Below are 57,671 nucleotides of genomic sequence, written 5' to 3' on the forward strand. Positions count from 1 at the left end.
GTGCAAATCGTAGGCCTGATAAGCGCAGCGCATCAGGCTTTGTGATTGCGGTTATTGTGTAAAACCGTTCTGCAGACAAATCTGCGCGCTGGTTCTCAGCGTAAAGGCGACTTTGTCTGGGTACTGGCTGTAATAGTTATGCTCTTCTTCCAGCCCTTTTGCCTGCGCCAGACGTACCGTTTCCAGCGAGCAGGTACGGTAGATCAGGTCTTTATTCATATTGGTCTGCTTCTCGCGCTGTTTATCTGCGGACAGCGCCAGCCAGCTTTCGGATAGTGAGTAATCGTAGACCACCCGATTTCCTTTCGCCTGCACGTTCTCAATGGTAATGAATTCGTCGATTTTCAGTCTTGGCTGCCCACGCATTTTTTTCTTATCTTCTGCGGCGGCATATTGGGCCAGCGCATGAATATCCATACTGGCTATTTTCTGTTTATAAGCATCTACATAAGCGGTAGGTTGCTGATAATGCTGAGCGTAAGCGTTTCTTAATTCCCCGTCATTCATCGTACAACCTGCCAGAAACAGAGGTAATAGCAGTGCCAGTTTTATTTTAGTCATGATGTTATCCCGTTCATTATTTTGATCCCAGTCGCCCATAACAAAATAGAAAAATTATTACAGATGATATTTAAGGTTGTATAAACGAGAGCGCGATGGCACAAGTTCAATTGTCTTAAAATGGCAGGACAGGCGGGAAACCCTGCCAGAATTGGCAGGGTTTTGAACATACTGATAAAAAAATTAATGGCCGATCATCTTTGCCTTCGGGATCAGCTGGAAATACATATGATCAGGCACTGGTGTATCCCAGACATTGGCATAAACGGCATAACCAATGGTGGCAAACAGAATGCCAAGCACCAGTAGCGTCATGGCAACACCTGATAGCGTCTTCTGTCGCCATAACGGTTTACCGTTGTCTTGCGCCCCCGGCGGTGTTTGCAGTGAGAAACTCAGCGTTGAGGCCACCGGGCAGGATTCAACGCAGGTCATGCAGCCAGTGCATTCCACGGTACGCACCTGAATCAGTTTGTCGACCGGGATATTCGACGGGCAGTTTTTCGCGCATTTTCCGCAGTCGATGCAGCTGTCTGCGTTACGGCGGATTTTAAACGGCGAGAGCAGCGAGAACAGACCGAGCAGCGCACCATAAGGGCACAGATAGCGGCACCAGGCATTGCGAATAAACAGGCTCAGGACACTGATAACGACAACAAAGATGAGCGTAGCGGAGCCAATATGGCGAAAGAAATCGAGCATCTTCACGTCGATAATCATGCCATAGGCCGACATTAGAAAATACTGAATCCCCTGTGCAGGCATCGACAGGGCGATATACAAAAAGAAACTCAGCAGCAAATACTTCAGACTGAGCAGCGGGATATCCAGCCAGCGCGGCAGCGTGAAGTTGCGACCAAATACTTTTTTCCCCAGATTGCCGAGCAGTTCGGACAGCGTGCCCACCGGGCATAACCACGAACAGAAGGCTTTTTTTAACAACAGACTAATCAGGATAAACGCAACTAACAGCAGCATGGAGGCGGCATGGATAGGCGGAAGAAAACCAGTCTCCAGCGTATAGCGGATATTCATCAAACCCGCGATTGGTAGCCATCCCTCAATACCACCTGGCCTTGGAATATAGACGCTGGTGCCGGCGGTTTCGAAATAGCGGACCCAGTAATAGAACGTTACGCCAATATAAATATTAATAGCCAGCAGGAGAAACTGGGTGGCTTTTCGCCAGCTGCTGGCGTTGCGCCAGTCATTCCACGGCAGTTTGCCTCCGATCGTGCCTGGACGGCGCTGCCAGCGCGTTCTTTTCTTCCCGTTCATGGTTTTATACTATCCCTCATATTTCCCCTTCTGCATTCAGAAGGCGTCATCACCGGGATATGCTAGCGCTATTCAGATTTGGTGTATTTGATTTACATCTTATTACGTGGCTGTTATTTTCATCACGCAAATAGGCCTGAATAAAAATAACAGCTCGGTATTTATCGCCGATCAGATAAATACCCTGAACGGGGTATTTATTTCTCTGTGGCGGAGAAGGTTATTCCTGATAAACCTCAACGCGGTCGCGACCATTACTTTTTGCCTGATAAAGCGCGCGATCGGCTTTATCAACCAGCTGTTTGTAGTCGGGATGATAATCATATTCGGCAATACCGATACTGACGGTAATAGAAAACGTTTCTGTCGCAGAGGCTGCCATGCGCATCCCGGCAATTTTCATACGCAGCGTTTCCAGAATAATACTGGCCTGCGATTCATCTGACTCGACGAGCAGGATCATAAATTCTTCACCACCGTAGCGGAACACGTAATCGCTGCTACGGATATGATCATAAATGACCGCTGCGACATTTTTGAGCGTCAGATCGCCGGTATTATGCCCGAAGTTATCGTTAATTTGCTTGAAGTAGTCGATATCCAGCATCGCCAGGCTAAAAGGCTTACGCGCATGTAACGCTAACGAAATCTCACGCCGCATGATGGTCGGAATAAAGCGGCGATTAAGCAACTGGGTCAGCGAATCTTTACCATTTTCCTGCTTAACCAGCGCCTCAAACATTGAAGCGAGCAGGAAATGGATTTTTGCCGACAGCTGGCGAACATCCTGTAATAAGCTCATTCGCTCGGGTTCTGTCGGCTGATGCTGAGGTGACAGGGTGGTCGTCAGACGGGTGTCGATCTCTGCTATCAGCGACTCCATTTCTTTCAACAGATTGCTATTGCCAAGAATATGTTTTCCCTTATGTGAGAACCACATACCAAAATCAGAGTTCGCCAGAAACACCATTTCACCGAAAGGCATTCCGGTGGCAATGTTATAGATAAACTGGTTTTCCCAGTCGGTAAATGAGCGAATTTGCCGTTCGCGCTCGACGTTAACGTCATCGTAAATGGTCTGCAGGCGATACTGCTCCTGCGTATGCAGAGAGTTTTGGTGGCTTGGGGAATAGGAGACGGTCATGGCCTCCAGCGCAGTATCCATTGCCAGGCTGCTGAAACAGATAGCATTGCTCAACAGGGAAGACGAGTCGTCAGCTTTGGTTTTCAATACCCGATACAGCTCATCCTTGAGCTTACGCGCGCCGCGGTTTACCAGATCGATGGGCAGGCCGATACGGGCATGCACCACGCCAATTTCTCGCTGTTTGGCCAGCAACTGCGGTAGATCTTCGTGCGCGCTGCCAAGCACGCTGCGTAACCAGTCAAACATACTGCCGCTGAGGCGGGTACTGACCTGTTCTGTATTGAGGAATAATGCGCTCTGGGCATGGGAGAGCATATAGTCATAAAAAACGGTCACTAAATGGCGGATCTCTTCATCGCTTAACGATGTGAGGAGCGTGTGAACGTCAGGCGATGTTTGTCGTATCAGCGCCTGCCATTCTGTAAGGAGTAATGTGTCGTTTACCGGTTCAACCTGTTCCATCTCACTGCCACTCAACCTGCGATTAAAAATTCAGGCGGTATTACGGACAATTACCTCACAATGGTCAAGTTAAACTCTCTTATCGATGGCTAATACCTTCATAAATAAGTCTTAGCGCGAAAACACCTATTATTGCGCCAATCACCCGGCTGGCAACCCGCTGGATTCGGCCATAAGCACGGCGCACGGCGGGCAATGAAAACGCCTGACTGAGAAAAATACGCCAGATAACGGAAGACAATATTATGCCTGCCCAGGCCATCAACCTGGCCCACGTTGGTGTGTCAGCGCTTAAGGTGACCGAGAAGATACTAATAAAAAACAGCACGGTTTGCGGATTTGATAAATCCGTTAGTAATCCACGGCGGAAAAACACATACCAGGGAGCGGAAAGCGGTTGCTGTAGAGTGGGCATTTGCGGCGTGGCCTGATGGCGGATGCTGTTCCAGGCAAACCACAGCAGATAGGCGCCGCCGACAATCTTAATCAATGAAAATATCTCTTCACACTGGGTGATTAGCGTTGCCATACCAAAAAGCCCAAGGCCGGAGTAAAACGCATCACCCAAGGCAACACCCAGACCGGTCATCACACCTGCGCGTCGTCCGGATGCCAGGCTAGTTTGTACTACCACAAACAGGTTTGCGCCGGGGTTAAAAAAGGTTAAAACAAAGAGGCTGATGGTAAGAACGACGGCGTGCAGAGGTTCCATAGACAACATTTCCATTAGTAAGCGCTTAAGTGACAGCTAACACTATAATTTTAGTGTGTTCATCATTCTGCGTATTCACTCACACTGCGCAGTGAAACGCGCTGAGATTTGCAAATGACTTCATAGACTATTTTGTGCAAACCTGGCGCGTCAGATAACGCGACGGCACAGGTTTTCTGTTATCAACGATTCGCAAAATCTCTTTATATTTCCGCCTGCTCTGGATCTTTTTGCCAGGCTGAACTACTTATTAATCATCCTTGACTCGCGTGTCGAATGTTCAGGGGGCGATGATGGCATATATAACAAAATCTGGAGCTTTTATATGAAAACTGGAATTAAAGTACTTATTGGTGCGTTAGCTTTTGTTGTGACCAACGCGTACGCCGCGGAATTTATGACGAAGGTTGAGTTTGAAAAGGTTGAGTCTCAGTATACAAAAATCGGTGATATTTCAACGAGTAATGAAGTCTCTACTTCGGATGCTAAAGAAGACCTTCTGAAGAAAGCTGAAGAGAAAGGCGCTGACGTGGTGGTATTAACCTCCGGCCAAACGGATAACAAAATCCATGGCACAGCGAATATTTACAAGAAAAAATAACGTGCAGCTGTAAAAAATACGACACCCGTCGGTCATTGTACCGGCGGGTTTTCTTTTAATCTGCGCCAGAACGTGGTTCTGCTAATTCCGAGATAGCGTGCAGCCGCGGTTTTATCACCATTGAATTGTGCCAACACCTGTTGTGGCGTCAGCAATGACGATGCTTGCGGTGAGTCTGCAACAATGGCCAGTTCCGGTAACAGCTGTTGTAAAAAATCCACATTCAGCTCTGGCTGCGGCTCGACGCTTAAAAACAGTGCCAGACGTTCCATCATATTACGCAGTTCGCGGATATTCCCCGGCCAGCCATAATTCAGCAGCGTCGGCTGACTTAATCCCAGCCCCTTGCGCACTGGCTCAGAAAAAGGCACGTCCAGTTCCGCCAGCGACTGTTTTAAAAAGCCCTCTGCCAGTGGCAGAATATCGGGCAACCGCTCGCGCAGCGGCGGCAGCTTGAGGCGTAAAATGCTCAGGCGATAAAACAGATCGGTACGAAATTCCCCCTGTTTCATCTCCTGCTCCAGATTACAGTGTGTGGCGCTAATCACCCGGACATCGACCGGAATCGGCTGATGTCCACCGACCCGGGTAACCTCTTTTTCTTCCAGCACACGCAGCAGTCGGGTTTGTAACGGCAGCGGCATCTCGCCTATCTCGTCAAGAAACAGGGTTCCGCCGTGAGCGATTTCAAACAGGCCCGCGCGTCCCCCTCGGCGAGAGCCGGTAAAGGCGCCATCCTCATAGCCGAACAGCTCCGCTTCCAGCAATGACTCGGTGATTGCCCCGCAGTTGACGGCAACAAACGGCGGTGAGGGTTTACCGCGCCGATTCTCCTGACGAGTGAAAAACTCACGGTGAATGGCCTGTGCGGCCAGCTCTTTACCCGTTCCTGTTTCGCCCTGAATGAGGACCGGCGCACGCGAACGGGCGTACAGCATAATGGTGTGCCGTACCTGTTCCATCTGCGCAGAGTGACCGCGCATATCTCCGAGCGCGTAGCGAGTGCGCAACGTATCGCCAGAGACGTACTGACCGTTTCTGCGTAATGTCAGGCGGGTCATATCCAACGCATCGACAAAGGCCTGGCGCACGGTGGCCGCCGAATAGATAAAGATGCCGGTTATACCTGCTTCTTCTGCCAGATCGGTAATCAACCCCGCACCAACTACCGCTTGTGTACCGCCGGCCTTCAGCTCGTTGATTTGCCCACGAGCATCTTCCTCGGTGATATAGCTACGCTGTTCAAGCTGCAAATTGAAAGTTTTTTGAAACGCGAGAAGCGCCGGGAGGGGTTCCTGATAGGTAATGATGCCAATTGACGAGGTGAGTTTTCCCGCTTTTGCCAGTGCCTGTAGCACGTCGAATCCGCTGGGTTTAATCAGGATCACCGGAATAGACAAACGGCTTTTCAGATATGCGCCGTTGGAGCCTGCCGCAATGATGGCATCGCAACGCTCGGTGGCCAGCTTCTTACGGATATAGGCCACCGCTTTTTCGAAACCAAGCTGAATGGGGGTGATGGTCGCCAGATGGTCGAACTCCAGACTGATGTCGCGAAACAGTTCAAACAGGCGGGTGACCGAGACTGTCCAGATAACCGGTTTATCGTCGTTCACTCGCGGCGGTAGATGCGTATCTGCCATAACTAACCCCAAAAATTAAGGAACCGAGTAGTAGGGTTTAGTTGTGTTTCATAAATGTTGCAATGAAACGTGAAGGAACGTTTCATGAAACGATAGCTGACACGCTTTTGTGCAACAAAAATAGAAACATTGGATTTAATCTGTTGTTTTAAAAGATAAAAAATTAAATAGAAGAGAAAATAAGCTCCCTGGCATACCCCTTGCTTTAGAAATATCAACGAACGATAACAAGTTGATAACAAGAGGACGGGATATGTCTCTACACTCCCCAGGGCTGGCGTTTCGCGCTGCGCTCACTAAAGAAAACCCATTACAAATCGTTGGCACCATCAACGCCAACCACGCTCTGCTGGCTCAACGTGCCGGGTATCAAGCGATTTATCTCTCCGGCGGCGGTGTCGCTGCGGGGTCGCTGGGGCTGCCGGATCTCGGCATTTCTACCCTTGATGATGTGCTGACTGATATTCGTCGCATTACGGATGTTTGCCCGCTGCCATTGCTGGTGGATGCGGATATCGGTTTTGGATCGTCTGCATTCAACGTGGCGCGTACCGTCAAGTCGATTTCCAAAGCGGGTGCTGCTGCGCTGCATATTGAAGATCAGATCGGCGCCAAGCGCTGCGGTCATCGCCCGAACAAGGCGATCGTCTCGAAAGAAGAGATGGTCGACAGGATCCGCGCAGCCGTTGATGCGCGCACCGATCCCAACTTTGTGATTATGGCGCGGACCGATGCGCTGGCGGTGGAAGGGCTAGAGGCTGCCATCGATCGTGCCCAGGCGTATGTCGAAGCGGGCGCTGACATGCTGTTCCCGGAAGCCATTACCGAACTTGCGATGTACCGCCAGTTTGCCGATGCGGTACAGGTACCAATTCTCGCCAACATTACTGAATTTGGCGCCACACCGCTGTTTACCACCGATGAACTGCGCAGCGCGAACGTTGCGATGGCGCTATACCCGCTGTCAGCTTTCCGCGCCATGAACCGCGCGGCGGAGAAGGTTTACAACGTGCTGCGTCAGGAAGGTACGCAAAAGAACGTTATCGACATTATGCAGACGCGCAACGAGCTGTATGAAAGCATCAATTACTACCAGTTTGAAGAGAAACTCGACGCGTTGTACACAAAAAAGTAACCGTCGTAGGCCGGATAAGGCGTAGCCGCCATCCGGCAATAAATTAGTACCCTACATATTACAATAATGACGAGGACAACATGAGCGACACAACGATCCTGCAAAATAGTACCCATGTCATTAAACCCAAAAAATCGGTTGCGCTGTCAGGCGTCGCTGCCGGAAATACTGCCTTATGTACCGTGGGTAAAAGCGGTAACGATCTGCACTATCGTGGCTACGATATTCTTGACCTGGCGCAACAGTGTGAATTTGAAGAAGTTGCGCATCTGCTGATTCACGGGAAATTACCCACCCGCGATGAGCTCACCGCCTATAAAAGCAAACTGAAAGCGCTGCGCGGATTGCCCGCTAACGTGCGTACCGTACTGGAAGCGCTGCCTGCCGCCTCGCATCCGATGGACGTGATGCGCACTGGTGTTTCCGCGCTGGGTTGTACGCTGCCGGAAAAAGAAGGACATACCGTCTCCGGCGCACGCGATATTGCCGACAAACTGCTGGCTTCGCTCAGTTCTATCCTCCTGTACTGGTATCACTACAGCCATAACGGCGAGCGCATTCAGCCGGAGACCGACGATGATTCTATTGGCGGTCACTTCCTGCATTTGCTGCATGGTGAAAAGCCATCACAAAGCTGGGAAAAGGCGATGCACATTTCGCTGGTGCTGTACGCCGAGCACGAGTTTAACGCTTCTACCTTCACGGGGCGTGTGATTGCGGGAACTGGCTCTGATATGTACTCCGCGATTATCGGTGCGATTGGCGCACTGCGTGGGCCGAAACACGGAGGAGCGAATGAAGTATCGCTGGAGATCCAGCAACGCTATGAAACGCCGGATGAAGCCGAAGCAGATATCCGTAAACGCGTTGAAAATAAAGAAGTGGTGATTGGCTTTGGTCACCCGGTTTACACCATCGCCGACCCGCGCCACCAGGTGATCAAGAGCGTGGCGAAACAGCTTTCTCAGGAAGGCGGTTCGCTGAAAATGTACAACATCGCCGACCGTCTGGAAGAGGTGATGTGGGAAACGAAAAAGATGTTCCCCAACCTCGACTGGTTCTCGGCAGTCTCTTACAACATGATGGGCGTCCCCACTGAAATGTTCACACCACTGTTCGTTATCGCCCGCGTCACTGGCTGGGCGGCGCACATCATCGAACAGCGTCAGGACAACAAAATTATCCGTCCTTCCGCCAACTATACCGGCCCGGAAGATCGCGTATTTGTCTCGATTGAAAAACGTTGCTAATGCAAAACCTCTAAAGATAAAAAAACAGGAAATGTACCCTATGTCTGCACATATTTCGAACGTCCGCCCTGAATTTGACCGTGAAATCGTTGATATCGTTGATTATGTCATGAACTACGAGATCACCTCGAAGGTGGCGTATGACACCGCGCATTATTGCCTGCTTGATACCCTTGGCTGTGGCCTGGAAGCGCTGGAATATCCGGCCTGTAAAAAACTGCTGGGGCCGGTTGTACCGGGTACCGTCGTCCCGAACGGTGTGCGCGTACCTGGTACCCAGTTCCAGCTCGATCCGGTGCAGGCGGCGTTTAACATCGGTGCGATGATCCGCTGGCTGGACTTTAACGACACGTGGCTGGCCGCAGAATGGGGTCATCCTTCCGATAACCTCGGCGGTATTCTGGCGACGGCTGACTGGCTGTCGCGCAATGCGGTGGCGGTGGGTAAAGCGCCGTTAACCATGAAAAAAGTGTTAACCGGAATGATTAAAGCCCATGAAATTCAGGGCTGTATCGCGCTGGAAAACTCCTTCAACCGCGTCGGTCTGGATCACGTCCTGCTGGTAAAAGTCGCTTCCACGGCGGTGGTTGCCGAGATGCTCGGCCTTAACCGGGATGAAATTCTCAACGCCGTCTCGCTGGCGTGGGTCGACGGTCAGTCGCTGCGTACCTATCGTCATGCGCCGAATACCGGCACGCGTAAATCCTGGGCGGCTGGCGATGCCACCTCACGTGCTGTGCGTCTGGCGCTGATGGCGAAAACCGGTGAAATGGGATATCCATCTGCACTGACGGCGAAAACCTGGGGCTTCTATGATGTCTCTTTCAAAGGCGAATCTTTCCGCTTCCAGCGACCGTACGGTTCGTACGTGATGGAAAACGTGTTGTTTAAAATTTCCTTCCCGGCAGAGTTCCACTCGCAGACCGCGGTAGAAGCGGCGATGACGCTGTACGAGCAGTTACAGGCCGCAGGTAAGACCGCTGCCGATATCGAAAAAGTGACCATTCGTACGCATGAAGCCTGTATCCGCATCATCGATAAAAAAGGCCCGTTGAATAACCCGGCGGATCGTGACCACTGCATCCAGTACATGGTGGCTATCCCGCTACTGTTCGGACGCTTAACGGCGGCAGATTACGAAGACGGCGTGGCGCAGGACAAACGCATTGATGCACTGCGTGAAAAGATTAACTGCTTCGAAGATCCGACCTTCACTGCGGATTACCACGACCCTGAAAAACGCGCCATCGCGAATGCCATCACGCTTGAATTCACCGACGGCTCACGCTTTGAAGAAGTGGTAGTGGAATACCCAATCGGCCACGCGCGCCGTCGTAACGACGGTATGCCGAAGCTGGTCGAGAAGTTCAAAATTAACCTGGCGCGTCAGTTCCCGACCCGTCAGCAGCAGCGCATCCTGGATGTCTCCCTGGACAGAACTCGCCTGGAGCAGATGCCGGTCAATGAGTATATGGACCTTTATGTAATCTAAACCTGCGTGCGGCAAGGCGTAAGTTCAACAGGAGAGCATTATGTCTTATAGCGAGTTTTATCAACGTTCTATTACGCAGCCGGAGTCGTTTTGGGCCGAACAGGCCCAGCGTATTGACTGGCAGCAGCCGTATACGCAGGTGCTGGATCACAGCAACCCGCCGTTTGCCCGCTGGTTTTGCGGCGGCAAGACCAATTTGTGTCATAACGCCATCGACCGCTGGGTGGAGAAACAGCCTGACGCGCTGGCGCTGATTGCCGTTTCTTCAGAAACTGAAGAAGAACGCACGTTTACCTTTCGTCAGCTGTATGACGAAGTGAACGTCGCGGCGGCGATGTTGTTGTCGCTGGGCGTACAGCGTGGCGATCGGGTACTGGTTTATATGCCGATGATCGCCGAGGCGCACATTACGCTGCTGGCCTGCGCACGTATAGGGGCGATCCATTCGGTGGTGTTCGGTGGTTTCGCCTCGCACAGCGTAGCGGCGCGTATCGACGACGCCCGACCGGTGGTTATCGTGTCGGCGGATGCCGGGGCGCGCGGCGGTAAAGTCCTGCCGTATAAAAAGCTGCTCGATGATGCGATCGATCAGGCGCAGCATCAGCCGCGTCATGTGGTATTAGTCGATCGCGGTCTGGCGAAAATGGCGCGGGTAGAGGGGCGAGACCTCGACTTTGCCACGCTGCGCCAGCAGCATCTCGGCGCGCGGGTGCCGGTGACGTGGCTGGAATCGAATGAAACCTCCTGCATTCTCTATACCTCCGGGACAACCGGTAAACCGAAGGGCGTCCAGCGTGACGTTGGCGGCTACGCGGTCGCGCTGGCGACCTCGATGGACACCATTTTCGGCGGTAAAGCGGGCGGTGTGTTCTTCTGCGCGTCGGACATCGGCTGGGTGGTTGGGCATTCGTATATCGTGTATGCCCCACTGCTGGTGGGGATGGCGACGGTGGTGTACGAAGGGCTGCCAACGTATCCAGACTGTGGCGTATGGTGGAAAATTGTTGAGAAGTATCAGGTCAGCCGGATGTTCTCCGCCCCAACCGCCATCCGCGTGCTGAAGAAATTCCCGACCGCGCAAATCCGCAATCACGATCTCTCCTCGCTGGAGGTGCTGTATCTGGCGGGTGAGCCGCTTGATGAACCGACCGCCAGTTGGGTAACGGAAACGTTGGGCGTCCCGGTTATCGACAACTACTGGCAGACTGAATCCGGTTGGCCGATTATGGCGATCGCTCGCGGGCTGGACGACCGCCCGTCGCGGCTGGGCAGCCCAGGCGTGCCGATGTACGGATATAACGTGCAGTTGCTCAATGAGGTGACCGGTGAGCCCTGCGAAGCGAATGAAAAGGGCATGCTGGTGATTGAAGGGCCGCTGCCGCCGGGCTGTATCCAGACTATCTGGGGTGATGACGCGCGGTTTGTGAATACCTACTGGTCGCTGTTTTCTCGTCAGGTGTACGCCACCTTTGACTGGGGGATTCGCGATGCGGACGGCTATTACTTCATCCTTGGCCGTACGGATGATGTCATCAACGTGGCCGGGCATCGGTTGGGGACGCGTGAGATAGAGGAGAGTATTTCCAGCTATCCGAACGTTGCCGAAGTGGCTGTGGTCGGCGTGAAGGACGCGCTAAAGGGGCAGGTCGCGGTCGCGTTTGTCATTCCTAAACAGAGCGACAGCCTTGAAGATCGCGACATCGCACATTCGGAAGAGAAGGCGATTATGGCGCTGGTGGACAGTCAGATTGGTAATTTTGGCCGCCCGGCGCACGTCTGGTTTGTGTCGCAGTTGCCGAAAACGCGCTCCGGTAAAATGCTGCGTCGCACAATTCAGGCGATCTGTGAAGGTCGCGATCCCGGCGATCTGACGACCATTGACGATCCGGCGTCGCTGCAGCAAATCCGTCAGGCGATCGAAGAGTAACATCGTGTGATGCCCGGTGGCGCAATGCTTACCGGGCCTTTTAGTATCGTAGGCCGGATTAACCACGTGAGTGGTGCATCCGGCAAAGAGGCTTTTACTGCGCGACGCTTTCGCGACGACGCCGCAGGGAAAACGGTCCCGGACCGCTAAGGGTAAATACGGAAATCAGCGTGAAGCTCAGCGCAATAATCCCCAGCACCAGATAAGCTCCCTGGAAACCAATACTCTCATACATTTTCCCGGCCAGAACTGACATGAAAATCATGGCTAACTGTTTGAAGAAACAGAAACACACCAGATAAATCGTGGCCGAGAAACGTACTTCGAACTGGCTGGTGATGTACTTGAAGCAGCCGACGATCAGGAACGGTATCTCAAACATATGCAGCGTTTTGAGAATAACGACCTCCAGTGCAGTGGTGGCGAATGACGAGCCAATAATCCTTACCGACATAATCGTGCCGGCCAGCAGCAGGGCGTTCTTTCCGCCAATTCGGTTCACTATCAGCGGTGCAAAGAACATGATCGAGGCGTTGAGTAATTCTCCCATCGTCGTGACGTAGCCAAACACGCGGGTACCCTGTTCACCGGTGGCAAAGAATGAGGTAAAGAAGTTGGCGAACTGCTGGTCAAACACATCGTAAGTACAGGAAACGCCGACCACATACAGGGAGAGGAACCAAAGTTTCGGCTGTTTAAATAACTCCAGCGCCAGCTTCAGGCTGAATGCCGAGTTATTGGCGCCTACCGCATCCGCGACTTTTGCAGAAGAGGGGGCATCTGTTTTTGAAAATAATAGCAGCAATGCCAGAATGACCGCACAGCCAGAACCTAACCAGAAGACGAATTGGTTATTGATGGTGAACATAATTCCGGCAATCGAGGCGCACAGCGCCCAGCCCACGCAGCCAAACATGCGCGCGCGACCAAATTCAAAGTTGCTTCTGCGGCTGGCTTTTTCAATATAGGCTTCAATCGCTGGGGCACCGGCATTGTAAATAAAGCCAAGGTAAATCCCGCCGACAATTGAACCCAGTAAAATATTAACCTGCAATAATGGGCCAAATACGTAAATAAAGAACGGGGCAAACATTACCAGCATGCCGGTAATTACCCACAGCAGATGTTTACGCAGGCCAAGCTTATCGGACAGTAGCCCGAAAATTGGCTGGAATAACAAAGAAAACAGTGAGATACAGGCGAAGATGATGCCGGTATCGCCTTTGCTGATATGGTTTACATCGTGTAACCAGATAGGGAAGAAGGGGAAATACGCACCCATAATAAAAAAGTAAAAGAAGAAGAAAAAGCCGAACATCCAAAAGTTAGTGTTTTTTAAATAATACATAACAGACTTCCTATAAATGCGGGCAGGTATCAACCTGCCCTGCTTATATTATTATTTTTGGCCCCAGACGAACTGGAAGTGGTAGTGTCCGGCGCTCAGCTGGAATTCCGGCGACACGGAAGGACTCCACGAATCATCGCCGCCGACGCCCATATGGAAGCCATCAATATTGAGCCAGGTGCCCGCCTCAGGTTGCAGCAGATGGCGGTGGCTGGTTTCCATCAGTTGCTGCTGGCTAAAGCGGCTGATGTTGAACAGGAAGTCTCCGCGCCACTGGTGCGCACCGTAGTACAGTTCGCGCGTACCGCAGCGCAGACCGTTTTCGCTCGGGAAAACATACGGGGTGTACATCTCATCAAGCGACAGATCCCAGCGATCGAAACAGGCGGCACCCAGACGGTCCGGGTAGTTCTCATGCGGGCCGAGACCTAACCAGTTCACTCGCTCCGCAACCTGCGCCAGCTGGCATCTCAGGCCGATGCGGGCCGGATGTGGCGTACTGCTGGCAACGTCGACATCCACCGTTACCTGCATTTCACCATTGCCGTCAATACGGTAGCTTTTTCGGCTGACGAACAGCGTTTCGCCCTGATACTGCCACGCATGTTCGGTGGTGATCAGTACCGCATTGCTCAGCGTATCGGCAGCACAGTGCAGTAACGTTGCTTCAGCCTGATAGTGACCGGCGGCCTTCCAGCGTTCAACCCAGGCGTTAGGGTCGATGCGGGTTGACTCGCTCACGCCGATGTCGTTGTCCAGCGGCGCGCGGGTGAACTGGTCAATAAGCGGGCTTACCAACTGGGCTTCATCGCTAATCGAGTATTGTGTTAGCAGGCCGGACTGACGATCGAATTGCCAGCGTGTGTTGTTGGCCAGCACGGTAAAATTGCTCTCACTAACATCCAGCTGTGGTGCGCTGCTGGCGTGTGATGGACGTACCAGGCTGAGCTTCTCTTCCAGCTTCCACTGTTGCCAGGCGCTGATATGCCCGGCTTCTGACCATGCGGTTGCCTGAGGCTGCTCTACGCGCACCGTCAACCACAGTTCGCCTGCGGTGTCCGGCATCGGAACGTTCGGCAGGGTAATCACCTGGCGACCCTGTGGGGCGATATCCAGAATGATTTCTCCGGCGGCCAGCGGGTTGCCGTCAAGGGCAATCGACCAGTGCAGAACTTCGTTATCGCTGCGGCGGAACAGATATTCGCTGGTCACTTCAATCTGGCGTTCAGCGCCCGGCAGTAACGTGAACTGGAAAAACTGCTGTTCATGTTTGGCCTCATATAACGCCGGATGCGGAGTGCGATCGGCGAACACCAGCCCGTTCATGCAAAACTGACGATCGTTAGGCGTGTCGCCAAAATCGCCACCGTAGGCTGACCATGCTTTGCCGTTCTCATCATATTTGGTCAGCGACTGATCCACCCAGTCCCAGACAAATCCGCCCTGCAGGCGCGGATACTGACGGAACGCTTGCCAGTATTTGGCGAAGCCGCCAAAGCTGTTGCCCATAGCGTGGGCGTATTCACAAAGGATCAGCGGACGCTGTTCGCCGGGCATCGACAGCCACTTTTTAATCGACCATTTGGGTACTGCGGGGAAGGGCTGATCCTGATCGACGCGGGCGTACATCGGGCAAATAATGTCGGTGGCGGCAGTATCAGCTCCACCGCCCTCGTACTGCACCGGACGTGACGGGTCTTCTGATTTTATCCAGCGGTAGAGCGCGTCGTGATTGACGCCATGGCCGGATTCATTGCCCAGTGACCAGATAATAATGCTCGGGTGGTTGCGATCGCGCTGCACCATGCGTGTGACGCGCTGGCTCATGGCAGGCAACCATGCGGGATCGTCGGTGAGGCGATTCATCGGCACCATGCCGTGGGTTTCAATGTTGGCTTCGTCGACCACATACAGGCCGTAACGATCGCACAGGGTGTACCACAACGGATGGTTCGGGTAATGGGAACAGCGCACGGCGTTGAAGTTATTCTGCTTCATCAGGATGATGTCCTGCACCATCGTCGCCTCATCCATCACCTGGCCGTTGACCGGATGGTGCTCATGGCGGTTGGTACCGCGAATCAACAGCGGCTTGCCGTTTAACAGCAACAGGCCGTTTTCGATACAAACCTGACGAAAACCAACGTCACAGGCTTCCGCTTCAATCAGTACTCCGCCTGCGGTATGTAACTGCACAACGGCGCGGTACAGATTGGGCGTTTCGGCACTCCACAGCGCCGGTTTTTCGACGTTCAGACGCAGAGTCACCCGGTCATGATAAGCGCCGCGTTCATCAATGATCTCGCTGCCGAGCGGTGAGGTCGTTTCGTGGGTGAGCGTTTCACTTTCCCACAATTGCAGGGTGACGCGTAAATCTTCGCTCTCGTTGCCACCCACTCTGACTTCCGCTTCCAGCGTGGCGCGGCTGAAGTCGTCATTAAAACGGGTATTAATGCGCAGGTCGCGGATTTGCGTAGTGGGCTTATGCAGCAGGGAGACATCGCGAAAAATACCGCTCATGCGCCACATGTCCTGGTCTTCCAGATAGCTGCCGTCGCTCCAGCGCAGCACCATCACAGCCAGACGGTTTTCGCCGCGCAGCAGATAATCGCTAAGATCAAACTCAGACGGCAGACGGCTATCCTGACCGTAGCCGACCCAGCGACCGTTGCACCACAGATGAAACGCGGAGTTCACGCCGTCAAAAATAATGCGCGTCTGGCCTTCCTCTAACCACGCGTCTTCAATATTAAATGTGAGCGAGTAACATCCTGTCGGGTTCTGTGCCGGAACGTACGGGGGATTCACCGGGATTGGGTAGGTGACGTTGGTATAAATTGGCGCATCATAACCGGCCATCTGCCAGTTAGAGGGGACGTTGATGATGTCTGCCTGTGGCAGATCGCTTGTCAGCCAGCTTTCTGGGACAGCCTCCGGCGCGGCAAACCAGGCAAATTGCCACTGGCCATTCAGCGAGCGTAACTGACTCGAACGCTGATTGGTACGTGCATCATCCACTGAGCGCCAGCTACAGAACGGCGGATGTGCTTCCAGCCGGTTGAGCTGCGTGACGCCGGGATTCTCCCAGTCGCGGCGGGCCAGAACAGCGGAGAGTGAATCTGTGTTCAGGTTCATAACGGTATCCTGTTTGAATTTGTTACTCGCTCACAATTTCAATCAAAATACGAACAAGCGCTCCTTGCTGTAAAGGATGGGGCGTTCAATAAGTGAACTGACTCACACAATTGTTATGCGTTCACAATTTGGGTGTGAGCTGAGAAACTTGCCGTGCCAGCTGGATCAGTGAATCAGCCAGCGCCTGGGGAGTGGTGGTTTGCGTATCGGGAGGCAGAACCGTTTTGCGCTTGACCAGGGTGACGGGAAGCAGTTGGTTACCCACGCTGGAGCCGCCACGGGGGAGTTGCAATAGCCTGTCGACGCTGGTTTCACCCAGCAACGGAAAATCCTGCCTGATGGTGGTCAGCGGTGGGATGTAACAGGCGCTGTCTTCGGTGTCATCGTAGCCAATTACCGATATATCCACTGCAACCCGCAGACCGAACTCGCTGATTGCCCGCATCGCGCCCAGCGCCATTTGATCGTTAGCGACCAGCATGGCGGTAGGGAGGTTGCCGTTATTCAGCATGTGCATCGTTTGCTGAAAACCAGACATCGCGCTCCAGTCGCCTTCCAGCTCCACAACGGGTTGTAGCTGGTAATGTGCCAGATACTTGTGCCAGCCCGCATGCCGAAGCCTTGCCGAAACGGAAGTGTGCGGCCCGCTCAGCAGGGCGATCCGTTGATGTCCGTGCTGCACCAGATGTTCAACGCCAAGGCGCGCGCCGTCGTCATGAGAGAAAATCACGCTGTTAATTGGCGTCAAGTCAGAGACATCGAGAAACAGCACCGGCACTGTACCGCAGGCAGCTGCCACGGCAATGGCATCTTCTTCATCCAGCGGATAGTTTATGATAAGCCCGGTTACGCGTTGAGAAAGCAGATTGTGGACCGCGGCTTTACAGGACTCAACGCCGCTGCGCTCGACCATGGCGATCACCACGCTGGCACCTGACTGGTCGGCGCGGGATTTTATGGCAGCAACGATTTGTGAGGGGGCATGCAGGGCAAGGTTTGCCGTCACAACGCCAATCAGTGGCGTCTGTTTGCCAGCCAGCTGCTGTGCAACGCGGTTAGGAATGTAATTGAGTTCCGTCATCGCGGCCTCAACTTTCTGTCGGGTTTTTGCGGAAACGTGGCTGGCCTGGTTCACGACGCGAGAGACGGTCTGGTAAGAGACACCTGCATGGTCTGCCACATCGTATAGCGTTACCGGTTTCACGTTTATCACCCCTGTCATGACGTTATCTGTGCGCTATGATGCCACAGCAGGACGGTTTTGGGGTATTTGCGCATGGGTTCTGCGAGGCGCATTCCAGGGTTTGAGGATAGCGTGCTGAAGGATTTATCGCCGTTATACCTAACAGAAGAAAAAAGCGAGGACATTGTGAGCGATTCTGCGGCAAAAAATATTCTGTCCATCTACCGACGCCATGCGGATGCTTTTGCCAGCCAGCGCTCGCGCACCTTGTTCGAGAAAAGCTGGCTCGATAAATTTATTTCCGTGATGGGCGGGCAGGGCAGCATTGTGGATATTGGCTGCGGCAACGGTCAGCCGATCGCCGGTTATTTTATCCAGCAAGGTTTTCAGCTTACCGGCGTTGATGGTTCCTCGGCGATGCTGGCGCGGGCCCGAAACACTTATCCTGCACAGCGCTGGCTGGAACAGGATATGCGCGAGTTGGCACTCAATGAGACTTTCGATGGACTGATCGCCTGGGACAGCTTTTTCCATTTAACTCAGCAGGACCAGCAAAAGATGTTCCCGATTTTTGACCGCCTCAGCCATCCCGGTAGCGCGCTGATGTTTACCAGCGGTACGGACAACGGCATCGCGATGGGGCAATTTGAAGGTGAGCCGCTGTTTCACGCCAGCCTCGCGCCGGATGAATACCGCGCACTGCTGTCAGCACACGGTTTTGCGGTGGTCGAGATGGTGATGGAAGATCCGCACTGCACCGGGCATACCATCTGGCTGGCGCAAAAAAGAGGCTAATCACCGCGAAAGGTTTTACGCCATTCAGCCGGGCTAACGCCAAAGTGGGATTTAAAATGCTGGCGCCAGGTGACGGGCGACTGAAAACCAACCTGTTCTGCGATGCGTTCAACGGGTAACTGGCTGGACTCCAGCAACGTCTGGCTACGGCGCAGGCGCTCGGCAATCAACCATTCGGCCACGCTTGACCCTGTGGCCTTCATAAAATGACGGGTGAGGGTGCGACGGCTCATCATCACCCGGTGCGCCAGCTCGTCAAGATTATGTGATTCATGGAGATGCTGGCGCAAATAGTCGAGCAAGACGTTGATGCGCTGATCTTTGGTATTTTTCGCCACCGGTTGCTCGATAAACTGTGCCTGGCCGCCCTCGCGATGTGGCGGCACAATCATCCGTCTGGCAATCTGATTCGCCACCGTGCTGCCAAAACGCTGGCGGATGACGTACAGGCAGCAATCCAGCGCAGCGGCGGTGCCTGCCGAGGTAATAATACCGTCGTCATCTACGTACAGCGCGTTGATATCCAGATGAGCTGCCGGAAAGCGGGCCTGAAAATCCTGCTCGAACTCCCAGTGCGTAGCCGCCCGTTTGCCATCCAGCAGACCGGCGTAGCCGAGGACAAACGCACCCAGGCATAACCCAACAATCTGCGCGCCGTTTTGTCGCGCACGATTGAGCGCATCAAGCAGGCTTTGTGGTGGCCGATGTGCCGTGGTACCCCACCAGGGGATCACCACAATGTCGGCGGCCTCCACCGCTTCATAGCCGTAGGCTGCGTTAATGGAGAAGCCATCCTGCGAGGAAACGATGCCCGGCTGTTCTGCACACAGTTGCACCTCAAAACGCTTTTTCGTCGCCACTTTGTCACTGAAAATAATGCACGGCACCGAGAAGTGAAACGGGCTGAAATCTTCCACGGCAACAATGGCGACGTTAAGCGGTTGCATACGAGTCCTCTGTGGAGTTTAAAACGTCAGGGTTTCACCATCTTCCGGCACGTTAACGAATTGCGCAATCTGGTTGTCGCAGGCGTACTCTTTCAAGGCTGCGCGGGTCAGCAGACAGTGGTTAATCGCCTCCATGTGGGTCGCCACAATTTGTGCTTCGGGCAGCGTGAAGTGGGTTTTTAGCACATCTTCCGCGCCCATGATAATTGGGCCAAACCCGATAACGTGAGCAAAGCCTGCGTTCAGAATGACCACGCCTGGCTGGAAAGTTCGCATGTTGGTTTCCACCTCGTCGCGCCAGATGGTGTCCCCGACCAGATACAGCGTTTTTTCCGCCGGATGCTGGAAGATAACTCCGCAGGCATCACCCAGACGCTCAGCCATTTGCGGGATGGCGTAAGCGCGATCCGAACCGTGCTGGCCGCCGGTTTTACGCAGGGTGATATCACCAAGCGCAGTGTTTTGCGTCAGTACGGTCAGTTGCGTGAAACCTTGTTCCCGCAGTACCTGCGCATCGCGATCGTTTTGCACATAAATCGGTTTGTCTTTCGGTACGACACGAGCCGCGGATTCATCCCAGTGGTCTTCATGCAGATGGGTCACGATCAGCGCATCAACGTTGAGCAGGGTGTCGATATCGACAGGCAGATCAACGGTCGGGTTGCGGATCTCGGCGCGTGCCGTACCGGCAAAGCCCGGATAAGTACCTTTTGCCGCCAGCATAGGGTCGATCAGAAAGGTTTTGCCACCAAAAGTGATGTGCTGCGTAGCGTTACGGATTTGCGTGATGTTCATGGTGTTTGCTCCACGTGTTGGGTCAGTGGTGTCATCGTAGAGTGTTGTCCAGAAGATGAATGTGGGCAAATGGGCAACTAGCGATGGGATTGGGCCAACTGCGGATTACAGATGTCGATAATGTAATTAGAATTAAAGTAATTTAATATTTCCTTGGTGGCTCGTTATTTAATAAGTAGCTATTATATCGAACTGAATAAGAATGCTGTTATTTAAATACGGAAAGGTTTATTAAATGCGAAGTTGTGCCGGAAAACATTATTGATATATGTAATGCATAGTGACCAATAAAACAGATCGCGAACCATGAAATAAGAATGCTATCATTCACACCAGACGCGGCAGGCAACTGCTGGCATATGCATTTACCCCGGAGCAACTGATGAACAACGACATTCCGCTAAAATATTATGATATCGCCGACGAGTACGCGACCGAGGCCGCAAAGCCGGTGAGCGACACAGAACGTGACGCGCTGGCGCACTACTTCCAGCAGTTGATCACTCGTTTGATGAACAACGAAGAGATCAGCGAAGAAGCGCAGCAGGAGATGGCTACCGTGGCAGGTGTCGACGCTCAGCGTATCGATGATATTGCGGAGTTTCTCAATCGTTGGGGTAACGAGTAGCCAAAGACATGGCCTGTGTTTTACACTGCGCGCAAATTGAGTAGGTATACTCTACAAGTAATAGGTTTAATCAGGCGGAAACAGCAATGAACGGAACAATCACAACGTGGTTTAAAGATAAAGGCTTTGGATTTATCAAAGATGAAAACGGCGACAACCGCTATTTTCATGTGATTAAGGTTGCTAATCCTGAGCTGATCAAGAAAGACGCGGCGGTGACTTTTGAGCCCACCACCAACAACAAAGGCTTGTCTGCCTACGCGGTAAAAGTCATACCAGACAGCAAGTACATCTATATCGCAGGCGAGCGTCTGAAGCTCACCTCGATCAAGTCATTCCTGGTCTACAGCGAAGAAGTCCCTGTAGAGACCCGTATCGACAAAGAAAATGCTGTGCTGTCTGTCGGCGTGCTGATGAACAGCATCCGACCGAAATCAGACGTCAAGCCTGGTGAAATGCGCACGCTGAAAAAGCTGGCCATCACTACCTTCCAGGGCACGACGCTGATCTTCTCGGAAGATGAAATCGACATCGACGCGACGGTGAAACTGCTTAAAGTCTGAAACCCTTCGGACTGAATAAAAACCGGAACGCTGCTCTTTTCAGGAGCGGGTTTCGGTTTTTTTTTGATATGTGTAATTTACGTGATTCAGGTATGTAGTGATAAAATTAGTAGGTAGCAATCCGTTTCTGAATAGGTATATATTATCCGTATTAAATAAATATGATCGCCAACTATTTGCAGATTAGTAGCGCGGTTAACTAATAGTGATTCACCGGTATAACTAATGGGGTAATATAAGTGATTTTTAAAAAAATATGGAAAGCTATATCTTCTGAATATATACCATCGGCCATTTGCTTTTTTCTCCTTGCAAAAATGGATTATGAAATAATATCTATCTGGCCACAGAATGAATCGGTTGATGACAGAATTAAACTTTCTTTACTATTCATTCATTTGGTGATGATATTAGTGATGTTTACTCCGCTAATTAATCGGTTTTTGTCACGAGTAGACAATGAGAAACTTGAAAAGTTTATAGCTCTTCCGCAGAAAGATAAAAACATCACATACATCGATTATTATGATTTTCTGAGCGGGCTTGCTTTATCAGCATTTTACTTATCTATCCTTATTTTTACAATGAAGAGTATTTACGAAGAAGCAGGATGGATAATTTCTGGTATTTATATATTTACAATGTTTGTGTCTTCTATTTCTATTGCTGCATTGTCATTGCTTAGATTTATCTGGTTATTTACAAAGTTTAATAATTATATATATTGGTTTATTGTTTTACTTGCGAGCAGTATGTGTATGGCAGTTATTGGTGCCGCGATGAAAATGGCCTCGTAAAAATGCGCTTAATATCTGGAACAGTGATGATTCCGTTTTGTAATCCGTGGGATGCATTGTTGCAAAGCTTAAAGCCTCTTTTGAAGAGTCTTTAAGCCCTCAGCGACCAGGGAAGTAAAAGACTGTCTTTCCTGTGTTGAGCATTCTGCCAAAAACATAATTAACAGTATTCCAACTACTTTCTTCATTATCACGAGACTGCCGGATTTACCACGTCATCCATCAGTATGTAACGTGCTTCCTGGCGCGTGTATTGATCGATTAATGGTACAAGTCGCTGGAAATGCTCGCTGGCACAATGTTCATCGAGAGCCGCGTGGTTTGGCCATTCTTCGATAAAAATAAAATGCCCCGGATCTTTTTCATCAATATAGAGGTCGTAAGCAATGCAGTGCGGTTCTTTCTTCGTTGCCGCTATTAGCTCACGATACAACGGGAGAACAGTTTCAATATACTCAGGTTTGATGAAATCCTCAGCAATGACCTTTAACATGCAGCCTCCTGGCAGAAAACGAATGCACACTATGTAATGAAGATATTTTTTGGGCAAGAGGTCACAGAGTTTTATCGGCCGGATAGTGAGTTATGCCAGCTATCAATCAGATGATCCGCATAACTGTGATCCATCTCACCTCCCGGCAACCAAAATCTCCTGCGATTCGACGCCGTCCTCTATCTGTTTCGCCACCTTTTGTAAGGCCGGAAGATGCTTTTCCGCGGCCTGTTCGATGGTCATGGCGCTGGCCATATACACCAAATTCAGGCAGCCGATCACCCGCTGTTCGCTGCGGATGGGGACGGCGATAGAAGCGATTTTCTCTTCCTGATCCCAACCGCGAAAGTTCTGCCCAAAACCGTCTTTTCGCGCGCGGGTCAAAATGGCATTGAGCTTCAGCGGCTCGCGCGCAAGCTGGAACTCTTCTCCCGATCGGGAGGCAAGCATTTCAATCAGTTCCTGCCGTTCATTCTCCGGGCAAAATGCCAGCCAGGTCAGGCCGGATGCGGTTTTCAGCAGTGGCAAACGACGCCCTACCATCGCCCGGTGAAACGACAGACGGCTGAAACGGTGGGTGGTTTCACGTACCACCATCGCGTCCACATCCAGCGTGGAAACGTCGGTCGGCCAGATGACCTCGCGCAGCAAATCTCCCAGCAGCGGGGCGGCGAGTGCAGAAATCCACTGCTCGTCACGAAACCCCTCGCTGAGCTGGCGGACTTTAATGGTTAAGCGAAAGCTGTCATCGGACAGGCTGCGCCGGACGTAACCCTCATCCTGCAGGGTTTCCAGTAGCCGTCTGACCGTGGTGCGATGCAGGCCGCTTAACTCAGCAAGTAAGCCAACACTGGCCCCACCATCGAGCCGGTTTAACATATTTAATAACATTAATCCGCGCGTTAATCCGCGTACGGTTTTGTACTCAGTGCTCTCGTCATTTTTCATATTCATTGACAAATCTACAGGTAAAACAATGTTGTGCACTTAGTGCACATCCTGGCATGTTTTGATTGTAGCGCAAAAACTCGCTTCTATACTGACCGCACAACAAAAAATTATTCACATATTTTTAACAAAACAGATTGCGCCTCACCAGGGTCCGCAATTGCGTTTTGTCCGAGTCGTGAGGTTCTGAAATGACAACAAAAAACCCGGATATCCAACCCGCTGTGCAGCATACCGCGCAGGTGGCGATTGCCGGTGCTGGTCCGGTAGGGCTGATGATGGCCAACTATCTTGGCCAGATGGGCATTGAGGTGTTGGTAGTGGAGAAGCTCGACACGCTGATCGACTATCCTCGCGCCATCGGCATTGATGATGAAGCGCTGCGCACTATGCAGTCTGTGGGGCTGGTCGAGAACGTTTTGCCGCACACCACGCCGTGGCACGCGATGCGCTTTCTCACCCCGAAAGGCCGCTGTTTTGCTGATATCCAGCCGATGACCGACGAATTTGGCTGGTCGCGTCGTAATGCGTTTATTCAGCCGCAGGTGGACGCGGTGATGTTGGAAGGGTTGTCGCGTTTTCCCAACGTGCGCTGCCTGTTCTCCCGCGAACTGGAGGCCTTCAGCCAGCAAAACGGCGAAGTGACGCTAAATCTGAAAGCGCCAGACGGTCAACGTGAAACGGTGAAGGCTCAGTGGCTGGTGGCCTGCGACGGCGGCGGCAGCAACGTCAGACGCTCGCTGAACGTGCCGTTTGAAGGTAAAACCGCACCGAATCAGTGGATTGTGGTGGATATTGCCAACGATCCGCTCAGCACGCCGCATGTGTATTTGTGCTGCGATCCGGTGCGCCCGTATGTCTCCGCCGCGCTGCCGCACGCGGTGCGCCGTTTTGAGTTTATGGTTATGCCGGGGGAAACCGAAGCGCAGCTTAGCGAGCCGCAGAATATGCGCCAGTTGCTGAGCAAAGTGCTGCCGAACCCGGACAACGTCGAGCTAATCCGCCAGCGCGTGTATACCCATAATGCTCGTCTGGCCGAACGTTTTCGTATTGACCGCGTGCTGCTGGCGGGCGATGCGGCGCACATTATGCCGGTCTGGCAGGGTCAGGGATACAACAGCGGCATGCGCGATGCTTTCAATCTGGCATGGAAACTGGCGCTGGTGATTAACGGTAAAGCCGGCGATGCGCTGTTGGATACCTACCAGCAGGAACGCCGCGACCACGCCAAAGCGATGATCGACCTCTCCGTGACCGCTGGCAACGTACTAGCGCCGCCCAAACGCTGGCACGGCGCGGTACGCGACGGGGTTTCCTGGCTGTTGAACTATATTCCGCCGGTCAAACGTTACTTCCTTGAAATGCGGTTTAAGCCGATGCCGCAGTACCACGCCGGGGCGCTGGTGCGTGAAGGCGACGCGAAAACTTCACCGGTCGGCAAGATGTTTATCCAGCCGAAGGTGACGCTGGAATCGGGCGAAGTGACGTTGCTCGACAACGTCATCGGACCGAATTTCGCGGTGATTGGCTGGGGCTGTAACCCACTATGGGGCATGAGCGAGGCGCAGATCCAACAGTGGCAGGCGCTGGGGACGCGTTTTATCCAGGTCGTGCCGGATACGCAGATACATACCGATCAGGATAACCACGACGGCGTTACCCGCATTGGCGATACGCAAAACCGCCTGCGCGCGTGGTTTGCCCAGCACAACGCCGCGCTGGTGGTAATGCGCCCGGACCGCTTCGTGGCCGCCATCGCCATTCCGCAAACCCTGGGCAGCACCCTGAATAAACTGGCGTCGGTGATGACGCTCACTCGCGCTACTGCCGACATTCCTGTTGAAAAGGTTGCCTGATATGCACGCTTATCTTCACTGTCTTTCCCACTCGCCGCTGGTGGGCTATGTCGACCCGGCACAGGCTGTGCTCGACGAGGTTAACGGCGTGATCGCCAGCGCTCGGGCACGTATTGCGGCGTTCGAACCTGAACTGGTCGTGCTGTTTGCCCCCGATCACTACAACGGATTTTTCTACGACGTGATGCCGCCGTTCTGTTTAGGCGTTGGAGCTACAGCGATCGGCGATTTTGGTAGTGCGGCGGGGGAATTACCGGTGCCGACAGATCTGGCTGAAGCCTGCGCCCACGCGGTAATGAAAAGCGGTATCGATCTCGCCGTGTCCTACAACATGCAGGTCGATCATGGCTTCGCGCAGCCGCTGGAGTTTTTGCTCGGCGGCCTGGATAAGGTGCCGGTGCTGCCAGTGTTTATTAACGGCGTCGCCACGCCGCTACCGGGCTTTCAGCGTACCCGCATGCTCGGTGAAGCGATTGGCCGTTTCGCCAGCTCGCTGAATAAGCGCGTGCTGTTTTTAGGCTCCGGTGGTCTGTCGCATCAGCCGCCGGTACCGGAGCTGGCGAAGGCTGATGCCCATATGCGTGACCGCCTGCTCGGCAGCGGCAAACAGTTACCTGAAAACGAGCGCGAGCTGCGCCAGCAGCGGGTGATCAGCGCCGCCGAGAAGTTTGTGGTCGATCAAAACACGCTACACCCGCTTAACCCTGTCTGGGATAACCGTTTTATGTCCCTGCTTGAGCAGGGGCGTTTGCAGGAGCTGGACGCGGTCAGTAACGAAGAGCTGTCCGCGATGGCGGGCAAATCAACGCACGAAGTGAAAACCTGGGTTGCCGCCTTCGCCGCTATTTCTGCTTTTGGCAACTGGCGCAGCGAAGGCCGTTATTACCGCCCGATCCCGGAGTGGATCGCCGGATTCGGCTCCCTGAGCGCCACTACGCAGAACTAAAACAGAACTGAATATGCAGGAGAACATCATGACTTACCAACCGCAAACCGAAGCCGCTACCAGTCGTTTTCTGGAGGTGCAGGAAGCAGGCGAAACCTTACGCGTGCATTTCAATGACTGTGGGCAGGGCGAAGAGACCGTCGTGCTGCTGCACGGATCCGGTCCTGGCGCGACGGGCTGGGCAAACTTCAGCCGCAATATCGATCCGCTGGTACAGGCCGGATACCGGGTGATCCTGTTGGATTGTCCTGGCTGGGGCAAAAGCGATGGGATCGTTAACCGCGGTTCGCGATCCGATCTCAACGCCCGCATCCTGAAAAGCGTGGTCGATCAGTTGGATATTCAAACAGTCCACCTGCTGGGTAACTCGATGGGCGGTCACAGTGCTGTGGCGTTTACCCTGAGCTGGCCGGAGCGCGTGGGCAAACTGGTGCTAATGGGTGGCGGAACGGGCGGCATGAGCCTGTTTACCCCGATGCCGACCGAAGGTATCAAGCGCCTGAATCAGCTGTATCGTGAGCCGACCATCGAGAACCTGAAGCTGATGATGGAGATCTTTGTCTTCGACACCAGCGATCTGACCGAGGCGTTGTTTGAGGCGCGCCTGAATAACATGCTGTCGCGTCGCGATCACCTGGAAAACTTTGTCCAGAGCCTGGAGGCCAACCCGAAACAGTTCCCGGATTTCAGCCCGCGTCTGGGTGAAATCAAAGCTCAGACTCTGATTGTCTGGGGACGCAATGACCGCTTTGTACCGATGGATGCCGGTCTGCGCCTGCTCTCAGGAATTGCCGGTTCTGAGCTGCATATCTACCGCGACTGCGGGCACTGGGCGCAGTGGGAACATGCGGATGCCTTTAACCAACTGGTGCTGAACTTCCTCGCACGCCCTTAAGGAACGGACATGACGAATCGTAATCTTGAGCAGCTAGCCGCCGATTTACGTCAGGCTGAAGAAAAAGGGGAAGCCATCGCCCCGCTGCGTGAATTGATTGGTGTGGATAACGCCGAAGCGGCCTACGCCATTCAGCGCATCAACGTACAGTACGACGTAGCGCGCGGGCGTCGCGTGGTCGGGCGCAAAGTGGGGCTGACGCACCCGAAAGTGCAGCAGCAGCTGGGTGTCGATCAACCGGACTTCGGTACGCTGTTTGCTGATATGTGTTATGGCGATAACGAAACCATCCCGTTTTCCCGTGTTCTGCAACCGCGTATTGAAGCCGAAATTGCGCTGGTGCTGAACCGCGATCTGCCCAATACCGACACCACTTTTGACGAGCTTTACAACGCCATAGAGTGGGTACTTCCCGCGCTGGAAGTGGTCGGCAGCCGTATCCGCGACTGGTCGATCAAATTTGTTGATACCGTGGCGGATAACGCCTCCTGTGGCGTGTATGTGGTCGGCGGTCCGGCACAGCGTCCGGCAGGATTAGATCTGAAAAACTGCGCGATGAAAATGACGCGCAACAACGAAGAGGTCTCCAGCGGACGCGGCAGCGAATGCCTGGGACATCCGATCAACGCCGCCGTCTGGCTGGCGCGCAAAATGGCCAGCCTCGGCGAGCCGCTGCGTGCGGGAGACATTATTCTCACCGGAGCGTTAGGCCCGATGGTGGCGGTGAATGCGGGCGATCGTTTCGAAGCCCATATCGACGGTATTGGTTCAGTCGCCGCCACCTTTTCAGCGGCGGTTACAAAAGGAAGTCAGTCATGAGTAAGCGTAAAGTCGCCATTATCGGCTCCGGCAACATCGGGACCGATTTGATGATAAAAATTCTGCGTCACGGCGTGCATCTGGAAATGGCGGTGATGGTCGGTATCGATCCAGAATCTGATGGCCTGGCGCGTGCCCGACGCATGGGCGTTGCCACCACCCATGAAGGGGTGGCAGGGCTTATCGCCATGCCGGAATTCGCCGATATCGACATTGTGTTTGACGCCACCAGCGCAGGCGCGCATGTGAAGAACGACGCCGCGCTACGTGCCGTTAAACCAGGCATCCGCCTGATCGACCTGACGCCCGCGGCAATCGGTCCTTACTGCGTGCCGGTGGTGAATCTGGCAGCCAACGTTGATCAGCAGAACGTCAATATGGTGACCTGCGGCGGACAGGCAACCATCCCAATGGTGGCGGCAGTTTCTCGCGTGGCAAAAGTCCATTACGCCGAGATTATCGCCTCGATCGCCAGTAAATCGGCGGGGCCGGGTACCCGCGCCAATATCGACGAGTTTACCGAAACTACCTCGAAGGCGATTGAAGTGGTCGGCGGCGCGGCAAAAGGCAAAGCCATTATTGTCCTTAACCCGGCCGAGCCGCCGCTGATGATGCGTGACACGGTGTATGTGCTGAGCGAAGCGGCCTCTGAGGTTGAAGTTGAAGCGTCGATTAATGAGATGGCGGCGGCGGTGCAGGCCTACGTGCCGGGCTATCGCCTGAAACAGCGTGTCCAGTTTGAAGTCATCCCGGAAGATAAACCGGTGAATCTGCCGGGTATCGGCCAGTTCTCTGGGCTGAAAACCGCGGTGTATCTGGAAGTGGAAGGCGCGGCGCACTATTTACCAGCCTACGCGGGCAACCTCGACATTATGACCTCCAGCGCGCTGGCGACCGCTGAGAAGATGGCGCAGTCCCTCGCTCGTCAGGCAGGAGAAGCAGCATGAACGGTAAAAAAATCTATATCTCTGACGTGACCCTGCGCGACGGTATGCACGCCATTCGTCATCAATATTCGCTGGAGAATGTACGCCAGATAGCCAAAGCGCTGGACGACGCACGGGTTGATTCTATTGAAGTGGCCCACGGCGACGGTTTACAAGGTTCCAGCTTTAACTACGGCTTTGGTGCGCACAGCGACCTGGAGTGGATTGAAGCGGCGGCGGACGTGGTGAAGCATGCCAAAATTGCCACGCTGTTGCTGCCGGGTATCGGCACTATTCATGACCTGAAAAATGCATATCAGGCCGGCGCACGGGTAGTGCGCGTGGCGACCCACTGCACTGAAGCAGACGTGTCGGCCCAGCATATTCAGTATGCGCGTGAGCTTGGCATGGATACCGTCGGCTTTCTGATGATGAGCCATATGACCACACCGGAGAACCTGGCGCAGCAGGCGAAGCTGATGGAAAACTACGGCGCGACCTGTATTTATGTGGTCGATTCCGGCGGCGCAATGAACATGAGCGATATTCGCGCCCGCTTCCGCGCACTGAAAGCGGTGCTGAAGCCGGAAACAGAAACCGGAATGCATGCGCATCACAACCTGAGTCTTGGGGTGGCGAACTCCATTGCCGCGGTAGAAGAGGGGTGTGACCGTATCGACGCCAGCCTGGCCGGGATGGGCGCAGGCGCGGGCAACGCGCCATTGGAGGTATTTATCGCCGCTGCGGATAAGCTTGGTTGGCAGCACGGCACTGATCTCTATGCACTGATGGACGCCGCCGACGATTTAGTGCGTCCATTACAAGACCGTCCGGTGCGGGTGGATCGTGAAACGCTGGCGCTGGGCTATGCCGGGGTGTACTCCAGCTTCCTGCGTCATTGCGAAGTGGCGGCAGCACGTTATGACTTGAGCGCAGTAGATATTCTGGTGGAACTGGGCAAACGTCGGATGGTGGGCGGCCAGGAAGATATGATCGTCGACGTAGCGCTGGACCTGCGCAACCGCAAATAAAAAATGATAACGCGGCTGGCAACGTATCAGCCGCGATTCACCTGCATCGTGACCTCAGAGGGACATCTTATGACGACCCGTACCCCCGCATCTTACCGCCTGACGTTGACCGTTGGGCTTTGCTTTTTAGTTGCCCTGATGGAAGGGCTGGATTTACAGGCCGCCGGTATCGCTGCCGTCGGTATCGCCCACGCGTTTGCGCTGGATAAAATGCAGATGGGCTGGATCTTCAGTGTGGGCATTCTCGGGCTGCTGCCCGGCGCGCTGGTGGGCGGCATGCTGGCCGACCGCTATGGCCGCAAGCGTATTCTCATTGCCTCTGTGGCGCTGTTCGGCCTGTTCTCGCTGGCGACGGCGATTTCCTGGGATTTCTCATCGCTGGTGTTTGCCCGCCTGATGACCGGCGTCGGGCTGGGCGCGGCGTTGCCGAATCTGATCGCGCTGACTTCCGAGGCGGCGGGCCCGCGTTTTCGCGGTACGGCGGTGAGCCTGATGTACTGCGGTGTGCCGATTGGCGCGGCGCTGGCGGCAGCGCTCGGGTTTAGCGGCCTGGCCTCCGCCTGGCAAACTGTGTTCTGGGTTGGCGGGGTGATCCCGCTGCTGCTGGTGCCGCTGTTGATGCGTTGGCTGCCGGAATCACAGGTTTATACCCAACAAACGCAAGTGGCCGCCGCACCGCTGCGTGCCCTGTTTGCGCCAGCGACGGCGAGTGCCACGCTGCTGCTGTGGTTGTGCTATTTCTTCACCCTGCTGGTGGTGTATATGCTGATCAACTGGCTGCCGATGCTGCTGGTGGAGCAGGGCTTTCGACCATCGCAGGCGGCAGGCGTAATGTTTGCTCTGCAAATTGGCGCGGCCAGCGGCACGTTAATTCTCGGGGCGTTAATGGATAAACTGCGCCCGGTGGTGATGTCGCTGCTGATCTACACCGGGATGTTGGCTTCACTGCTGGCGCTGGGTACGGTGTCGTCATTGAGCGGCATGCTAATGGCGGGATTTGTGGCGGGGATGTTCGCCACCGGCGGGCAAAGCGTGTTGTATGCGCTGGCGCCGCTGTTTTACAGCACGCAGATCCGCGCCACAGGCGTGGGAACCGCCGTCGCAGTCGGGCGTCTGGGGGCGATGAGCGGCCCGCTGCTGGCAGGGAAAATGTTAGCGCTCGGTACCGGAACGGTAGGGGTGATGGCGGCTTCTGCGCCGGGCATTTTGCTGGCAGGCCTGGCGGTATTTATTCTGATGAGCCGCAAATCGCAGATGCCGATCCCAGCCAGCGGTGCTTAAGCACTCATCCGGTTGTGGGAGTGGGGAGATTTGATTCCCACTTCCGGGTTAACGCCGTCAGTCAACTGTGTTGCCAAAGTTTAGATAAAACATGGCAACGGAGGCGTTATGAGCTGGCGGCCCTTTTTGTATCTGATTATTAATCCCCACCCGCTATTAAGCGCCCGGCGCGGGCATCTGCGTCTGGTGCAGGGTTGACTTTGCATTCTGTTAACAAACGCGGTATAACAAACCTTCTTTGGATGTTTAGATGTCCATACGTTTAGAAGGTTATATGCAAACAACACAACAAAATGCGCCACTGAAGCGCACAATGAAAACGCGTCACCTGATTATGCTTTCCTTGGGCGGCGTGATTGGCACAGGATTATTCTTCAATACCGGGTACATCATCTCCACCACTGGAGCGGCGGGAACGCTGCTGGCCTATCTGATTGGCGCGCTGGTGGTCTGGCTGGTTATGCAGTGTCTGGGCGAGCTGTCGGTCGCGATGCCGGAGACCGGGGCGTTTCACGTTTATGCCGCGCGCTATCTTGGTCCGGCTACCGGGTATACCGTGGCCTGGCTCTACTGGCTGACCTGGACCGTGGCGCTGGGTTCGAGCTTTACCGCCGCTGGATTCTGTATGCAGTACTGGTTTCCACAGGTGCCGGTATGGGTCTGGTGCGTGGTGTTCTGCGCGATTATTTTTGGTCTGAATGTTATCTCCACGCGCTTTTTTGCCGAAGGGGAGTTCTGGTTCTCGCTGGTCAAAGTGGTCACTATCATCGCCTTTATCATCCTCGGTGGGGCGGCGATTTTCGGCTTTATTCCGATGCAGGATGGCTCGCCCGCGCCGGGGCTGAGTAATATCACGGCGGAAGGCTGGTTCCCGCACGGTGGCTTACCGATTTTGATGACTATGGTGGCAGTGAACTTTGCTTTTTCGGGTACCGAGCTTATCGGCATTGCCGCCGGTGAAACGGAAAACCCGCGCAAAGTTATCCCGGTAGCGATTCGTACTACCATCGCGCGACTGATTATTTTCTTTATCGGCACCGTGTTTGTGCTGGCAGCGCTGATCCCGATGCAGCAGGCGGGCGTGGAGAAAAGCCCGTTTGTGCTGGTGTTTGAGAAAGTAGGGATCCCGTACGCCGCTGATATTTTTAACTTCGTGATCCTGACGGCTATTCTTTCTGCAGCGAACTCCGGGTTATATGCCTCCGGGCGCATGCTGTGGTCGTTGTCGAATGAACGTACGCTACCGGCCTGTTTTGCGCGAGTAACGAAAAACGGCGTGCCACTGACGGCGCTGTCGGTCAGTATGCTCGGTGGTGTGCTGGCGCTGTTTTCCAGCGTGGTGGCCCCGGACACGGTATTTGTTGCGCTGTCGGCAATCTCCGGGTTTGCGGTGGTGGCGGTGTGGCTGAGTATCTGCGCCTCGCATTTTGTTTTTCGCCGCCGTCATCTGCAACAAGGTAAGGCATTGAGTGAATTACATTATCGCGCGCCGTGGTATCCGCTGGTGCCGGTATTAGGTTTTGTGCTGTGCCTGGTGGCCTGTGTGGGGCTGGCATTCGATCCAGCGCAGAGAATTGCGTTGTGGTGCGGGTTACCGTTTGTTGCGTTGTGCTATGGTGCTTATTTCCTTACTCAACCCCGAAACGCAAAACAGGAGCCAGAACATGTCGCAGAATAATCCGTTACGCGCTCTCCTTGATAAACAGGATATCCTGCTGCTGGATGGCGCGATGGCGACGGAGCTGGAAGCGCGAGGGTGTAACTTAGCCGACAGCCTGTGGTCAGCCAAAGTGCTGGTAGAAAACCCGGAGCTTATCCGCGAAGTGCATCTTGATTACTACCGGGCGGGGGCGCAATGCGCGATCACTGCCAGCTATCAGGCGACGCCGGCGGGCTTCGCCGCGCGAGGTCTGGATGAATCGCAGTCGAAAGCGCTGATTGGCAAAAGCGTGGAGCTGGCGCGTAAAGCCCGTGAAGCGTATCTGGCAGAGAACCCGCAGGCGGGAACGCTTCTGGTGGCGGGATCCGTCGGGCCTTACGGCGCGTATCTGGCGGATGGCTCTGAATACCGTGGCGATTATCATTGTAGCGTTGAGGCATTTCAGGCGTTTCATCGCCCGCGCGTGGAAGCCTTGTTGGATGCCGGGGCCGATCTGCTGGCCTGCGAAACCCTGCCGAATTTCGCCGAGATTGAGGCGTTGGCTGAGCTGTTGACCGCATATCCGCGTGCGCGGGCGTGGTTCTCATTTACCCTGCGCGACAGCGAGCACCTGAGCGACGGTACGCCGCTGCGTGACGTGGTTGCGTTGCTGGCGGGTTATCCGCAGGTGGTGGCGCTAGGCATTAACTGCATTGCGCTGGAAAACACCACCGCTGCGTTGCAGCATTTACACGGTTTAACGGCGCTGCCGCTGGTGGTGTATCCGAACTCGGGCGAGCAGTACGATGCCGTGAGCAAAACCTGGCATCATCACGGTGAGCATTGCGCGCAGCTGGCGGATTATCTGCCGCAGTGGCAGGCCGCTGGCGCACGGTTAATTGGCGGGTGCTGTCGCACCACGCCTGCGGATATTGCCGCGCTAAAAGCGCGAAGCTGAGAGTTTATCGGGTCTACATCGTTCATTGTAGGCCTGATAAGCGCAGCGCATCAGGCGTTGCCGGATGGCGGCGCAAGCGCCTTATCCGGCCTACATTGTTCACTGTAGGCCTGATAAGCGCAGCGCATCAGGCATTGCCGGATGGCGGCGCAAGCGCCTTATCCGGCCTACATCGTTCATTGTAGGCCTGATAAGCGCAGCGCATCAGGCATTGCCGGATGGCGGCAAAAGCGCCTTATCCGGCCTACAAAGCCACAAAACGTTATGCCGCATCCGCCAGAACAAACATGCCGTACGGATGGATTTCGAGATAATACTGTTCGCCGACGTCCGGTTGCAGGCGCGTAGCGTTGACCTGCAATAAAATCTCCTGCCCGTGCCATTCCACCGTCACTTCATACTGCGGCCCCATATAGGCGACATGGCGGATCACGCAGCGCTGGCTCTCCTCGCCGCGATCGCTGAGCGTGATCGCTTCCGGGCGCACACCGACCATCCCTTCGCCCTGTGTACCAAAGTGCAGCGGGCGCGGCAGATGATAGCCGTAGATATCAACGTATCCGTCGCTGAAGGTTGCCGGGAACAGGTTGGCATCGCCCATAAAGCTCGCCATAAAGCGGGAGGCGGGCTGGCGGTAAAGATCCTGCGGTGAGCCGATCTGCATGATGTGTCCCTTGTTCATCACCAGCACGGTATCAGAAACCGCAAAGGCTTCGCTCTGATCGTGGGTGACGTACAGCGAGGTGATATCAAACTGCTTTTGCAGCTCGCGGATCTTGTCGCGCATGCTGCGACGCAGGTTGGCGTCGAGGTTACTCAACGGCTCATCAAACAGCAGCACTTTCGGCTTGAGGATTAGCGCGCGGGCCAGCGCCACGCGCTGCTGCTGACCGCCGGAGATCTGATCGACAAAGCGGTCTTCGAATCCTTCCAGATCCACCATCGCCAGCGCCTCTTTGACGCGGGCTTTCAGCTCTGCGCGCGGTACACCGAGCATTTTCAGGCCATAACCGACATTCTCTCCCAGCGACATATGCGGGAACAGGGCATAGGACTGAAACACCATGCAGATATCGCGCTGCTGAATAGAGCGATGGGTGACGTCTTCGCCATCAATGAAAATTTGCCCTTCGCTCGGTTTTTCCAGCCCGGCAACCAGGCGCAAAATAGTGGTTTTGCCGCAGCCGGACGGGCCGAGCAGCGTCACCATTTGCCCCTGCGGGATGGTGAGGTTGATATTGTCGATTACCGTATTACTGCCAAATCGTTTAGTGACGTTGCGCAGTTCAACGAAATTTTTCTGAGTCATAGTGCGCTCCATTACGCCTGGTTTTTGGCTTTTGAACGGGAGGTACGTGATTCACCGATTAGCCAGTCAAAGATGAAAATAATCGCCAGCATCACCACGATCAGAATGGAACCGTAGGCAATCGCTACACCGTATTCGCCATCTTCCACGCGGTTGAGGATGTAAGCCGTCGCTACGCGGGTATCCGGCGTGACGAGGAACACAATGGCGCTGACGGTGGTAATGGCGCGCACAAAGCTGTAAATCAGCGCCGAGAGGATCGCCGGGCGCAGCAGCGGCAGCAGGATGTGCGTAATGGTACGCAGAGAACCGGCGCGCAGGCTGAGCGAGGCTTCATCGAGCGATTTATCGATTTGGCCTAAGCCCGCAATACCCGCCCGGATACCGACCGGGACGTTACGCATCACCATTGAGATAATGACAATCGCCGCCGTACCAGTGAGGTACACCGGGGCGCTGTTAAAGGCCAGAATGTACGACACGCCCGCGACGGTGCCCGGAACGGCAAAGCACAGCATGGTGGTGAACTCGATGGTCTTTTTACCTTTAAACTGCTGGCGCACCACGATCCATGCGATCAGCAGGCCGAAGATCGCGGTGATCGGCGCGGCAATCCCGGCGTAGAGCAGGGTGTCGAGCAGTGAAGGCCACGCGCCGTCGCTCATCCCCTGACCGAACAGTTTGGTAAAGTTCGCCAGCGTCAGGGTGTAGTCCACGCCCCAGTTGACGGTGAAGCTACCGTAGAAAATGCTGCCGTAGAGCAGGGCGTTAAAGGCAATCCACACTGCCAGCAGCGCGACCACGCTCCATACCAGCGTTACTGGCAGCGGCTGTACGTCGCCCCGGTAGGATTTGCCGGAAACGGTGACGTATGAGCGTTTACCAATCCACATATACTGCACGCAGAACACCAGCAGCGAAAACAGCAGCAGGAAGGCACCCAGCGTACTGGCGGCCTGGTAGTCAAGCTGCGAACCGGTGATGTAGAAGTAGATTTGCGTTGCCAGCACGTCGAAGTTACCGCCGAGCACCAGCGGGTTACTAAAGTCAGCCAGCGACTGCACGACCACAATCAAAAAGGCGTTAGCCAGTGCGGGTTTCAGCAGCGGGACAAACACGCCGTTAAAGGTCTGCCAGCGGCTGGCACGCAGGGTGTATGACGCTTCTTCCAGCGACGGATGAATGGTTTTGATTGCTCCGTCGAGGATCATAAACGCCATCGGCGTAAAGGCCAGAACCTGCGCCAGCCAGATGCCGGTAAAGCCATACAGCCAGTTGGTGTTGGTTAAACCAAACCATTCGACCATAAACTCGGTGATATAACCGGAGCGTCCCATCATCAGCGTGACGCCTAAACCGACGACAAACGGCGGAGTGACGATCGGCAAAATCGAGAAGATACGTCCGATTATGGCGCTGCGTCTGGCGATACGGGTGGTGTAGATAGCCAGTACCAGACCAAAGAAGGTACAGCCGACGCCGACGGCAATCGACAGCATAATCGAGTTGAGGATCACCTGAATGATATGCGCCTGCGACAGCACATTCATAAACGCCAGCGGGGCAAATTCCCCGGCGTCGTTGGTGAACATCGGAATGAAAATGGCGATGCTTGGCCAGACGATAAAAATACCGATCAGAGCGACAATCGCGGTAAGTGAGCCGATGACGAAACGGTCACCGCCCAGCCATTCGAGGCGGGTGAGTGCCAGGGTCATGATTGCGCCAAGCGCGACAAACAGCACGATGGTGGCATAGCCTAAGCCGCGACCCTCAAGGGTGGCGCTGGCGACAATAAAGGCCATACAGAAAAATGCCCAACCCGCGTCAAGATAATGGCGGCTGCGCTGTTCGCGCCTGGCTTCATGGAATGGGCGCACCAGCAGCAGGCTTGGCAGCAGATACCACAGCCAACTGATATTGAACTGCGACCAGCCGTAGGCGGTGAGTATTTCCTCCCGCGTTGACTCCAGCAGACCGTAGTCCAGGCTCCAGCTCGGCAGCAGGGCAAACGCCAGCCAGCCGAGCAAAACCCAAAGAAATATCGCATCCCGTTTTTTCACGGGATGGAGTGCAAGTGTGTGTGACATAGCGTTTCCGGTAATGTAGGCCGGGTAAGGCGTTTACGCCGTACCCGGCAAATGAACGCAACGTGGGCTTATTTACCCATCTTAACTTCGCTAACCCACTTATTGATCAACGCCTTACGTACGTCAGTCGAGCCGTACTTATCCATGTCGTAATTGATAAGCTTCAGGTCGTCGAGCTTCAGCGAGTTAGGAGAGGTCTCGGCGGTGGTGTTGGTCAGGATCTGATAGGATTTGCCTTTCTTCCACGCCAGCTCCTGTGCGTCTTTCGACAGCACCCAGTCAACGAACAGTTTGGCGTTGTCGACGTTGCGAGCGCCTTTCAGGATGCTGACGCCGCCGATTTCATACCCGGTGCCTTCGCAGGGGGAAATCAGCTCCAGCGGTGCGCCCTGTTCTTTTTCCAGCGAGTAGTCGTGCAGGAAGCCAATGCCGATAGCCGTTTCGCCGCGGGCGGCGTTACGCGCCGGGGCAATGCCGGATTTGGTGTATTGAGAGACGTTGGCGTTGAGCTGTTTCAGGTAATCAAAGGCCTGATCTTCACCCCACAGTTGAGCAAAGGTCGCCAGCGCGGTGTAGGCGGTACCGGAGCTTTGCGGGTCAGCAATCTGGATTTCGCCCTTGTATTCCGGTTTGGTCAGATCCTTCCAGCATTTTGGCACCGGCAGGTTTTTCTCTTTCAGGCGCTGGGTATTAACGCCAAAGCCCAGAATACCGACGTAAACCGCCGAAGAGAGATTACCTTTGACCTTCGCGGGATCGCGGAATTTCTCCATGATCTGTTCGAGGTTTGGTGATTTATACGGCTGCAGCAGACCCATTTCACCGGCCTGGGATTGCGGATCCAGCGTACCGCCGTACCACACATCCGCCTGCGGGTTTTTCTTCTCTGCATCCACTTTCGCCAGCGTACTGCCAGAGCCGTTGCGAATGAATGAGGTTTTCACATCATATTTTTCACCGAAGGCTTTGGTTTCGGTTTCGCACATCTCGTTGGTGGCGCTGCAATACACCACCAGACGGCCCTGCGCCTGGGCTGCGTTGCTGAAGGCCGCCAGCGTCAGAGCGGAAGCAATCAGGGTAGAGGTAAGCGTCAGTTTCATTGTTTTATCCTTTGACTGAGAGAAGGGGTAATGCCCGCAATGAGCAACGGCATCAGCAATAAACCCATAAATACAGCGGCAACCGAGAGCAAACTGAACATTCCCGACCAGCCGTAATGTTCTATGACCAACGACAGCGGCCAACCCGCCAGCGCGGCCCCCAGATAGGCGAACAGCCCGAGAAAACCGGTAATTGAACCTGCCGCTGCTTTGTGTCCGCATTCAACGGCTGCGAGGCCAATTAGCATTTGTGGGCCAAACACAAAAAAGCCCACGGTAAAGAAACACACTGCCAGTAGCGCGTAGTGGTGCACTGGTGCCAGCCACAGTGCGGCGACGGAAACCATCAGCCCCAGCGTGAACAGCAAAATCATCGGCGCACGCTGACCGCTGAACAGCAGATCCGATCCCCATCCGGCAAACAGCGCCCCCAGCAAGCCGCCAACTTCAAACAGCATCACCGTGGCATTAGCGCTGAGCAGATTCACACCGTGGCTTTCCGTCAGCCAGATGTTGCCCCAGTCGTTGAGCGCAATGCGGATCAAATAGACCAATACGTACGACACGCCGAGCAGCCAGATCATCGGGTTTTTCAGCATAGTAGTGCGCAACATTTGCCACAGCCCCATCGGCGGGCTTTGCTGTTCCTGACGTAGCTCCAGCGGGTCATGCCGCCATTCCCCAACCGTGGGTAACCCTTCTTCCTGGGGCGTGCCTTTCAATTGCAGGGTGAGCCAGATTCCCAGTGCCATACTGATTATCCCCGGTGCCAGCATGGCCGCCTGCCAGCCCCACCAGTGGGCGGCAAAAGCGCTAATTAGCGGGATAATGGCGCCACCGATGTTGATCGACATATTCCAGCAGCCCCACCAGAAGCCACGTTCGTTGCGCGAGTACCAGTGGGTCAGTAGTCGGGCACAGGGCGGCCAGCCCCAGCCCTGAAAAAATCCGTTCAGCGTCCAGACCACCAGCAGCAGCGTCAGCGATTCACCAAAGGCGAACAGCACGTTTAAAACGCCGGTGGCAAACAGACCAATACCCATAAACGCGCGTTGTCCGTGGCTGTCGTGCCACAGCCCGGCGGTGAATTTCGACAGACCATAGGTCAGATAAAACAGTGACCCAAGCAGGCCGATATCACCTTTATCCAGACCCAGATCCGTTTGCAGCGCCGGGAGGACATAGTTAACGCTTTTGCGCGTCAGATAAAACGCGGCGTAACCAATTACCATACACATCAGCAGCCGGGGGCGTAGCGCCCGGTATTGTTGGTCTGTTTCGCTGGCTGAGCGTGTATGCATGGCAGTCTCCGTTTGTGCTGACTATAGGAAAGTGAAAGCAAAAGGGGATGAGAGAAAGTCCGCAGTGACTAAGACTTTTTCCTGGTTAGCGACTGGTTTGTTGCAAATTTGTGGGCAAGTTAACAATTACTCGCGTGCCGTTGTTTGATTCGAGCGTCAGTTCACCGCCAAGGGCGCTCACCCGCTCACGCATCCCCTGGATACCGAAACCGGGAATTTTTTCTGGCAGAATACCAACGCCGTTGTCAGCGACGTCCAGAAACAAGCAATGTTCCCGCTGGCGCAGCGTAATCGACACATCGCTGGCATCGGCATGTTTACAGACGTTATTGAGTAACTCCTGCAACAGGCGATACAGCGTGAAGCGCACCGTTTCGTTTTCTGGCGTATTTTCTAGCTGATAATCAAAGCGGCAGCGAATACCCCGTTCAGCAAAAGCAAATTCATTCACCAGATGATGTAGTGCATCTTTAAAAGACAGTTCATCGAGCGCGGGGGGGCGCAGTTGGCGCAGCAACTGACGGGTGGAGTGATGAATACGCCGGGCCAGGTCGTTGATTTGATTCGCAGCCTCAAGCGTTTGCTCACGACCCGGTGCGCGTTTGACCAGTTGCGACTGAATTTGAATGGCGGTGATGTTCTGACCAATTTCATCGTGCAGTTCCCGCGCCAGGCTTTTGCGCGTGTTTTCTTCGGTGCGGATCAGCTGTTCGGTCAGCGCGCGACGCGCCGCCAGTTCGGTTTCCAGACGCTGGCGATAATGGTGCAGGTTTTGCGCCAGATGCTGCTGGCGGCTGATGGCGATCCCCAGCCCTATACCCAGCAGAGCCTGGGTGGCGAGGAAAATCTCCAGCTCCAGTAAGTTACTGAACCCGACGCCGATTTGCCGGGCGATAGTGATCATCATACTGCCGAGCAATCCTGACAACACGCCGCCCTGCCAGCCAAATTTCCACGCCATCACCACGTTTGGTAAAAACACCACGATTAGCAACAGGCGCTCGATCTCCGGCGACAGCACCATCTGAGTACCGATGCCAATAATAAAAAACAGGCTACACCAGATGATAAGCGAGGTGCGCAGCGGGGGATTGGTGGTATCCAGCCCGAGCAGATGATAGCGGTGCTGCTGGCGCAGAAATTCATAGATCAGATAAACAAACGGCGTCAGCAACACGCCGCCGGTAAACGACGCCAGGCCAATCAGCGTTGCCGGGCTCTGGATAAACGGTGAAAGCAGGGCGGTATTGAGCAATGAGGTGAGCGTTACGGCGGCCAGCAGCAGCGTTAAGCGTTGCCAGTAAAGGGGAAAGCGGTGCCAGTATGACTGGCCGATGCTCGCCGGAATCAGGCTAATTAACGGCGCAGCCAGCAGGATATAGCCATTCAGTAATTGCTCGCTGTGCAGCCAGAACAACATCAACACCGGCGGCAGTATCAGCGCGGGCCAGTAACGGCGAGAAAGCAGAATTAACAGCGCGAGATAGACGCCGTGCGGCAGAAATAGCGCCGCCTGCTGGCCGTTGTGGGTCAGATAAAACCCCAGCGTCCACAGCATCAGCCAGCCCGATCCCCAGGCCAGCAGAATAAACAGAGAAATAACCCAATGCCGAAGGCTACGCGACATTAATGCCCCGTCAATAGTTGGTGGTCGAGGGCAAAATGCACCAGATCGATGGTGCTGTGGCATTGCAGTTTGCCCAGCACGTTCGCCCGATGAACGTGCACCGTCTTGTGGCTGAGGTCGAGCTTGAAGGCGATCTCTTTCACGCTGTCACCTTTAACCAACAGATCAAACACTTCACGCTCGCGCGGGGTCAGAACTTCCAGAACCTGCGCGGGCTGCTCGCCGCCGCGTAGTGCACGCAGCGCATCGGCGCACAGGTAATGGCCGCCCATGCCTACTGAGCGTACAGCCTGCACCAGTTCTTCCGGGCCGCAGCGTTTGGTCAGGTAACCGCTGGCGCCTGCGTCCAGCGCGCTTTGCACAAACGTGGGCGAGTCATAAATGCTGAGAATAATGGCGCGAAAACCGGGCTTCTGCGCCCGCAGTCGTTTTAACAGGCTCAGGCCATTTTCATCCGGCATGGCGATATCCATTACCGCGACGCTGACATCATCATGCAGAAGTGCAGGCCAGGCCTCCGCCGCGCTGCTGTACTGACCGGTAACGTTCAGATCGTCTTCGAGACTGAGTAATTGCGCAAAGCCGGAACGCACCACCACATGGTCATCCACCAGCACAACATGAATCATGATATTGCTCTCTTGCTGACAATGGCCTCTATGATGCCTGCCAGCGCCGCGCTGGCAATCATCGTGGCGCGGATATGTAACGAATGTAACAAAATCGCAATAATTTACAGCGAGTGTAGGCCTGATAAGCGCAGCGCATCAGGCATTGATTGCGGATGGCGGCGCAAGCGCCTTATCCGGCCTACGTTCTGTAATGAGCGAAATAGCTAACTATTGCCGCTTTTTTTCTAAAAACGCTTTGTTCTTAGCCAGAATTTTTAATTCCTTTATCAAAATGTGCCGCAACGAAATACTGCCTCCATAACAAGACAGGGGAGCAGACAATCATGGCTATTTCATCGCGTAACGCACTTCTTGCCGCACTGGCATTCATCGCATTTCAGGCGCAGGCGGTGAACGTCACCGTTGCTTATCAGACCTCCGCCGAACCTGCCAAAGTGGCGCAGGCGGACAACACGTTTGCCAAAGAGAGCGGGGCGAGCGTTGACTGGCGCAAATTCGACAGCGGGGCGAGCATCGTTCGTGCGCTGGCGTCCGGCGACGTGCAGATCGGTAATCTCGGCTCCAGCCCGCTGGCGGTCGCTGCCAGTCAGCAAGTGCCTATTGAGGTTTTCCTGCTGGCATCAAAGCTCGGCAATTCTGAGGCGCTGGTGGTGAAGAAAAACATCAGTAAACCGGAAGATTTGATTGGCAAACGCATTGCCGTGCCGTTTATATCCACCACCCATTACAGCCTGCTGGCGGCGTTGAAACATTGGGGGATTAAACCCGGCCAGGTGGAGATTGTGAACCTGCAACCACCAGCGATTATTGCCGCATGGCAGCGCGGAGATATTGATGGTGCGTATGTCTGGGCGCCTGCGGTCAACGCGTTGGAAAAAGACGGAAAGGTGTTAACCGACTCTTCGCAGGTTGGCGAGTGGGGGGCACCGACGCTGGACGTGTGGGTAGTGCGCAAAGATTTTGCCGAGAAGCATCCTGAGGTGGTGAAAGCCTTTGCCAAAAGCGCTATCGATGCCCAGCAGCCTTATATCGCTAATCCTGATGAATGGCTGAAGCAGCCGGAGAATATCAGCAAACTGTCACGTTTGAGCGGCGTACCGGAGGCGGATGTTCCGGGGCTGGTGAAAGGTAACACTTACCTGACACCGCAACAGCAAACCGCTGAGCTAACCGGCCCGGTGAACAAAGCGATTATCGACACCGCGCAGTTCCTTAAAGAGCAGGGCAAAGTCCCCGCTGTCGCGACAGATTACAGCCAGTACGTGACCGATCGCTTCGTGCAATAAATAAGGAGGCGATGATGCTGCAAATCTCTCATCTTGCCGCCAGCTACGGTGGAAAACCGGCGCTGGAGGATATCAACCTGACGCTCGATAGCGGTGAACTGCTGGTGGTACTCGGGCCTTCCGGTTGCGGGAAAACCACGTTGTTAAATCTGATTGCCGGGTTTGTGCCGTATCAGCATGGCAGCATCACGCTGGCGGGTAACAGGGTTGATGGTCCGGGGGCAGATCGCGGGGTCGTGTTCCAGAACGAAGGACTGCTGCCCTGGCGCAACGTGCAGGACAACGTGGCTTTTGGGCTGCAGCTGGCGGGTGTGGACAAGCCGCAGCGTCAGCGTATTGCTCTGGATATGTTGCAGAAAGTCGGGCTGGAGGGCGCGGGAAAACGCTTTATCTGGCAACTTTCCGGTGGACAACGTCAGCGCGTCGGCATTGCCCGGGCGCTGGCGGCCAACCCGCAGCTGTTGCTGCTGGATGAACCCTTTGGTGCGCTCGACGCCTTTACCCGCGAGCAGATGCAAACCCTGCTGCTGAAGCTGTGGCATGAGACTGGCAAACAGGTGCTGCTGATTACCCACGATATTGAAGAAGCGGTGTTTATGGCGACAGAACTGGTATTGCTGTCCCCAGGACCAGGCCGGGTACTGGAACGTCTGCCGCTCAATTTCGCCCGTCGCTTTGTGGCCGGAGAGTCGAGCCGCAGCATAAAGTCCGATCCGCAGTTTATCGCCATGCGCGAGTACGTGTTAGGTCGGGTCTTTGAACAACGGGAGGCATTCTCATGAGCGTGGTGATTAATGATAAACCCCGTCGCCAGCGGGTGCTGAACTGGCGCTGGCCGTTCTCGCGGCAGATTACCTTAAGCCTTGGTACGTTGGCCGTCATTCTGGCGGTGTGGTGGACGGTGGCGGCGCTGCAGTTAATCAGTCCGCTGTTTTTACCGCCGCCGGGACAGGTTTTACAAAAGCTGATCGTCATTGCCGGGCCGCAAGGGTTTATGGATGCCACGCTGTGGCAGCATCTGGCGGCGAGTCTGACGCGTATTGTTATCGCGCTGCTGGCGGCAGTGCTGCTGGGCGTTCCGGTTGGGATCGCGATGGGGCTGAGTCCGACGATGCGCGGCATTCTCGATCCGATCATTGAACTGTATCGTCCGGTTCCTCCCCTGGCCTATTTACCGCTGATGGTCATTTGGTTTGGCATCGGTGAAACCTCCAAGATCCTGCTGATCTATCTGGCGATTTTCGCCCCTGTGGCGATGTCGGCGTTGGCGGGGGTGAAAAGTGCGCAGCAGGTGAGAGTGCGCGCCGCGCAGTCGCTGGGGGCCAGCCGTGCGCAGGTGCTGTGGTTTGTTATTTTGCCGGGGGCATTACCGGAGATCCTCACCGGGTTACGCATCGGGCTTGGCGTGGGTTGGTCGACGCTGGTGGCAGCTGAACTGATCGCGGCCACGCGAGGGTTAGGATTTATGGTGCAGTCAGCCGGTGAGTTTCTGGCAACGGATGTGGTGCTGGCAGGGATCGCGGTCATTGCCGTTATCGCATTTATTTTAGAACTGGGTCTGCGCGCGCTTCAGCGTCGCCTGACGCCCTGGCATGGAGAAGTACAATGAGTGAACGTCTGAGCATTACCCCGCTGGGGCCGTACATTGGCGCACAAATCACTGGTGCGGATTTGACGCGTCCGCTGAGCGATAATCAGTTTGAACAGCTTTATCATGCGGTACTGCGCCACCAGGTGGTGTTTCTGCGGCAGCAGGTGATTACGCCACAACAGCAGCGGGCACTGGCGCTGCGTTTCGGCGATCTGCATATTCACCCTGTCTATCCACATGCCGAAGGGGTAGAGGAAATTATCGTGCTGGATACCCATAACGATAATCCGCCGGATAACGACAACTGGCACACCGATGTCACCTTTATCGATACGCCGCCTGCCGGGGCGATCCTGGCAGCAAAAGAGCTGCCATCGGTCGGTGGAGACACTCTATGGACCAGCGGAATTGCCGCTTATGAGGCATTGTCTGAGCCGTTTCGTCAGCTGTTGAGTGGCCTGCGGGCAGAGCATGATTTCCGTAAATCGTTCCAGGAGTATAAATACCGCAAGACACCAGAAGAGCATCAGCGCTGGCTGGAGGCGGTCGCTAAACATCCACCGTTGCTACATCCGGTGGTGCGGACCCATCCGGTAAGCGGTAAACAGGCACTGTTTGTGAATGAGGGATTTACTACGCGAATTGTCGATGTGACGGAAAAAGAGAGCGAGGCGTTACTAAGCTTTTTATTCGCGCATATCACCAAACCGGAGTTTCAGGTGCGCTGGCGCTGGCAGCCCAACGATGTGGCGATTTGGGATAATCGCGTCACGCAACATTATGCCAATGCGGATTATCTGCCGCAGCGGCGTATTATGCACCGGGCGACGATCCTTGGGGATCAGCCTTTTTATCGGGCGGGGTGATTGTTGGTGGGGTTTTACTTATCGGGCCTGGAACTGTCGGCCCGATAAGGTGAAGTCGCCATTCGGCAACAAAGTGGTTAGCGCAGGATTTTTTTCTCAGCCAGATCCAGTGCGAAGTAGCTGAAGATCAGATCCGCGCCAGCGCGTTTGATCGAGCCTAAGCTTTCCAGAACCACTTTCTCTTCATCTATTGCACCTGCCATCGCCGCGAATTTGATCATCGCGTATTCACCGCTGACCTGATAAGCGCCAATCGGCAGCTCGGTGCGCTCGCGGATATCACGCAGAATATCGAGATACGCGCCAGCCGGTTTCACCATCAGGCAGTCTGCGCCCTGGGCTTCATCCAGCAGCGATTCACGAATCGCTTCACGGCGATTCATCGGGTTCATTTGATATGTTTTACGATCGCCTTTCAGCGCCGTGCCTGCGGCTTCACGGAACGGGCCGTAGAAAGAAGAGGCAAACTTGGTGGAGTAGGACATGATCGCAGTATCGGTGAAGCCCGCGGCGTCCAGCGCCTGGCGAATCGCCTGTACCTGGCCGTCCATTGCGGCGGAAGGGGCGATAAAATCTGCGCCCGCTGCGGCGGCAACGACTGCCTGCTTGCCGAGGTTAGCAAGGGTTAAGTCGTTATCAACGCCGTGTTCGCATAATACGCCGCAGTGACCGTGCGAGGTGTATTCACAGAAACAGGTGTCGGACATGACGATCATTTCCGGTACGGTCTGCTTACAGATACGCGACATGCGCGCCACCAGACCGTCTTCTTTCCAGGCATCGCTGCCGGTCTCATCGGTGTGATGAGAAATCCCGAAGGTCATGACCGAGCGGATGCCTGCATTAGCAATACGTTCGATTTCGCGCGCCAGGTGTTTCTCTGGTATGCGCATCACGCCGGGCATGGCGTCGATAGCTTTGTAATCGTCGAGTTCTTCTTCAACAAAGATCGGCAACACCAGGTCATTTAAGCTGAGTGTTGTCTCTTCAAACATAGCGCGCAGCGCAGGGGATTTGCGCAGGCGACGAGGGCGTTGGATTAGGTCTGTCATGGTATGCCTGATGTTTGTGGAATCGAAGGCCGTAGTATACCCGAACCTGAGGGCGAGGGGTTTACGAAAGTTGGCGTTATGCCGAGGTTATGTTGATGTTACCAATGCTTGGTATTATGTGTTATCTCTATTTTTGCAATTATGACTATTTTAAATAGTGATTAGTTTTATGGTGAATTTAGTTTAATTTAATTTTTAATTAAGTGGCGAGATTTAACGGTATTTATTTGCTGACGTTTGATTTTTAAGCTAATCATAGTTTCAATATATTGTTTTGCCAATGCCTTTACATGTAACTGTCTAAAATAAAAATGATTTTTACGTTTACTTGCTGTTTCGAATAATTTGCATATCTATTGTCCGTAATCGGACTTAAGCCAAAGAATAATTGAACCTTTCCTTTGTGAAACCGCATAATCTTCCCCGCGAAACATAAAATGTTTTCTTTGCATTGATAATTGATGGATCAACTATATTACGTCCCTGAGGAGGGATGACAAATGCACACTTGGAAAAAGAAACTTGTAGTATCACAATTAGCATTAGCCTGCACTTTGGCAATCACTTCTCAGGCGAATGCTTCAACTGATATCTCTGGGACCACCTACACAACGTTTGCTCATTATAATGACGCATCCTATGCGGATGGCGTCTATTATGATGGATATGTTGGTTGGAACAATTACGACACCGATAGTATTTATAACGGTGATATTTATCCGGTAATCAATAACGCCACTGTCAACGGCGTTATTTCTACTTATTATCTGGATGATGGGCTGTCTACTAACACCAATAACAACAGCCTGACGATTAAAAACAGCACCATTCACGGTATGGTGACATCCGAATGTATGACCACGGATTGTACTAACCGTACGGGTACTGACTATTACTACGATCGCCTGGCGATGAACGTCATCAACTCAACTATCGATGACAACTACGAACATTATACCTACAACGGTACGTATAATGACGCAGCTGACACACACGTTGTCGACGTTTATAACCTGGGTACAGCTATCACGCTGGATCAAGAAGTTGATCTGTCTATCTCCGCCAACTCTCATGTCGCTGGCATAACCCTGACTCAGGGTTACGAGTGGGCAGATATTGACGATAATACCGTCAGCACTGGCGTAAACAGCAGTGAAGTATTTAACAACACTATCGCTGTCAGCGATTCTACCCTGACCTCTGGTTCATGGACTGACGAAGGCACCACCGGTTGGTTTGGTAACACCAGCAATGCAAGCGACTACAGCGGCTCTTATACTGCAGACGATATTGCGTTAGCGGTTATTGCTAATCCAAATGCGGATAACGCGATGCAGACCACTGCAACGTTTAACAATTCCACACTGATGGGTGATGTGCTGTTCTCCAGCAACTTCGATGAGAACTTCTTCCCGAACGGTGCTGACACTTATCGTGATACCGATGCTGACCTGGATACCAATGGTTGGGACGGTACTGACCGTCTGGATCTGACCCTGAACAACGGCAGTAAGTGGGTCGGTGCGGCAATGTCTGTGCACCAGGTTGACACCGATGGTGACGGCGTTTATGACAGCTACGCTGCAGGCACTGAAGCCACCGCTACGCTGATCGACATCACCGCTAACAGCCTGTGGCCGGATTCAACCTACGGTATTGATAGCGACACAACTTCTTATGACGAAAATGGTCATGTAGTTGGCAACGCTGTCTACCAGAGCGGCCTGTTCAACGTCACGCTGAACGGTGCTTCACAGTGGGATACCACCAAAACTTCCCTGATTGATACCCTGAGCATCAACAGCGGTTCTGTCGTCAACGTGGGTGATTCTGAGCTGGTTGCTGACTCCATCTCTCTGACTGGTGCTTCTGCACTGAACATCAACGAAGATGGTCATGTTGCAACTGATACGCTGTCTATCGACAACAGTACTGTCACAATCGCCGATGATGTTTCTGCTGGCTGGAATGTGCTTGAAGCTGCGCTGTATGCAAACACCATTAACGTCACTAACAACGGCGTTCTGGATGTGGGTAACAGTACCGGTAATGCACTGCAGGTTGATACCCTGAACCTGACTAGCTACACCGACGCTTATAACCATGTTAACGCGGGTGTTTTCGACATCAACAGCACTGACTATGTGCTGAATGCTGATCTGAACAACGATCGCACTAACGATAAATCTCATTCTAACTACGGTTATGGCGTGATCGCGATGAACTCTGATGGTCATCTGACTATCAACGGTAACGGCGATTCCGACACATCAGGCGATCAGTCTGAAGTTGATAACTATGGTGACCATGTAGCGGCCGCAACCGGTAACTACAAAGTCCGTATCGACAACGCTACTGGCGCAGGTTCTGTTGCGGATTACAAAGGTAACGAGCTGGTCTACGTTAACGACGCGAACAGCACTGCGACCTTCTCTGCAGCTAACAAAGCTGACCTGGGTGCTTACACCTATCAGGCACAGCAGCAGGGTAACACCGTTGTTCTGCAGCAGATGGAACTGACAGACTACGCGAACATGGCGCTGAGCATTCCGTCTGCTAACACCAATATCTGGAACCTGGAACAAGATACCGTTGGTACTCGTCTGACTAACGCGCGTCATGGCCTGGTTGATAACGGTGGCGCATGGGTAAGCTACTTCGGTGGTAGCTTCGATGCAGATAACGGCACCATTAACTACGATCAGGATGTTAACGGCATCATGGTCGGTGTTGATTCCAAAATTGATGGTAACAACGCTAAGTGGATTCTCGGTGCTGCAGCAGGCTTCGCGAAAGGTGATATGAGCGACCGTACCGGTCAGGTGGATCAGGATAGCCAGACTGCCTACATCTACTCTTCTGCTCACTTTGCCAACAACATCTTTGTTGACGGTAACTTAAGCTACTCTCACTTCAACAACGATTTGACTGCTAACATGAGCAACGGTCAGTATGTTGATGGCAGCACCTCTTCTGATGCCTGGGGCTTTGGCTTGAAACTGGGTTATGACCTGAAGCTGGGTGACGCAGGTTACGTAACGCCATACGGCAGCGTATCCGGTCTGTTCCAGTCTGGTGATGACTATAAGCTGAGCAACGACATGAAAGTTGACGGTCAGTCTTATGACAGCATGCGTTATGAACTCGGTGTCGATGCAGGTTATACCTTCGCTTATAGCGACGACCAGGCGCTGACCCCGTACTTCAAACTGGCCTACGTTTACGACGACTCTAACAACGATTCTGACGTAAACGGCGACTCTATCGACAACGGTGTAGAAGGTTCTGCGGTACGTGTTGGACTGGGTACTCAGTTCAGCTTTACCAAAAACTTCAGCGCATACACCGATGCTAACTACCTCGGTGGTGGCGATGTTGATCAAGACTGGTCTGCAAATGTTGGTGTTAAATATACCTGGTAAGACATCTCTTGTTGTTAAAGAAAAGATAATCTAACTCAGAAAAATGCCCGTCACGGATTTGACGGGCATTTATTGCAAGGGATGCCCAAATGTTGTCTGCAAATAAACCGCTTGTGGAATTTGGTAAGCTTGATAAATGTTTGTCAAAATATGGCAAACACTTTGAGTGTGATAACGATAAAGAAATAATTTATTCCAGTGATATAAACAGTGACGATACCTTTATCATTTTAAATGGTGTAATTTCTCTGAGGCGAGGGGAGAATGTGCTGGTCGGTATTGCGCAGGCACCGTTTATTATGGGGCTTTCAGATGGTGTGATAAAAACAGATATACAATACAGATTAATCACGGAAAGCGATTGTACGGGATACCATCTACCTGCCTCGCAAACAATTAATATAATTGAAGAGTGCCAGCTTTGGCGTGAAGCTTTTTGTTGGTTGGCATGGCAAAACTCCATGCTTGAATTACGCGATCTGCAGTTGATCGGCAATAACTCCTACGATCAGATTCGCGCGACATTGATCTCTATGACGAAATGGGATGAAGCCCTTCGTTCACGCATTGGCGTTATGAACTATATTCACCAACGCACACGAATTTCACGCTCGGTTGTCGCTGAGGTTCTCGCAGCATTGCGTAAAGGCGGTTACATTGAAATGAATAAAGGCAAACTGGTGTGCATTAACCGTTTGCCTTTTGAGTATTGAATCAGGATGCAGGAATGACCTGTGGCTTGTACCCGCTCAACTCTGCAACCAGTTCGTTGATACCGTCGCTCATATTGGTAAAACGGGTCAGCGGAGAGCGCGTCACTACGACAAATGCCCCAACGTTTTGCTGTGGGATCATCGCCATATAGGTAATGAAGCCACCGCCGCCACCGGTTTTTTGAATAATTCCCGGTCTGCCATTCTTCGGCGCCATGTAGACCCAGCCCAAACCAAGCGCATCGGCTCTGCCTGGAACGTCCATTCCCACCACTTTAGTTAACTGCGTACGCTGGTAAATCAGCGTCTGCATCCGGTCGGCCTGCTGGCTACGATGATAAAAGTCAGAAGAAAGATACTGCTGCATCCAGCGCATCATATCGCCAGGCGTTGAATAGACGCCGCCGCTGCCCATCGCTGCTAGCGTATTGTTACAAGGACTGGCACCTTTTTCCGCGACCATCAGGCGTCGACACTGATCGGGGGACGGCGTAAAGGTGGTGTCTTTCATCCCCAGCGGACGGGTGATTTTTTCTTCAAACAGCTGCGGATAAGGCTTACCGGACGCGGTACCCAGCGCATCGGCCAGCAGGTCAAACGCCAGGTTGGAATAAGAAGCCTGCGATCCTGGCGCGGCTTTAAGCGTTGCCGTCGAGAGATAGCTCCAGCGCTGCTCGCGGGTTGGCCAGACAAACACCGGGCGCTTGGCCGCGCCGCCTGGCTGTTCGCGCGGCAGTGCGCTGGTATGCGTCGCCAGATTCACCAGCGTAATTGGTGTTCCTTGATAAGTGGGTACGCGTGCGCCAGGAGGTGCATATTTACTCAATGGATCGTTGAGTTTGACCGTGCCCTGATCGAGTAATTTCACCAGCATTTCGCTGGTCATTAATTTGGTAATTGAGGCAATGCGGATTACGGAATCCAGTTGCGGGTGAACATTATTGCCGGGGCGTGTTTCACCAAAACTGCGAAATACACGCTGATTACCATCAATCACCACGAGCGCCATCCCCGTAGCACCACTGCCGTAAAATATATGGTCGGCATAACGATCAACGATATCAGAGGCGAAGACCGGATCGGTTATAGGCTGTGCCGCCTGGACAGATGTCAATGACGCCGCACACAGCGCGGCAGAAAAAAGCAGACTACGTTTCAACGGTGGTGTCCATGAGTTAGAGAAAGTGAAAAAGGATGTCGTGCGTATGCGTATTTATACTACTCATCGGCGTATTGCAAAGCGCTTATCAACCAATGATAGTGGGAAAAACGTAACGATGAGTAAACACAGGAGTTTCCTGGATTGCGGATGTTCGCTTTTGTGATCTCACGCTGTGATAATCTGCACATACTGGAACGTTGTCGAGTGTGAAAACCACAGAAACAATTCTTCATAACCGAGGTGCGAACTAAGTGCCTCGGTTTTGGTCACAATTGTCGGTTTCAGCTTGTGTTTTTGGGCGTAAGCCGTCTGGCCTCCGCACTCTACGGTGGCAAATGCACAGCAGTCGTCATAACGATAAGAAGTTAGCAGGAGAGCACTATGTTTAAGTCTTTTTTCCCAAAGCCGGGGCCGTTCTTTATTTCGGCATTTATTTGGGCACTCGTCGCCGTTGTATTCTGGCAAGCAGGTGGAGGAGCCTGGGTTGCACATATTACCGGCGCGTCGGGAGACGTACCTATTAGCGCAGCGCGTTTCTGGTCGTTGGATTACCTGATTTTTTATGCGTACTACATTCTTTGTGTCGGGGTGTTCGCGCTGTTCTGGTTTCTCTACAGTCCACATCGCTGGCAGTACTGGTCTATTCTGGGCACATCGCTGATTATTTTTGTGACCTGGTTTCTGGTTGAAGTCGGCGTCGCCGTCAACGCCTGGTATGCGCCATTTTATGACCTGATTCAAACTGCGCTCAGCGCACCACACAAGGTGAAGATTGAGCAGTTCTATCATGAAGTGGGCATTTTTCTCGGTATTGCGCTGATAGCCGTAGTCATTGGCGTGATGAACAACTTCTTCGTCAGCCACTATGTGTTCCGCTGGCGTACCGCGATGAACGAACACTATATGGCGCACTGGCAGCATTTGCGTCACATCGAAGGCGCAGCACAGCGTGTACAGGAAGACACCATGCGTTTTGCTTCTACGCTGGAAGATATGGGCGTCAGCTTTATCAACGCGATTATGACGCTGATTGCCTTCCTGCCTGTACTGGTTACGCTCTCTGCCCATGTTCCTGACCTGCCGATTGTTGGACATGTGCCTTATGGCCTGGTGATTGCCGCGATTGTCTGGTCGCTGATGGGAACCGGTTTACTGGCCGTGGTCGGGATAAAACTTCCCGGGCTGGAGTTTAAAAACCAGCGCGTGGAAGCGGCCTATCGTAAAGAATTGGTCTATGGCGAAGATGATGGCAACCGTGCGACGCCACCGACGGTGCGTGAACTGTTCCATGCGGTACGGCAAAACTACTTCCGTCTCTATTTTCACTATATGTACTTCAATATTGCCCGTATTCTTTACCTGCAGGTTGATAACGTTTTCGGCTTGTTCCTGCTGTTTCCGTCAATTGTTGCCGGTACGATTACGCTCGGCCTGATGACGCAAATCACTAACGTGTTTGGCCAGGTGCGCGGCTCGTTCCAGTATCTGATTAACTCCTGGACAACGTTAGTAGAACTGATGTCTATTTATAAGCGTCTGCGCAGCTTTGAACGCGAGCTTGATGGTCAGGAAATTCAGGAAGTTACCCATACTCTTAGTTAACAAAAGGAGATGTTATGTCGACGGTTTCCCGTCTTTACCCCTTGTCTGGTCTGGCAGCACTGGTGCTGGTGGGATGTAGTAGTCAACCCGCGCAGCCGCTAAAAAAGGGGGAGAAAGCCGTCGATGTGGCGAGCGTGGTGCGCCAGAAAATGCCCGCCAGCGTGAAAGACCGGGACGCGTGGGCGCAGGATTTGGCAAAGACCTTTGAAAGCCAGAAGCTGGCACCGACGGTTGAAAACATCTGTTCGGTGCTGGCGGTAGCGCAGCAGGAGTCAAACTTCCAGGCCGATCCGGCTGTTCCTGGTTTAAGCAAAATCGCCTGGAAAGAGATTGACCGTCGCGCAGAACGCATGCATATCCCGCTGTTTGTCGTGCATACCGCGCTAAAGATTAACTCGCCAACGGGGAAAAGCTACAGCGAGCGTCTGGATACGGTGAAGACGGAAAAACAGCTTAGCGCCATCTTTGATGATTTCATCAACATGGTGCCGATGGGGCAGACATTGATCGGATCGCTTAATCCGGTACATACCGGTGGTCCAATGCAGGTCAGTATCGCGTTTGCTGAGCAGCACACCAGCGGGTATCCGTGGAAAATGGCGGGGACGGTACGTCAGGAAGTGTTTAGCCGCCGTGGTGGGTTATGGTTCGGTACGTATCATCTGCTCAACTACCCGGCGAATTACAGTGCGCCAATCTTCCGCTTCGCCGATTTTAATGCCGGATGGTATGCGAGCCGCAATGCAGCTTTCCAGAATGCGGTCAGTAAAGCCAGCGGAGTGAAGCTGGCGATGGACGGGGATTTGATTCTCTATGGCAGCAGTGAGCCGGGCAAAACGGAGCTGGCGGTACGTAAACTGGCCGGGAAGCTAGGGATGAGCGAGAGTGAGATCCGCCGTCAACTGCAAAAAGGTGACAGCCTGGCCTTTGAAAAAACCGCATTGTACGAAAAGGTTTATATGCTGGCGGAAGCGAAGACCGGGAAAACGTTACCCCGTGAAATGCTGCCGGGCATTCAACTGGAAAGCCCGAAGATCACGCGTAATCTGACTACTGCGTGGTTTGCTAAACGGGTGGACGATCGTCGGGCGAAGTGTATGAATCAGTCATCTTTATGATGACGGTGACGCCAGCGCATGACCGCCGCTATGACGCCAAGAATCAGGCTTCCGGCCAGGAAGGGGATCAGTCCAAAGAGGGTACCGACGCCTAAACCGATTTCAACCCGCGGGCGTCCTGTCTCCTGCATTTGCAGCTGCATCAGTTCTTCATAGATGCCGGGCGCGTGGGCCAACAGATTTAAAATCTGTGCACCCGCCCAGAAGCAAAACAGCACAAATACGGCATACGCAATGTTGCCGGGCAGGGAGGAGGGATCCCGATGCTTGCCCTTAAACAGGGATTTTGAGAGCGTAAAATCAGCCATAAAGACCTCCGGAAATAACCTGCTTTTTTTGACGTAATGCCTGGAACTGAGAGTGAGTCTGACAGGTGATCGGCAATGTCAATATCAGAATGATGGTAATTTCAGGTAGAGATTATTCCTGGATTTCGGTTTTTTGTTGGCGGTCACAATTATGTAACCTTAAGTTAAACTGAGTTACATTTAAGAAATTCCGCACAGGCCACAGACGCCCTCGGGGAAATGTGCGAGGATGCCTTACTGTGTTGTATTTCCACCGGAGCTGTTATGAACCTGCCTGTAAAAATCCGCCGAGACTGGCACTACTATGCCTTCGCTATTGGGCTTATCTTTATTCTGAATGGCGTGGTGGGGTTATTAGGTTTTGAAGCGCAGGGATGGCAAACTTATGCGGTGGGGCTGGTGACCTGGGTGATTAGCTTTTGGCTGGCCGGATTAATCATCCGTCGCCGCGTTGAAGATGATGAAGCAAAGGATGCCCAATAGCTCTATCAGGCATCCTGACGGGTTTACATACTGGTTTTCAGCGCGCTATCCGCAGCATGGCGTTCCAGCGCCAGTTCGATCAGGCGAGTGATCAAATCGGTATAGCCTAAACCGCTCGCCTGCCACAGCTTCGGATACATACTGATGTTGGTAAAGCCAGGCAGAGTGTTGATCTCATTGATCACAACGTCGTTTTCAGCAGTTAAGAAGACGTCCACGCGCGCCATGCCGGCACAGCCCAGAGTCTGGTAGGCCTGAATGGCGATTTCGCGGATCTTATCGTTAATCTCTGGCGCAATTGCTGCCGGAACGACAACTTTGGCACCGTTATCGTCAATGTATTTAGTGTCGTAAGCGTAAAAATCGCTGTTCAGCACGATCTCGCCACAGGTACTGGCCTGCGGATGATCGTTGCCCAGTACCGCGCATTCGATCTCGCGGCCTTTGATCCCTTGCTCCACAACGACTTTATGATCGAATTCAAATGCCAGCGCGACGGCCTGATCGTATTGGGCTTCGCTGGTTACTTTACTGACGCCAACGGACGATCCCTGGTTGGCCGGTTTTACAAACAGCGGCAGACCCAGGCGGGATTCCACTTCACTAAAGCTGATGCTGTTGCGATTCGCGCGAGTGAGCGTAATAAATGGCGCGATGTTTAACCCGGCATCACGCAGCAGACGTTTGGTCACGTCTTTATCCATACAGGCAGCAGAACCCAGCACATCAGAACCGACAAACGGCAGGTTCGCCACGCGCAGCATGCCCTGCAGAGAGCCATCTTCACCCAAAGTACCGTGTACGATTGGGAAAATAACATCGACCGTCGGCAGCGGTTGACCGTTTTGTGCATCGATCAACTGGTGCTCTTGTTTACCCGGTACCTGCGCCAGGCTGGTCTCAGAAGGTCGCAACGCAATATGCGCCGGATCGTTTGAATTGAGCAGATAGTTACTGGCATCGCTGACGTGCCATTGCCCTTGTTTATCAATACCTAACAGCACAACGTCAAAGCGAGTCTTGTCGATGGCATCGACAATATTTTTTGCCGATTGCAATGACACTTCATGTTCCGCTGATTTACCACCAAATACGATTCCTACCCGCAACTTTGCCATCTTAAAAACCCATTCCATGAATGCAAAGCACATACATTACCACGACAAAACGCAGGTTTCCTCGGCTTCTGGCAGATTGTTTTGGCGAATGACAGGGGATTAGAAGGGGACATACACGCAGATCGCGCGGGAAGCACAATCCCCTGTTTATATTATGGGTTTGATGTGAGCTATATCACAAATATGATGAGCGGGAAGATAAAATCCTAAACTGTGATTTATCGCACCTGTAGACCCTTATTCGGCTAAGTAATTTGTTAAGCTGCTCGCAGTTTTCAGCTACTTATCGTTATGAGTCCTTATGGAATCCTGGAGAGTTAACCTTATTTCCGTTTGGTTCGGGTGCTTTTTTACCGGACTGGCGATTAGCCAAATCTTGCCTTTTTTACCACTCTATATCTCCCAACTGGGCGTGACCTCGCATGAAGCGCTATCAATGTGGTCCGGATTAACGTTCAGCGTCACCTTCCTGATTTCAGCCATTGTTTCTCCGATGTGGGGCAGTCTGGCCGACCGCAAAGGACGCAAGCTGATGCTGCTGCGGGCCTCACTGGGGATGGCCATTGCGATTTTGCTACAGGCATTTGCCACTAACGTCTGGCAGCTTTTTCTGCTGCGCGGGGTGATGGGGTTAACCTCCGGCTATATTCCTAATGCGATGGCGCTGGTTGCGTCCCAGGTTCCACGCGAGCGCAGCGGC

50 protein-coding genes (1 of these 50 only partly in view) are annotated in these 57,671 nt (G+C 53.6%); 28 read left to right on the forward strand and 22 right to left on the reverse strand.

Annotated elements, in window-relative coordinates; all coding sequences use genetic code 11:
- Positions 1 to 51 precede the first annotated feature (51 nt).
- From OGY09_RS23130 to OGY09_RS23145, 4 genes are all read right to left on the reverse strand, one after another.
- Positions 52 to 561, reverse strand: coding sequence for a hypothetical protein (locus tag OGY09_RS23130; RefSeq protein ID WP_223849070.1), 510 nt, complete (start codon positions 559 to 561; stop codon positions 52 to 54).
- 183 nt (positions 562 to 744) lie between these two features.
- Positions 745 to 1,839 (reverse strand): 4Fe-4S binding protein, encoded by a 1,095-nt coding sequence (locus OGY09_RS23135; RefSeq protein WP_032942469.1) that lies wholly within the window; start codon positions 1,837 to 1,839, stop codon positions 745 to 747.
- A gap of 220 nt (positions 1,840 to 2,059) precedes the next feature.
- Entirely contained in the window at positions 2,060 to 3,448 is a 1,389-nt protein-coding gene (locus OGY09_RS23140) for a diguanylate cyclase (RefSeq protein ID WP_032942471.1), read from the reverse strand.
- A gap of 79 nt (positions 3,449 to 3,527) precedes the next feature.
- Positions 3,528 to 4,160 (reverse strand): LysE family transporter, encoded by a 633-nt coding sequence (locus OGY09_RS23145; RefSeq protein ID WP_032942473.1) that lies wholly within the window; start codon positions 4,158 to 4,160, stop codon positions 3,528 to 3,530.
- A 325-nt stretch (positions 4,161 to 4,485) separates the two neighbouring features.
- On the opposite strand from OGY09_RS23145, the gene yahO reads away from it, so the two are divergent.
- Positions 4,486 to 4,761, forward strand: coding sequence for a DUF1471 family periplasmic protein YahO (yahO, locus tag OGY09_RS23150; protein ID WP_032942474.1), 276 nt, complete (start codon positions 4,486 to 4,488; stop codon positions 4,759 to 4,761).
- Between the two features lie 32 nt (positions 4,762 to 4,793).
- Here the strand turns inward: yahO and prpR are convergent, their stop codons facing one another.
- Positions 4,794 to 6,404, reverse strand: a complete 1,611-nt coding sequence (gene prpR, locus OGY09_RS23155; protein WP_032942475.1) for a propionate catabolism operon regulatory protein PrpR — start codon at positions 6,402 to 6,404, stop codon at positions 4,794 to 4,796.
- Positions 6,405 to 6,657: 253 nt separating this feature from the next.
- Between prpR and prpB the strand changes: the two genes are divergently transcribed.
- The 4 genes from prpB to prpE all read left to right on the forward strand — a co-directional run bounded on the left by prpB (position 6,658) and on the right by prpE (position 12,208).
- Positions 6,658 to 7,539 carry a methylisocitrate lyase gene (gene prpB, locus OGY09_RS23160; protein ID WP_003830903.1) on the forward strand — a complete coding sequence of 294 codons (882 nt, stop codon included), beginning with the start codon at positions 6,658 to 6,660 and terminating at the stop codon, positions 7,537 to 7,539.
- An 80-nt stretch (positions 7,540 to 7,619) separates the two neighbouring features.
- Positions 7,620 to 8,789 (forward strand): bifunctional 2-methylcitrate synthase/citrate synthase, encoded by a 1,170-nt coding sequence (gene prpC / locus OGY09_RS23165; protein ID WP_008783864.1) that lies wholly within the window; start codon positions 7,620 to 7,622, stop codon positions 8,787 to 8,789.
- A gap of 40 nt (positions 8,790 to 8,829) precedes the next feature.
- The gene (locus OGY09_RS23170) at positions 8,830 to 10,281 is read left to right on the forward strand and encodes a bifunctional 2-methylcitrate dehydratase/aconitate hydratase (protein ID WP_032942477.1); all 1,452 of its coding nucleotides are present in this window, start codon (positions 8,830 to 8,832) and stop codon (positions 10,279 to 10,281) included.
- 40 nt (positions 10,282 to 10,321) lie between these two features.
- On the forward strand, positions 10,322 to 12,208 hold the full coding sequence (prpE, locus tag OGY09_RS23175; protein ID WP_286591024.1) for a propionate--CoA ligase: 1,887 nt from the start codon (positions 10,322 to 10,324) through the stop codon (positions 12,206 to 12,208).
- Positions 12,209 to 12,302: 94 nt separating this feature from the next.
- Here the strand turns inward: prpE and OGY09_RS23180 are convergent, their stop codons facing one another.
- From OGY09_RS23180 to OGY09_RS23190, 3 genes are all read right to left on the reverse strand, one after another.
- Positions 12,303 to 13,556, reverse strand: a complete 1,254-nt coding sequence (locus tag OGY09_RS23180; RefSeq protein ID WP_032942480.1) for an MFS transporter — start codon at positions 13,554 to 13,556, stop codon at positions 12,303 to 12,305.
- 51 nt (positions 13,557 to 13,607) lie between these two features.
- A complete protein-coding gene (locus OGY09_RS23185) occupies positions 13,608 to 16,691 on the reverse strand; it encodes a beta-galactosidase (protein ID WP_186413678.1) in 3,084 nt (1,027 codons plus the stop codon).
- A gap of 121 nt (positions 16,692 to 16,812) precedes the next feature.
- Positions 16,813 to 17,895 carry a LacI family DNA-binding transcriptional regulator gene (locus OGY09_RS23190; protein ID WP_071444598.1) on the reverse strand — a complete coding sequence of 361 codons (1,083 nt, stop codon included), beginning with the start codon at positions 17,893 to 17,895 and terminating at the stop codon, positions 16,813 to 16,815.
- A gap of 165 nt (positions 17,896 to 18,060) precedes the next feature.
- Between OGY09_RS23190 and OGY09_RS23195 the strand changes: the two genes are divergently transcribed.
- Positions 18,061 to 18,669 carry a class I SAM-dependent DNA methyltransferase gene (locus tag OGY09_RS23195; protein ID WP_369702198.1) on the forward strand — a complete coding sequence of 203 codons (609 nt, stop codon included), beginning with the start codon at positions 18,061 to 18,063 and terminating at the stop codon, positions 18,667 to 18,669.
- Here OGY09_RS23195 and OGY09_RS23200 read toward each other — a convergent pair.
- Together OGY09_RS23200 and OGY09_RS23205 are read right to left on the reverse strand one after the other, a co-directional pair.
- A complete protein-coding gene (locus OGY09_RS23200; RefSeq protein WP_032942483.1) occupies positions 18,666 to 19,616 on the reverse strand; it encodes a GlxA family transcriptional regulator in 951 nt (316 codons plus the stop codon). The two genes, OGY09_RS23195 and OGY09_RS23200, sit on opposite strands and share 4 nt — an antisense overlap.
- Positions 19,617 to 19,634: 18 nt before the next feature.
- Positions 19,635 to 20,411, reverse strand: a complete 777-nt coding sequence (locus OGY09_RS23205) for an MBL fold metallo-hydrolase (RefSeq protein ID WP_032942484.1) — start codon at positions 20,409 to 20,411, stop codon at positions 19,635 to 19,637.
- Positions 20,412 to 20,793: 382 nt separating this feature from the next.
- Here OGY09_RS23205 and OGY09_RS23210 point away from each other — a divergent pair, with 382 nt between their 5' ends.
- From OGY09_RS23210 to OGY09_RS23220, 3 genes are all read left to right on the forward strand, one after another.
- Positions 20,794 to 21,039 carry a YmjA family protein gene (locus OGY09_RS23210; RefSeq protein WP_003021350.1) on the forward strand — a complete coding sequence of 82 codons (246 nt, stop codon included), beginning with the start codon at positions 20,794 to 20,796 and terminating at the stop codon, positions 21,037 to 21,039.
- An 86-nt stretch (positions 21,040 to 21,125) separates the two neighbouring features.
- A complete protein-coding gene (locus tag OGY09_RS23215) occupies positions 21,126 to 21,602 on the forward strand; it encodes a cold-shock protein (protein ID WP_003830914.1) in 477 nt (158 codons plus the stop codon).
- A gap of 239 nt (positions 21,603 to 21,841) precedes the next feature.
- Positions 21,842 to 22,399 carry a hypothetical protein gene (locus tag OGY09_RS23220; RefSeq protein ID WP_223849069.1) on the forward strand — a complete coding sequence of 186 codons (558 nt, stop codon included), beginning with the start codon at positions 21,842 to 21,844 and terminating at the stop codon, positions 22,397 to 22,399.
- Positions 22,400 to 22,589: 190 nt separating this feature from the next.
- Here the strand turns inward: OGY09_RS23220 and OGY09_RS23225 are convergent, their stop codons facing one another.
- Positions 22,590 to 22,892 (reverse strand): putative quinol monooxygenase, encoded by a 303-nt coding sequence (locus tag OGY09_RS23225; RefSeq protein WP_008783873.1) that lies wholly within the window; start codon positions 22,890 to 22,892, stop codon positions 22,590 to 22,592.
- Positions 22,893 to 23,027: 135 nt separating this feature from the next.
- The gene (locus OGY09_RS23230; protein ID WP_048226474.1) at positions 23,028 to 23,840 is read right to left on the reverse strand and encodes a DNA-binding transcriptional regulator; all 813 of its coding nucleotides are present in this window, start codon (positions 23,838 to 23,840) and stop codon (positions 23,028 to 23,030) included.
- A 191-nt stretch (positions 23,841 to 24,031) separates the two neighbouring features.
- Here OGY09_RS23230 and OGY09_RS23235 point away from each other — a divergent pair, with 191 nt between their 5' ends.
- The 9 genes from OGY09_RS23235 to mmuM all read left to right on the forward strand — a co-directional run bounded on the left by OGY09_RS23235 (position 24,032) and on the right by mmuM (position 34,191).
- Positions 24,032 to 25,696, forward strand: coding sequence for a bifunctional 3-(3-hydroxy-phenyl)propionate/3-hydroxycinnamic acid hydroxylase (locus tag OGY09_RS23235; RefSeq protein ID WP_060682689.1), 1,665 nt, complete (start codon positions 24,032 to 24,034; stop codon positions 25,694 to 25,696).
- Between the two features lies 1 nt (position 25,697).
- Positions 25,698 to 26,642, forward strand: a complete 945-nt coding sequence (gene mhpB, locus OGY09_RS23240) for a 2,3-dihydroxyphenylpropionate/2,3-dihydroxicinnamic acid 1,2-dioxygenase (RefSeq protein WP_032942486.1) — start codon at positions 25,698 to 25,700, stop codon at positions 26,640 to 26,642.
- A gap of 28 nt (positions 26,643 to 26,670) precedes the next feature.
- A complete protein-coding gene (gene mhpC / locus OGY09_RS23245; RefSeq protein ID WP_016149676.1) occupies positions 26,671 to 27,537 on the forward strand; it encodes a 2-hydroxy-6-oxonona-2,4-dienedioate hydrolase in 867 nt (288 codons plus the stop codon).
- Between the two features lie 9 nt (positions 27,538 to 27,546).
- On the forward strand, positions 27,547 to 28,356 hold the full coding sequence (mhpD, locus tag OGY09_RS23250; RefSeq protein WP_000184938.1) for a 2-keto-4-pentenoate hydratase: 810 nt from the start codon (positions 27,547 to 27,549) through the stop codon (positions 28,354 to 28,356).
- Positions 28,353 to 29,303 (forward strand): acetaldehyde dehydrogenase, encoded by a 951-nt coding sequence (mhpF, locus tag OGY09_RS23255; RefSeq protein WP_267458645.1) that lies wholly within the window; start codon positions 28,353 to 28,355, stop codon positions 29,301 to 29,303. Before mhpD ends, mhpF begins: the two co-directional genes overlap by 4 nt.
- A complete protein-coding gene (mhpE, locus tag OGY09_RS23260; RefSeq protein WP_060682685.1) occupies positions 29,300 to 30,313 on the forward strand; it encodes a 4-hydroxy-2-oxovalerate aldolase in 1,014 nt (337 codons plus the stop codon). The genes mhpF and mhpE overlap by 4 nt, the downstream gene beginning before the upstream one ends.
- 69 nt (positions 30,314 to 30,382) lie before the next feature.
- Positions 30,383 to 31,594, forward strand: coding sequence for a 3-(3-hydroxy-phenyl)propionate transporter MhpT (mhpT, locus tag OGY09_RS23265; RefSeq protein WP_286591029.1), 1,212 nt, complete (start codon positions 30,383 to 30,385; stop codon positions 31,592 to 31,594).
- 274 nt (positions 31,595 to 31,868) lie between these two features.
- Entirely contained in the window at positions 31,869 to 33,272 is a 1,404-nt protein-coding gene (mmuP, locus tag OGY09_RS23270; RefSeq protein ID WP_001373486.1) for an S-methylmethionine permease, read from the forward strand.
- The gene (mmuM, locus tag OGY09_RS23275) at positions 33,259 to 34,191 is read left to right on the forward strand and encodes a homocysteine S-methyltransferase (RefSeq protein WP_191215115.1); all 933 of its coding nucleotides are present in this window, start codon (positions 33,259 to 33,261) and stop codon (positions 34,189 to 34,191) included. The genes mmuP and mmuM overlap by 14 nt, the downstream gene beginning before the upstream one ends.
- Before the next feature lie 262 nt (positions 34,192 to 34,453).
- Here mmuM and fbpC read toward each other — a convergent pair whose 3' ends face one another.
- The 6 genes from fbpC to OGY09_RS23305 all read right to left on the reverse strand — a co-directional run bounded on the left by fbpC (position 34,454) and on the right by OGY09_RS23305 (position 42,247).
- Positions 34,454 to 35,500, reverse strand: coding sequence for a ferric ABC transporter ATP-binding protein (gene fbpC, locus OGY09_RS23280; RefSeq protein ID WP_000192349.1), 1,047 nt, complete (start codon positions 35,498 to 35,500; stop codon positions 34,454 to 34,456).
- 11 nt (positions 35,501 to 35,511) lie between these two features.
- The gene (locus OGY09_RS23285) at positions 35,512 to 37,590 is read right to left on the reverse strand and encodes an ABC transporter permease (protein WP_032942495.1); all 2,079 of its coding nucleotides are present in this window, start codon (positions 37,588 to 37,590) and stop codon (positions 35,512 to 35,514) included.
- A gap of 68 nt (positions 37,591 to 37,658) precedes the next feature.
- Complete coding sequence (locus OGY09_RS23290) at positions 37,659 to 38,690, reverse strand: ABC transporter substrate-binding protein (protein ID WP_003830932.1); 1,032 nt, start codon at positions 38,688 to 38,690, stop codon at positions 37,659 to 37,661.
- A complete protein-coding gene (gene uhpC, locus OGY09_RS23295) occupies positions 38,687 to 39,991 on the reverse strand; it encodes an MFS transporter family glucose-6-phosphate receptor UhpC (RefSeq protein ID WP_003830933.1) in 1,305 nt (434 codons plus the stop codon). The genes OGY09_RS23290 and uhpC overlap by 4 nt, the downstream gene beginning before the upstream one ends.
- Positions 39,992 to 40,076: 85 nt before the next feature.
- Positions 40,077 to 41,618: an MASE1 domain-containing sensor histidine kinase gene (locus OGY09_RS23300; protein ID WP_032942497.1), complete on the reverse strand. Its 1,542-nt coding sequence runs from the start codon at positions 41,616 to 41,618 to the stop codon at positions 40,077 to 40,079.
- Positions 41,618 to 42,247 carry a response regulator transcription factor gene (locus OGY09_RS23305; RefSeq protein ID WP_008783889.1) on the reverse strand — a complete coding sequence of 210 codons (630 nt, stop codon included), beginning with the start codon at positions 42,245 to 42,247 and terminating at the stop codon, positions 41,618 to 41,620. The genes OGY09_RS23300 and OGY09_RS23305 overlap by 1 nt, the downstream gene beginning before the upstream one ends.
- A 326-nt stretch (positions 42,248 to 42,573) precedes the next feature.
- Between OGY09_RS23305 and tauA the strand changes: the two genes are divergently transcribed.
- The 4 genes from tauA to tauD are packed head-to-tail and all read left to right on the forward strand — an operon-like array spanning position 42,574 to position 45,993.
- Positions 42,574 to 43,536: a taurine ABC transporter substrate-binding protein gene (gene tauA, locus OGY09_RS23310; RefSeq protein WP_032942500.1), complete on the forward strand. Its 963-nt coding sequence runs from the start codon at positions 42,574 to 42,576 to the stop codon at positions 43,534 to 43,536.
- Between the two features lie 14 nt (positions 43,537 to 43,550).
- Positions 43,551 to 44,318 carry a taurine ABC transporter ATP-binding subunit gene (gene tauB / locus OGY09_RS23315; protein ID WP_032942501.1) on the forward strand — a complete coding sequence of 256 codons (768 nt, stop codon included), beginning with the start codon at positions 43,551 to 43,553 and terminating at the stop codon, positions 44,316 to 44,318.
- Positions 44,315 to 45,145 carry a taurine ABC transporter permease TauC gene (gene tauC, locus OGY09_RS23320; protein WP_008783892.1) on the forward strand — a complete coding sequence of 277 codons (831 nt, stop codon included), beginning with the start codon at positions 44,315 to 44,317 and terminating at the stop codon, positions 45,143 to 45,145. Before tauB ends, tauC begins: the two co-directional genes overlap by 4 nt.
- The gene (gene tauD, locus OGY09_RS23325) at positions 45,142 to 45,993 is read left to right on the forward strand and encodes a taurine dioxygenase (protein WP_032942503.1); all 852 of its coding nucleotides are present in this window, start codon (positions 45,142 to 45,144) and stop codon (positions 45,991 to 45,993) included. Before tauC ends, tauD begins: the two co-directional genes overlap by 4 nt.
- Positions 45,994 to 46,070: 77 nt before the next feature.
- Here tauD and hemB read toward each other — a convergent pair whose 3' ends face one another.
- A complete protein-coding gene (gene hemB / locus OGY09_RS23330) occupies positions 46,071 to 47,045 on the reverse strand; it encodes a porphobilinogen synthase (RefSeq protein WP_003830941.1) in 975 nt (324 codons plus the stop codon).
- Positions 47,046 to 47,545: 500 nt separating this feature from the next.
- On the opposite strand from hemB, the gene ehaB reads away from it, so the two are divergent.
- Positions 47,546 to 50,467, forward strand: coding sequence for an autotransporter adhesin EhaB (ehaB, locus tag OGY09_RS23335; protein WP_032942505.1), 2,922 nt, complete (start codon positions 47,546 to 47,548; stop codon positions 50,465 to 50,467).
- An 89-nt stretch (positions 50,468 to 50,556) separates the two neighbouring features.
- Positions 50,557 to 51,180, forward strand: coding sequence for a hydrogen peroxide resistance inhibitor IprA (gene iprA, locus OGY09_RS23340; RefSeq protein ID WP_003830944.1), 624 nt, complete (start codon positions 50,557 to 50,559; stop codon positions 51,178 to 51,180).
- 1 nt (position 51,181) lies between these two features.
- Here the strand turns inward: iprA and ampH are convergent, their stop codons facing one another.
- Positions 51,182 to 52,339, reverse strand: coding sequence for a D-alanyl-D-alanine-carboxypeptidase/endopeptidase AmpH (gene ampH, locus OGY09_RS23345; protein ID WP_003830945.1), 1,158 nt, complete (start codon positions 52,337 to 52,339; stop codon positions 51,182 to 51,184).
- 384 nt (positions 52,340 to 52,723) lie between these two features.
- Here ampH and sbmA point away from each other — a divergent pair, with 384 nt between their 5' ends.
- Entirely contained in the window at positions 52,724 to 53,944 is a 1,221-nt protein-coding gene (sbmA, locus tag OGY09_RS23350; RefSeq protein ID WP_008783897.1) for a peptide antibiotic transporter SbmA, read from the forward strand.
- Between the two features lie 14 nt (positions 53,945 to 53,958).
- Positions 53,959 to 55,062, forward strand: a complete 1,104-nt coding sequence (locus tag OGY09_RS23355) for a DUF1615 domain-containing protein (RefSeq protein WP_275399121.1) — start codon at positions 53,959 to 53,961, stop codon at positions 55,060 to 55,062.
- Here the strand turns inward: OGY09_RS23355 and OGY09_RS23360 are convergent.
- On the reverse strand, positions 55,047 to 55,370 hold the full coding sequence (locus OGY09_RS23360) for a DUF2755 family protein (protein WP_032942507.1): 324 nt from the start codon (positions 55,368 to 55,370) through the stop codon (positions 55,047 to 55,049). The genes OGY09_RS23355 and OGY09_RS23360 overlap by 16 nt on opposite strands.
- Positions 55,371 to 55,634: 264 nt before the next feature.
- On the opposite strand from OGY09_RS23360, the gene OGY09_RS23365 reads away from it, so the two are divergent.
- A complete protein-coding gene (locus OGY09_RS23365) occupies positions 55,635 to 55,853 on the forward strand; it encodes a DUF2754 domain-containing protein (RefSeq protein ID WP_003830949.1) in 219 nt (72 codons plus the stop codon).
- A gap of 23 nt (positions 55,854 to 55,876) precedes the next feature.
- On the opposite strand, the gene ddlA is transcribed toward OGY09_RS23365, so the two are convergent.
- Positions 55,877 to 56,971, reverse strand: a complete 1,095-nt coding sequence (ddlA, locus tag OGY09_RS23370) for a D-alanine--D-alanine ligase (RefSeq protein WP_032944316.1) — start codon at positions 56,969 to 56,971, stop codon at positions 55,877 to 55,879.
- A gap of 301 nt (positions 56,972 to 57,272) precedes the next feature.
- On the opposite strand from ddlA, the gene OGY09_RS23375 reads away from it, so the two are divergent.
- Positions 57,273 to 57,671, forward strand: partial view of a multidrug efflux MFS transporter gene (locus OGY09_RS23375; protein ID WP_032942508.1) — the 5' portion only. The gene runs 798 nt beyond the window's last position; 399 of the gene's 1,197 nt are visible here — the first part of the coding sequence; the start codon lies at positions 57,273 to 57,275; its stop codon lies off the right edge, out of view.

It is taken from the genome of Citrobacter sp. Cpo071 (assembly GCF_030332765.1).
GTDB classification, from domain to species: Bacteria; Pseudomonadota; Gammaproteobacteria; order Enterobacterales; family Enterobacteriaceae; genus Citrobacter; species Citrobacter portucalensis.

Coding starts and splice junctions, on each gene's coding strand:
- OGY09_RS23130 (WP_223849070.1), bottom strand. CDS start 561: ATGACTAAAATAAAACTGGCACTGCTATTACCTCTGTTTCTGGCAGGT.
- OGY09_RS23135 (WP_032942469.1), bottom strand. CDS start 1,839: ATGAACGGGAAGAAAAGAACGCGCTGGCAGCGCCGTCCAGGCACGATC.
- OGY09_RS23140 (WP_032942471.1), bottom strand. CDS start 3,448: ATGGAACAGGTTGAACCGGTAAACGACACATTACTCCTTACAGAATGG.
- OGY09_RS23145 (WP_032942473.1), bottom strand. CDS start 4,160: ATGGAACCTCTGCACGCCGTCGTTCTTACCATCAGCCTCTTTGTTTTA.
- yahO (WP_032942474.1), top strand. CDS start 4,486: ATGAAAACTGGAATTAAAGTACTTATTGGTGCGTTAGCTTTTGTTGTG.
- prpR (WP_032942475.1), bottom strand. CDS start 6,404: ATGGCAGATACGCATCTACCGCCGCGAGTGAACGACGATAAACCGGTT.
- prpB (WP_003830903.1), top strand. CDS start 6,658: ATGTCTCTACACTCCCCAGGGCTGGCGTTTCGCGCTGCGCTCACTAAA.
- prpC (WP_008783864.1), top strand. CDS start 7,620: ATGAGCGACACAACGATCCTGCAAAATAGTACCCATGTCATTAAACCC.
- OGY09_RS23170 (WP_032942477.1), top strand. CDS start 8,830: ATGTCTGCACATATTTCGAACGTCCGCCCTGAATTTGACCGTGAAATC.
- prpE (WP_286591024.1), top strand. CDS start 10,322: ATGTCTTATAGCGAGTTTTATCAACGTTCTATTACGCAGCCGGAGTCG.
- OGY09_RS23180 (WP_032942480.1), bottom strand. CDS start 13,556: ATGTATTATTTAAAAAACACTAACTTTTGGATGTTCGGCTTTTTCTTC.
- OGY09_RS23185 (WP_186413678.1), bottom strand. CDS start 16,691: ATGAACCTGAACACAGATTCACTCTCCGCTGTTCTGGCCCGCCGCGAC.
- OGY09_RS23200 (WP_032942483.1), bottom strand. CDS start 19,616: ATGCAACCGCTTAACGTCGCCATTGTTGCCGTGGAAGATTTCAGCCCG.
- OGY09_RS23205 (WP_032942484.1), bottom strand. CDS start 20,411: ATGAACATCACGCAAATCCGTAACGCTACGCAGCACATCACTTTTGGT.
- OGY09_RS23210 (WP_003021350.1), top strand. CDS start 20,794: ATGAACAACGACATTCCGCTAAAATATTATGATATCGCCGACGAGTAC.
- OGY09_RS23215 (WP_003830914.1), top strand. CDS start 21,126: ATGAACGGAACAATCACAACGTGGTTTAAAGATAAAGGCTTTGGATTT.
- OGY09_RS23225 (WP_008783873.1), bottom strand. CDS start 22,892: ATGTTAAAGGTCATTGCTGAGGATTTCATCAAACCTGAGTATATTGAA.
- OGY09_RS23230 (WP_048226474.1), bottom strand. CDS start 23,840: ATGAAAAATGACGAGAGCACTGAGTACAAAACCGTACGCGGATTAACG.
- OGY09_RS23235 (WP_060682689.1), top strand. CDS start 24,032: ATGACAACAAAAAACCCGGATATCCAACCCGCTGTGCAGCATACCGCG.
- mhpB (WP_032942486.1), top strand. CDS start 25,698: ATGCACGCTTATCTTCACTGTCTTTCCCACTCGCCGCTGGTGGGCTAT.
- mhpC (WP_016149676.1), top strand. CDS start 26,671: ATGACTTACCAACCGCAAACCGAAGCCGCTACCAGTCGTTTTCTGGAG.
- mhpD (WP_000184938.1), top strand. CDS start 27,547: ATGACGAATCGTAATCTTGAGCAGCTAGCCGCCGATTTACGTCAGGCT.
- mhpF (WP_267458645.1), top strand. CDS start 28,353: ATGAGTAAGCGTAAAGTCGCCATTATCGGCTCCGGCAACATCGGGACC.
- mhpE (WP_060682685.1), top strand. CDS start 29,300: ATGAACGGTAAAAAAATCTATATCTCTGACGTGACCCTGCGCGACGGT.
- mhpT (WP_286591029.1), top strand. CDS start 30,383: ATGACGACCCGTACCCCCGCATCTTACCGCCTGACGTTGACCGTTGGG.
- mmuP (WP_001373486.1), top strand. CDS start 31,869: ATGCAAACAACACAACAAAATGCGCCACTGAAGCGCACAATGAAAACG.
- mmuM (WP_191215115.1), top strand. CDS start 33,259: ATGTCGCAGAATAATCCGTTACGCGCTCTCCTTGATAAACAGGATATC.
- fbpC (WP_000192349.1), bottom strand. CDS start 35,500: ATGACTCAGAAAAATTTCGTTGAACTGCGCAACGTCACTAAACGATTT.
- OGY09_RS23285 (WP_032942495.1), bottom strand. CDS start 37,590: ATGTCACACACACTTGCACTCCATCCCGTGAAAAAACGGGATGCGATA.
- OGY09_RS23290 (WP_003830932.1), bottom strand. CDS start 38,690: ATGAAACTGACGCTTACCTCTACCCTGATTGCTTCCGCTCTGACGCTG.
- uhpC (WP_003830933.1), bottom strand. CDS start 39,991: ATGCATACACGCTCAGCCAGCGAAACAGACCAACAATACCGGGCGCTA.
- OGY09_RS23300 (WP_032942497.1), bottom strand. CDS start 41,618: ATGTCGCGTAGCCTTCGGCATTGGGTTATTTCTCTGTTTATTCTGCTG.
- OGY09_RS23305 (WP_008783889.1), bottom strand. CDS start 42,247: ATGATTCATGTTGTGCTGGTGGATGACCATGTGGTGGTGCGTTCCGGC.
- tauA (WP_032942500.1), top strand. CDS start 42,574: ATGGCTATTTCATCGCGTAACGCACTTCTTGCCGCACTGGCATTCATC.
- tauB (WP_032942501.1), top strand. CDS start 43,551: ATGCTGCAAATCTCTCATCTTGCCGCCAGCTACGGTGGAAAACCGGCG.
- tauC (WP_008783892.1), top strand. CDS start 44,315: ATGAGCGTGGTGATTAATGATAAACCCCGTCGCCAGCGGGTGCTGAAC.
- tauD (WP_032942503.1), top strand. CDS start 45,142: ATGAGTGAACGTCTGAGCATTACCCCGCTGGGGCCGTACATTGGCGCA.
- hemB (WP_003830941.1), bottom strand. CDS start 47,045: ATGACAGACCTAATCCAACGCCCTCGTCGCCTGCGCAAATCCCCTGCG.
- ehaB (WP_032942505.1), top strand. CDS start 47,546: ATGCACACTTGGAAAAAGAAACTTGTAGTATCACAATTAGCATTAGCC.
- iprA (WP_003830944.1), top strand. CDS start 50,557: ATGTTGTCTGCAAATAAACCGCTTGTGGAATTTGGTAAGCTTGATAAA.
- sbmA (WP_008783897.1), top strand. CDS start 52,724: ATGTTTAAGTCTTTTTTCCCAAAGCCGGGGCCGTTCTTTATTTCGGCA.
- OGY09_RS23355 (WP_275399121.1), top strand. CDS start 53,959: ATGTCGACGGTTTCCCGTCTTTACCCCTTGTCTGGTCTGGCAGCACTG.
- OGY09_RS23360 (WP_032942507.1), bottom strand. CDS start 55,370: ATGGCTGATTTTACGCTCTCAAAATCCCTGTTTAAGGGCAAGCATCGG.
- OGY09_RS23365 (WP_003830949.1), top strand. CDS start 55,635: ATGAACCTGCCTGTAAAAATCCGCCGAGACTGGCACTACTATGCCTTC.
- ddlA (WP_032944316.1), bottom strand. CDS start 56,971: ATGGCAAAGTTGCGGGTAGGAATCGTATTTGGTGGTAAATCAGCGGAA.